The sequence below is a fragment of the Microvirga arsenatis genome (assembly GCF_009910705.1).
Classification (GTDB): domain Bacteria; phylum Pseudomonadota; class Alphaproteobacteria; order Rhizobiales; family Beijerinckiaceae; genus Microvirga; species Microvirga arsenatis.
In genome coordinates this window covers 1-57,227 of record NZ_JAAAXJ010000006.1, presented here as the reverse complement: position 1 = coordinate 57,227, position 57,227 = coordinate 1, and the positions used below count along the sequence as shown (strand labels likewise).

General features: G+C 61.9%; 52 protein-coding genes. 19 read left to right on the top strand and 33 right to left on the bottom strand.

Annotation, left to right across the window (positions count from 1 at the left end):
* Positions 1–79: 79 nt before the first annotated feature.
* The 10 genes from fliP to flgB form a co-directional block, all read right to left on the bottom strand.
* Positions 80–817 carry a flagellar type III secretion system pore protein FliP gene (gene fliP / locus GR303_RS13035; RefSeq protein WP_161722680.1) on the bottom strand — a complete coding sequence of 246 codons (738 nt, stop codon included), beginning with the start codon at positions 815–817 and terminating at the stop codon, positions 80–82.
* Between the two features lie 72 nt (positions 818–889).
* Positions 890–1,339 carry a flagellar basal body-associated FliL family protein gene (locus GR303_RS13030; protein ID WP_161722679.1) on the bottom strand — a complete coding sequence of 150 codons (450 nt, stop codon included), beginning with the start codon at positions 1,337–1,339 and terminating at the stop codon, positions 890–892.
* Between the two features lie 84 nt (positions 1,340–1,423).
* Positions 1,424–2,122 carry a flagellar basal body L-ring protein FlgH gene (gene flgH / locus GR303_RS13025; protein WP_161722678.1) on the bottom strand — a complete coding sequence of 233 codons (699 nt, stop codon included), beginning with the start codon at positions 2,120–2,122 and terminating at the stop codon, positions 1,424–1,426.
* Positions 2,119–2,580 (bottom strand): MotE family protein, encoded by a 462-nt coding sequence (locus GR303_RS13020; protein WP_246726444.1) that lies wholly within the window; start codon positions 2,578–2,580, stop codon positions 2,119–2,121. Before GR303_RS13020 ends, flgH begins: the two co-directional genes overlap by 4 nt.
* 50 nt (positions 2,581–2,630) lie before the next feature.
* Complete coding sequence (gene flgI / locus GR303_RS13015) at positions 2,631–3,728, bottom strand: flagellar basal body P-ring protein FlgI (protein ID WP_161722676.1); 1,098 nt, start codon at positions 3,726–3,728, stop codon at positions 2,631–2,633.
* A complete protein-coding gene (flgA, locus tag GR303_RS13010) occupies positions 3,728–4,189 on the bottom strand; it encodes a flagellar basal body P-ring formation chaperone FlgA (RefSeq protein WP_161722675.1) in 462 nt (153 codons plus the stop codon). Before flgA ends, flgI begins: the two co-directional genes overlap by 1 nt.
* A 22-nt stretch (positions 4,190–4,211) precedes the next feature.
* Positions 4,212–5,000 (bottom strand): flagellar basal-body rod protein FlgG, encoded by a 789-nt coding sequence (flgG, locus tag GR303_RS13005; RefSeq protein ID WP_161722674.1) that lies wholly within the window; start codon positions 4,998–5,000, stop codon positions 4,212–4,214.
* Between the two features lie 10 nt (positions 5,001–5,010).
* The gene (locus tag GR303_RS13000) at positions 5,011–5,340 is read right to left on the bottom strand and encodes a flagellar hook-basal body complex protein FliE (RefSeq protein WP_161722673.1); all 330 of its coding nucleotides are present in this window, start codon (positions 5,338–5,340) and stop codon (positions 5,011–5,013) included.
* Between the two features lies 1 nt (position 5,341).
* Complete coding sequence (flgC, locus tag GR303_RS12995) at positions 5,342–5,758, bottom strand: flagellar basal body rod protein FlgC (RefSeq protein WP_161722672.1); 417 nt, start codon at positions 5,756–5,758, stop codon at positions 5,342–5,344.
* The gene (flgB, locus tag GR303_RS12990; RefSeq protein WP_161722671.1) at positions 5,758–6,144 is read right to left on the bottom strand and encodes a flagellar basal body rod protein FlgB; all 387 of its coding nucleotides are present in this window, start codon (positions 6,142–6,144) and stop codon (positions 5,758–5,760) included. Before flgB ends, flgC begins: the two co-directional genes overlap by 1 nt.
* A gap of 394 nt (positions 6,145–6,538) precedes the next feature.
* Between flgB and GR303_RS25320 the strand changes: the two genes are divergently transcribed.
* From GR303_RS25320 to GR303_RS12975, 3 genes are all read left to right on the top strand, one after another.
* A complete protein-coding gene (locus tag GR303_RS25320) occupies positions 6,539–9,274 on the top strand; it encodes a PAS domain-containing sensor histidine kinase (protein WP_161722670.1) in 2,736 nt (911 codons plus the stop codon).
* Entirely contained in the window at positions 9,243–9,863 is a 621-nt protein-coding gene (gene fixJ / locus GR303_RS12980; RefSeq protein WP_161722669.1) for a response regulator FixJ, read from the top strand. The genes GR303_RS25320 and fixJ overlap by 32 nt, the downstream gene beginning before the upstream one ends.
* Positions 9,864–9,947: 84 nt before the next feature.
* Entirely contained in the window at positions 9,948–12,695 is a 2,748-nt protein-coding gene (locus GR303_RS12975) for a heparinase II/III domain-containing protein (protein ID WP_161722668.1), read from the top strand.
* Positions 12,696–12,817: 122 nt separating this feature from the next.
* Here GR303_RS12975 and GR303_RS12970 read toward each other — a convergent pair whose 3' ends face one another.
* The 4 genes from GR303_RS12970 to GR303_RS12955 all read right to left on the bottom strand — a co-directional run bounded on the left by GR303_RS12970 (position 12,818) and on the right by GR303_RS12955 (position 18,320).
* Positions 12,818–13,576, bottom strand: a complete 759-nt coding sequence (locus tag GR303_RS12970) for a protein phosphatase CheZ (RefSeq protein WP_343038425.1) — start codon at positions 13,574–13,576, stop codon at positions 12,818–12,820.
* A gap of 79 nt (positions 13,577–13,655) precedes the next feature.
* On the bottom strand, positions 13,656–14,144 hold the full coding sequence (locus tag GR303_RS12965; RefSeq protein WP_161722667.1) for a chemotaxis protein CheW: 489 nt from the start codon (positions 14,142–14,144) through the stop codon (positions 13,656–13,658).
* A gap of 2 nt (positions 14,145–14,146) precedes the next feature.
* Positions 14,147–16,951: a hybrid sensor histidine kinase/response regulator gene (locus tag GR303_RS12960; protein WP_161722666.1), complete on the bottom strand. Its 2,805-nt coding sequence runs from the start codon at positions 16,949–16,951 to the stop codon at positions 14,147–14,149.
* A gap of 682 nt (positions 16,952–17,633) precedes the next feature.
* Positions 17,634–18,320, bottom strand: a complete 687-nt coding sequence (locus tag GR303_RS12955; RefSeq protein ID WP_161722665.1) for a response regulator transcription factor — start codon at positions 18,318–18,320, stop codon at positions 17,634–17,636.
* An 863-nt stretch (positions 18,321–19,183) separates the two neighbouring features.
* Between GR303_RS12955 and GR303_RS12950 the strand changes: the two genes are divergently transcribed.
* Positions 19,184–22,159: an EAL domain-containing protein gene (locus GR303_RS12950; protein ID WP_161722664.1), complete on the top strand. Its 2,976-nt coding sequence runs from the start codon at positions 19,184–19,186 to the stop codon at positions 22,157–22,159.
* 74 nt (positions 22,160–22,233) lie between these two features.
* Complete coding sequence (locus tag GR303_RS12945) at positions 22,234–23,112, top strand: aldose 1-epimerase family protein (RefSeq protein WP_161722663.1); 879 nt, start codon at positions 22,234–22,236, stop codon at positions 23,110–23,112.
* 16 nt (positions 23,113–23,128) lie between these two features.
* On the opposite strand, the gene GR303_RS12940 is transcribed toward GR303_RS12945, so the two are convergent.
* Entirely contained in the window at positions 23,129–23,515 is a 387-nt protein-coding gene (locus tag GR303_RS12940; RefSeq protein WP_161722662.1) for a response regulator, read from the bottom strand.
* Positions 23,516–23,586: 71 nt separating this feature from the next.
* On the opposite strand from GR303_RS12940, the gene GR303_RS12935 reads away from it, so the two are divergent.
* Complete coding sequence (locus GR303_RS12935; RefSeq protein ID WP_161722661.1) at positions 23,587–23,823, top strand: hypothetical protein; 237 nt, start codon at positions 23,587–23,589, stop codon at positions 23,821–23,823.
* A gap of 59 nt (positions 23,824–23,882) precedes the next feature.
* Here the strand turns inward: GR303_RS12935 and GR303_RS12930 are convergent, their stop codons facing one another.
* Positions 23,883–24,101, bottom strand: a complete 219-nt coding sequence (locus GR303_RS12930) for a hypothetical protein (protein WP_161722660.1) — start codon at positions 24,099–24,101, stop codon at positions 23,883–23,885.
* A gap of 264 nt (positions 24,102–24,365) precedes the next feature.
* On the opposite strand from GR303_RS12930, the gene GR303_RS12925 reads away from it, so the two are divergent.
* The gene (locus GR303_RS12925; RefSeq protein ID WP_161722659.1) at positions 24,366–25,553 is read left to right on the top strand and encodes a YihY/virulence factor BrkB family protein; all 1,188 of its coding nucleotides are present in this window, start codon (positions 24,366–24,368) and stop codon (positions 25,551–25,553) included.
* A 299-nt stretch (positions 25,554–25,852) separates the two neighbouring features.
* Here the strand turns inward: GR303_RS12925 and GR303_RS12920 are convergent, their stop codons facing one another.
* The 7 genes from GR303_RS12920 to GR303_RS12890 form a co-directional block, all read right to left on the bottom strand.
* Positions 25,853–26,887, bottom strand: coding sequence for a UDP-glucuronic acid decarboxylase family protein (locus GR303_RS12920; protein ID WP_161722658.1), 1,035 nt, complete (start codon positions 26,885–26,887; stop codon positions 25,853–25,855).
* Positions 26,888–27,002: 115 nt separating this feature from the next.
* Positions 27,003–28,112, bottom strand: coding sequence for a glycosyltransferase family protein (locus GR303_RS12915; RefSeq protein ID WP_161722657.1), 1,110 nt, complete (start codon positions 28,110–28,112; stop codon positions 27,003–27,005).
* Positions 28,109–29,203 carry a CgeB family protein gene (locus tag GR303_RS12910; protein WP_161722656.1) on the bottom strand — a complete coding sequence of 365 codons (1,095 nt, stop codon included), beginning with the start codon at positions 29,201–29,203 and terminating at the stop codon, positions 28,109–28,111. Before GR303_RS12910 ends, GR303_RS12915 begins: the two co-directional genes overlap by 4 nt.
* Positions 29,200–30,312: a CgeB family protein gene (locus tag GR303_RS12905; protein ID WP_161722655.1), complete on the bottom strand. Its 1,113-nt coding sequence runs from the start codon at positions 30,310–30,312 to the stop codon at positions 29,200–29,202. The genes GR303_RS12910 and GR303_RS12905 overlap by 4 nt, the downstream gene beginning before the upstream one ends.
* Positions 30,309–31,442, bottom strand: coding sequence for a glycosyltransferase family 4 protein (locus GR303_RS12900; protein WP_201752040.1), 1,134 nt, complete (start codon positions 31,440–31,442; stop codon positions 30,309–30,311). The genes GR303_RS12905 and GR303_RS12900 overlap by 4 nt, the downstream gene beginning before the upstream one ends.
* 42 nt (positions 31,443–31,484) lie before the next feature.
* Positions 31,485–32,600, bottom strand: a complete 1,116-nt coding sequence (locus GR303_RS12895; RefSeq protein WP_161722654.1) for an SDR family NAD(P)-dependent oxidoreductase — start codon at positions 32,598–32,600, stop codon at positions 31,485–31,487.
* On the bottom strand, positions 32,597–33,709 hold the full coding sequence (locus GR303_RS12890; protein WP_161722653.1) for an SDR family NAD(P)-dependent oxidoreductase: 1,113 nt from the start codon (positions 33,707–33,709) through the stop codon (positions 32,597–32,599). Before GR303_RS12890 ends, GR303_RS12895 begins: the two co-directional genes overlap by 4 nt.
* Before the next feature lie 400 nt (positions 33,710–34,109).
* Here GR303_RS12890 and GR303_RS12885 point away from each other — a divergent pair, with 400 nt between their 5' ends.
* The 6 genes from GR303_RS12885 to GR303_RS12860 are packed head-to-tail and all read left to right on the top strand — an operon-like array spanning position 34,110 to position 39,418.
* A complete protein-coding gene (locus tag GR303_RS12885) occupies positions 34,110–35,189 on the top strand; it encodes an inositol-3-phosphate synthase (protein ID WP_161722652.1) in 1,080 nt (359 codons plus the stop codon).
* Positions 35,190–35,201: 12 nt separating this feature from the next.
* The gene (locus GR303_RS12880) at positions 35,202–35,798 is read left to right on the top strand and encodes a histidine phosphatase family protein (RefSeq protein WP_161722651.1); all 597 of its coding nucleotides are present in this window, start codon (positions 35,202–35,204) and stop codon (positions 35,796–35,798) included.
* Entirely contained in the window at positions 35,795–36,898 is a 1,104-nt protein-coding gene (locus tag GR303_RS12875; RefSeq protein ID WP_161722650.1) for a CgeB family protein, read from the top strand. The genes GR303_RS12880 and GR303_RS12875 overlap by 4 nt, the downstream gene beginning before the upstream one ends.
* A 2-nt stretch (positions 36,899–36,900) precedes the next feature.
* Positions 36,901–37,713, top strand: a complete 813-nt coding sequence (locus tag GR303_RS12870) for a sugar phosphate nucleotidyltransferase (RefSeq protein ID WP_161722649.1) — start codon at positions 36,901–36,903, stop codon at positions 37,711–37,713.
* 8 nt (positions 37,714–37,721) lie between these two features.
* Positions 37,722–38,495 (top strand): TIGR04290 family methyltransferase, encoded by a 774-nt coding sequence (locus GR303_RS12865; RefSeq protein WP_161722648.1) that lies wholly within the window; start codon positions 37,722–37,724, stop codon positions 38,493–38,495.
* Positions 38,492–39,418, top strand: coding sequence for a glycoside hydrolase 5 family protein (locus GR303_RS12860; protein WP_161722647.1), 927 nt, complete (start codon positions 38,492–38,494; stop codon positions 39,416–39,418). The genes GR303_RS12865 and GR303_RS12860 overlap by 4 nt, the downstream gene beginning before the upstream one ends.
* Before the next feature lie 99 nt (positions 39,419–39,517).
* On the opposite strand, the gene GR303_RS12855 is transcribed toward GR303_RS12860, so the two are convergent.
* The 7 genes from GR303_RS12855 to GR303_RS12825 form a co-directional block, all read right to left on the bottom strand.
* Entirely contained in the window at positions 39,518–40,543 is a 1,026-nt protein-coding gene (locus tag GR303_RS12855) for a Gfo/Idh/MocA family protein (RefSeq protein ID WP_161722646.1), read from the bottom strand.
* A complete protein-coding gene (locus GR303_RS12850; protein WP_161722863.1) occupies positions 40,543–41,496 on the bottom strand; it encodes an MDR/zinc-dependent alcohol dehydrogenase-like family protein in 954 nt (317 codons plus the stop codon). The genes GR303_RS12855 and GR303_RS12850 overlap by 1 nt, the downstream gene beginning before the upstream one ends.
* Positions 41,497–41,660: 164 nt before the next feature.
* On the bottom strand, positions 41,661–41,951 hold the full coding sequence (locus GR303_RS12845) for a hypothetical protein (protein ID WP_161722645.1): 291 nt from the start codon (positions 41,949–41,951) through the stop codon (positions 41,661–41,663).
* An 86-nt stretch (positions 41,952–42,037) separates the two neighbouring features.
* The gene (locus tag GR303_RS12840) at positions 42,038–42,499 is read right to left on the bottom strand and encodes a hypothetical protein (RefSeq protein WP_161722644.1); all 462 of its coding nucleotides are present in this window, start codon (positions 42,497–42,499) and stop codon (positions 42,038–42,040) included.
* 101 nt (positions 42,500–42,600) lie between these two features.
* Positions 42,601–44,145: a SpoVR family protein gene (locus GR303_RS12835; protein WP_161722643.1), complete on the bottom strand. Its 1,545-nt coding sequence runs from the start codon at positions 44,143–44,145 to the stop codon at positions 42,601–42,603.
* The gene (locus GR303_RS12830; RefSeq protein WP_161722642.1) at positions 44,142–45,449 is read right to left on the bottom strand and encodes a YeaH/YhbH family protein; all 1,308 of its coding nucleotides are present in this window, start codon (positions 45,447–45,449) and stop codon (positions 44,142–44,144) included. The genes GR303_RS12835 and GR303_RS12830 overlap by 4 nt, the downstream gene beginning before the upstream one ends.
* A 29-nt stretch (positions 45,450–45,478) precedes the next feature.
* Entirely contained in the window at positions 45,479–47,425 is a 1,947-nt protein-coding gene (locus tag GR303_RS12825; RefSeq protein ID WP_161722641.1) for a PrkA family serine protein kinase, read from the bottom strand.
* A 540-nt stretch (positions 47,426–47,965) separates the two neighbouring features.
* Here GR303_RS12825 and GR303_RS12820 point away from each other — a divergent pair.
* The 3 genes from GR303_RS12820 to GR303_RS12810 all read left to right on the top strand — a co-directional run bounded on the left by GR303_RS12820 (position 47,966) and on the right by GR303_RS12810 (position 51,781).
* Positions 47,966–49,030 (top strand): NAD(P)-dependent alcohol dehydrogenase, encoded by a 1,065-nt coding sequence (locus GR303_RS12820; RefSeq protein WP_161722640.1) that lies wholly within the window; start codon positions 47,966–47,968, stop codon positions 49,028–49,030.
* 20 nt (positions 49,031–49,050) lie between these two features.
* The gene (locus GR303_RS12815; protein ID WP_161722639.1) at positions 49,051–50,823 is read left to right on the top strand and encodes a hypothetical protein; all 1,773 of its coding nucleotides are present in this window, start codon (positions 49,051–49,053) and stop codon (positions 50,821–50,823) included.
* An 82-nt stretch (positions 50,824–50,905) separates the two neighbouring features.
* Positions 50,906–51,781, top strand: coding sequence for a YihY/virulence factor BrkB family protein (locus GR303_RS12810; RefSeq protein WP_246726443.1), 876 nt, complete (start codon positions 50,906–50,908; stop codon positions 51,779–51,781).
* 17 nt (positions 51,782–51,798) lie between these two features.
* Here the strand turns inward: GR303_RS12810 and GR303_RS12805 are convergent, their stop codons facing one another.
* On the bottom strand, positions 51,799–53,514 hold the full coding sequence (locus tag GR303_RS12805; protein WP_161722637.1) for a catalase: 1,716 nt from the start codon (positions 53,512–53,514) through the stop codon (positions 51,799–51,801).
* A gap of 168 nt (positions 53,515–53,682) precedes the next feature.
* Positions 53,683–53,982 carry an HlyU family transcriptional regulator gene (locus GR303_RS12800; protein WP_161722636.1) on the bottom strand — a complete coding sequence of 100 codons (300 nt, stop codon included), beginning with the start codon at positions 53,980–53,982 and terminating at the stop codon, positions 53,683–53,685.
* Positions 53,983–54,175: 193 nt separating this feature from the next.
* Here GR303_RS12800 and GR303_RS12795 point away from each other — a divergent pair, with 193 nt between their 5' ends.
* The 3 genes from GR303_RS12795 to GR303_RS12785 are packed head-to-tail and all read left to right on the top strand — an operon-like array spanning position 54,176 to position 55,900.
* The gene (locus GR303_RS12795) at positions 54,176–54,529 is read left to right on the top strand and encodes a DUF6152 family protein (RefSeq protein ID WP_161722635.1); all 354 of its coding nucleotides are present in this window, start codon (positions 54,176–54,178) and stop codon (positions 54,527–54,529) included.
* A 3-nt stretch (positions 54,530–54,532) separates the two neighbouring features.
* Positions 54,533–55,000 (top strand): hypothetical protein, encoded by a 468-nt coding sequence (locus GR303_RS12790; protein WP_161722634.1) that lies wholly within the window; start codon positions 54,533–54,535, stop codon positions 54,998–55,000.
* Positions 55,001–55,057: 57 nt separating this feature from the next.
* Complete coding sequence (locus GR303_RS12785) at positions 55,058–55,900, top strand: lytic transglycosylase domain-containing protein (RefSeq protein WP_161722633.1); 843 nt, start codon at positions 55,058–55,060, stop codon at positions 55,898–55,900.
* A 44-nt stretch (positions 55,901–55,944) separates the two neighbouring features.
* Here the strand turns inward: GR303_RS12785 and GR303_RS12780 are convergent, their stop codons facing one another.
* Positions 55,945–56,664 (bottom strand): CYTH domain-containing protein, encoded by a 720-nt coding sequence (locus GR303_RS12780; RefSeq protein WP_161722632.1) that lies wholly within the window; start codon positions 56,662–56,664, stop codon positions 55,945–55,947.
* Between the last annotated feature and the right edge of the window lie 563 nt (positions 56,665–57,227).

The following is a 57,227-nucleotide window of genomic DNA, read 5'->3' as shown; positions in this document are numbered from 1 at the left end:
TATGCCCAACCAACCTTGTGCGAGGATTGCTGCTCATGAAGGTTGGCGATCGCCCTCCCCTCGCGGGAGGGCGAAAAAGTCAGAAGTAGGAGCGCACCAAGCCGCTCACCAGGATGTTCCAGCCGTCGATCAGGACGAAGAACAGGATCTTGAACGGTAAGGCAAGAACGGTGGGAGGCATCATCATCATGCCCATGGACATGACCAGCGTCGCGACGATCATGTCGATCACCAGGAACGGCAGGGCGATAAGGAAGCCGATTTCGAATCCTCGCCTCAGTTCGGAGATCATGAAGGCCGGAATGAGGATTCGCAGGTCGATCTTCTCGCCCTCGGCGGGCTTGGGATAATTGGCGGCAGCCAGGTCGCTGAACATCTGCAGGTCCTTGGGTCGCACATGGGTCAGCATGAACTCCCGAAACGGCTCGGTCGTCCTGGCAAAGGCCTCCGTCTCGGAAATGCGATTCTCGGTGAGCGGGCGAACGCCATCGTTCCAGGCCCGGTCGAAGGTCGGCCCCATGACGAAGAAGGTCATGAACAGAGAGAGGCTGATCAGGAAGAGATTGGCAGGGGTGCTCTGGAGGCCGAGTCCGGAGCGCAGGAACGAGAATGCAACCACGAAGCGGGTAAAGCTCGTGACCATGATGAGCAAGCCCGGTGCCAGGGAGAGCACCGTCAGCAGCGCCACCAGTTGGATGATTCGGCCGCTCACGGTTCCATCCCCGGACGGGATCAGGGATTCAAGCCCCGGAACCTGGGCATGCGCCGTTGAAGCCAAGAGAATGAATGCACAGGTAATGATAGAGCGGAAAGGCATCGGGTAAGTTCTTCTTGTCAATGGGATGGGATACTCACCACGCTGAAAACTGATACTGAACCTGGCCCTGCCCTATTGGACGATCAGGGTTTCGAGCACAAGCTCCTGAATGACGCCTTTGGAGCGCAATCTGACGCGCTCGTTGAGATCCTCCCTGAGGTGGAGGAGGCCGCTCGGGCCCTGAATCTGCGCAAGGGAGAGAGTGCGGACATAGGCCAGAACGTCCTGGCGCGTTTCCCCGGCCAGCACATCAGGGTTCTGCGCTCCGTCCGCCTTAAAGACAATGGATGCCTCGACCCTGACCCAGTCGCTGGTGGAACCCATGAGGTTCGTCACGACCGGAGCCAGCCTCTTGATGGCAATGTTCCCGCTATAGGGGCTGGCGGCCTCATCCTTCTGAGGCAGGGCCTTGTATTTCTCCTCCACCCTCTTCTCGATGCCGGAGACCATGAGAAGCCCGAAGCCTCCGCCGATCAGCGCGGACAGGAGCGTCAGGAGGCCGAGCGTGATCAGCCAGCGCATCGATCCTTCCTTGGAGGAGGCAGGTTCATGAGGAGCCGGAAGTTGCAGAGCCTTGGCCATGTCCGCTGATCCCTGTCGATCCGCTTAGAACGGTGTCAGTACGTCAAAGATCTGCTGCCCGTAGGCGGGCTGCTGGACCTCCATCAGACGCCCGCGCCCGCCGTAGGACACGCGTGCTTCGGCGATCTTGTCGTAGCTGATGGTGTTCCTCGGCGAGATGTCGCGCGGACGGACGATTCCGGCGATATTGAGCACGCGCAGCTCGTAATTCACGCGCACCTCTTGGGATCCGCTGATCACCACGTTGCCGTTCGGTAGAACCTCGGTGACGACAGCAGCCACCGACAGGCGCAGCTTCTCCGACCGGTCGATCGTCCCCTGGCCCGTCGACGACGAAGAGGAGTTCAGCCCCACATCGCCGGTGCCGTCGGCGTTCCACCCCTTGAACGAGAAGGCATAATCGAGTCCGGCGCTGATGGACGACCGCCTCGATCGGTCGCTGGCGTTATCGAACTGCGCTTTGTCGTCGATCTGAATGTTGACCGTGACAATGTCGCCGACCTGCCTTGCCCGTGGGCTCGTGAAGAGATCGGCGCTCGCATTGCTCCAGGTGGAGTTCGCAGACCCGTGTCCAGCTCCCTTGAACACGGTCGGCAGCGGCTCACGCTCCACCAGCACTCCGGATCCGACGGGGGTCATTCCCGGCTCGCGTCCAAGATCCTCCGGCCTGGTGGCACAGGCGGCAAGGAAGCACAGGCCAGCGATCACAAGCAGGTTCTTCAATTTTGCCTCACGGGGTTCTTGTCGCGCTTGGGGGCATCGGTGATGACATTGGCGAGCTGGGCGGCCCGGGCCGGCTCCATTTCGTTTAGGACGGCGCTGGCCGCCCTGGGGTTGAGCTTCGCGATCACGGCCGCCGCGATCTCCTCGTCCATGTTGGACAATTGAAGAGCCGCCGCATCCGGCTTCATCCGCGAATAGATCTGGACGACGGTCTCGTCGGCCTTGGCGAGAACCTCATTGCGGCGACGCAGCCATTCCTCATACTCAGCACGCTTCGCCTCCAGCACCTTGAGGCGAGCCTCGATTTCCTTCTCCATGTCGGCCAGCGCCTGCTTTTGAAGCGCAAACCGGGCGTCGGAGGCTGCATCTGCAATATTGGTGCAGAACTGGTTGGCTTTTGCATCCTTCTCCGCATTCTGCGCCAGGACATGATCCTGGGCTCCGAACCAGAGGATCATCCCTGCTGCAGCGGCGATGTACCAGGATGCTTGGCTTGCCTTGCGACAGATCATTGGATCACCAATTCAGCTTGGAGGGCGCCGGCCGTTTTCACGGCCTGCAGGATTGCGATGACATCGGAGGGCTTGAGGCCCATCTGGTTCAGCCCCTTCACGAGCGTCTGAAGGTCCGATCCCTTGACGATGGCCAGAGGCACCCTCTCTTCCGCAGCCATGATCTGGGTGCGCGGCACGACAACCGTCTGCCCCATGGAGAACGGATCCGGCTGGGAGACCTCAGGGGCCTCCGTTACGCGGATCGTGAGAGCGCCATGCGTGATCGCCACTGTCGAGATCTGCACGTTCTTGCCGATCACGACTGTTCCTGTCCGCTGGTCGATGACGATGCGGGCTGGCACATCCGGCCTGATCTCCAAGTCGCCGAGTTCAGCAATGAAGCGGGTTGCCGCAATGCTCTTCGGCTTCTGCAGAACGACTGTGCGGTAGTCTCGCGGCGAGGCGACCCGCATGCCGTAGCGTTGCTGCGCGTATTGGTTGATCGCATCCGTGATCAACGTGGCGGTCTTGTAGTCAGGGTTCTTGAGCTCGAAAGCGAGGGAACCCACCGCATCGAAGCCCCCCTGGACCTCACGCTCAATGAGTGCCCCGTTCGGAATGCGGCCGGCGGTGGCGACACCTGAGGTCAGCGTCTCGGCCTGCCCCTGCGCCGAGAAACCCGATACGATGATCGCTCCTTGAGCGACTGCATAGACCTGACCGTCGCCACCCTGGAGCGCCGTCAGCATGAGCGTTCCGCCCTTCAGCGACGTGGCGTCGCCCATGGAGGTGACGGTCACGTCGATGCGCGACCCCGCTCCCACGAAGGGGGGCAGATCGGCGGTGACGATCACAGCCGCGACATTGCGCGTCCGAAGGTTGATGTCACGGACATTGACGCCCATCCGATCGAGCATGGACTGCAGCGATTGCTCCGTGAACTGCGAGTTGCGGAGGGTATCGCCCGTGCCCTGAAGGCCCATGACGAGACCGTAGCCGATCAGCTGGTTGTCGCGCACGCCCTGGACCGCTGCCACATCCTTGATCCGGGTGGCGGCCTGCGCCTGCAGCGCAACCAGAGCGAAAAGGAGAGCTTGAAGGATTCTGATCATCACTGGATTCCGATGCGGATCCGACCGTCGGCCTGCACACGTCCGATGATGATCCGGCCGGTATCGGCATTCTTGACCTGGATCGTTTCGCCGACCGTACCCGACTGGAGGGGAATGCCGATCCCCATGATCGACAGGCCGCCCTCCTCGAACAGGATCTGGGTTTGGACCCCTCTTGTGACGAGCCGGGGATCATCCACGGCATTCAGCGGGATCGGCTCCCCCGGCAGCAGCGTGCGCCTCGCCATCTTTCCAGCGAGAGCCCGTGGCGATTCGACCACGGCCGTGCGGTAGCGGTAGTTTGCCGGGAACGTGCGATCCTTGAGCATCGACTCGCTGATCGTGTCCCCCGGGTAGATGGTGACCGAAGGAACGGGGAGAATGCGCTCCTCCGCACTGGCCGACTGCAGACCGGCTGCAAGGATCAGGACCGCGAGAGCAGAGTTGAGGAGAAGCTTCATCGGATCATCACCCGCCGCCTAATCAGCGGATGCCCTTCGAGACTGTTCCGGCCATGTCGTCGGCCGCTTGGATCACCTTCGAGTTCATCTCGAATGCGCGCTGCGCGGAGATCAGGTTGGTGATCTCCTTGATTGGGTCCACGTTGGAGGCCTCGAGGTAACCTTGGTGGATCTTGCCGTAGCCCGGATCCGAGGGGATGCCGACGGCCGGAGCACCGGATGCGATCGTCTCGCGGTAGTAGTTGCCTCCGATCGGCTCCAGGCCGGCATCGTTTGCAAAGTTCGCGAGCGTCAGCTGACCGAGATTCTGAGGCTGGGCCTGACCATCGATCTTGGCGAAGACCTCACCGGACTCGTTGATCGTGACGTCCAGGGTATTGGGCGGGATAATGATGGGCGGGTTCAGCGTATAGCCATCCAGGGTGACGAGTTGCCCGTCGCCGTTCTTGTTGAAGGCTCCCGCACGCGTGTAGACGATTTCACCGCTCGGGGCATTCACCTGGAACCATCCCCGCCCGTTCAGGGCAAGATCGAACTGGTTTGCCGTGTTGGTCAGCGAGCCCTGCCGATGCAGGTTGCGGATGGCCGCGGTGCGCACGCCAAGGCCCAGCATGGCGCCTTCCGGAACCGGGCTCGAGCCGGCCTGGTTCGGGACAGCCTGGGACCGCTCGGCCTGGTAGAGCAGGTCCGTGAACTCCGCTCTGGCGCCCTTGAAGGCGGTCGTGTTCACGTTCGAAATATTGTTGGCGATGACCTCGACGTTCAGCTGCTGAGCGTTCATTCCGGTCGCGGCAATTGCAAGCGCTCTCATTTCAGCCTCCTTAGATCGCCATCCGCGCAATTTCTTGATAGGCCGCAACAACCTTGTCGCGGATCGCAATGGCAGTCTGGAGCGTCTGCTCCGCGGACATCACCGCCTCGACCACCTGCTGGACCGAGGCCTTGCCCTGAATGCCCGCAATCGAGGCCGCTTCGCCCGTCTTCATGGTATCGATTGCGGAGGTGGCGACCTGCGCCATCACATCGCTGAAGCTCGTCTGAGCCGCACCGGCGACGGCTCCCGCTGCCGGCTGAACGCCGAATGCCGGAACTGCCGTGACAGCGGCAGGGCGGTCGATCATTGAGGAGATCGAGGATACTGCACTGACCATATCAGCCTCTCATCAGGTCAATTGTTGCCGAGATCATGGCTCTCGCCTGCTTCATCATCTGCAGGTTTGCCTGGTAGGTGCGGTTGGCCTCGCGCATGTCGGCCATCTCGATCAGCATGTTCACGTTCGGCTTCTTGACCATGCCGTTTTCGTCCGCGGCCGGATTCCCAGGATCGTACTCGACCGGGAAAGGAGCCTCATCTTTACCGATATCCTTTACCGCTACGGAGGAAGCCCCGAGAGTGCGGTCGAGCTCGGCCTTGAAGGTGATGGTCTTTCGCGCATAGGGGTCGGACCCCGGCGTACGCCCGGTCGACTGAGCGTTCGCGATGTTCTCGGAGATAACGCGAAGGCGTGCGGACTGCGCTTCAAGCCCCGCGCTGGACAGCTTGCCCGATGCAATCAGTGGATCGATCATCATGAACCTCTCACGCTCGACAGCAGCATCCGATGGAACGACTTGACGATGCTCGTATTCAAGGTGTGCTGCCGGTTGACCTCGCCCGCCTTGATAAGCTCCTGCTCAAGGCTCACGGAATTCTTGGAGTAGACGGTGTCCCAGCTGTCGGCCTTCTTGACCTTCGCAGCCTCCACCCGGGACGGCGAGAAGCCGATGTGACTGGCGTTCGTCGCTGCCATGGTAAGCTTCGTCTTGTCCAAGACATCGGCAAAAGGCTCCACATCCCTCGCGCGGTAGCCTGGGGTATTGGCATTGGCGATGTTGCCGGAAATCGTCGTCTGGCGCGTCGCAAGCCACTGCGCCTGCCGCGATGCCAAATCGAACAGATAGACAGGTGCGGTCAAAGGACTCTCCAAGCGAACATGGTAAAGAGGCGTTTACCCCCGCAACCTTGCACGAGGCTGACCTGACCGGCGTTCGCATCGTGCCGGAAGCTGGAGCAGCGGGAATCTTCACGCCAAGCCAAGCCTGTTTTCGGCATCGCCGAACCGCGCGTGTCTCTCGGGATTCCAAGTGAATGTTATTTTGTAACTTACACTCTACAGGCCATTGGCAACACTTCAGCGCTGGATTGTCGCAAGCGAATCAGTTGCTTTTCCGAGATGGGTCACCATGAGTGGGCGTGCCTTTGGCAGGCTGCTGTTGCCTTGAAGCGGGTGCGCCGATACTGCTGATTGTGGAGTTGTTCGCTGCTACGCTGAATACCTGCATACGACGCAGCTCTTGGGCTGGGGGATCATGACTCATCATTCTGCGTTCGAGAACGACTTTGCGCCGCCTGCTGTGCGCCACCAAGTCGATCTTTCCTGCGCTCTGGCTTCCATTATCGATTTCGCCGTCATCATCCTCGACAGCGAAGGAAATATCATAACATGGAACAAGGGGGCCGAGCGGGTCTTCCACTGGCAAGCGGAAGAGGTAGAGGGCCTGCATTTCTCGATCATCTACTCGCAGGAGGCGCGCACTCGTGGGAAGCCGGCGAGCGACCTGATGATGGCCGCGGAGACGGGTCATTCAGCGGATCAGGTTCGCTGCATCACGAAGGGGGGCTCACATTTCTTATGCCGGGTGACGATCGATGCTGTCCGGAGCGATGACGGCCATGACAGCAACTATGTTCTGACCGCACGCGACATCAGCCGCTTCATGGCTGCAGAGGCAGCCCTCAGAACTCAGGAGGAGCGGTACCGGGCCCTGATCGAGGCAAGTTCGGCTGTGGTTTGGCGCGCCTCTCCGGATGGATCAATCATCGACACCTCCTCGGGTTGGGACACCTTTCGGAACGAAACTCTCAGCATCTTCAAGGACGACGCCTGGATCGGTGCAACCCATCCGGACGATCGGGAGCGCGTGACCTCGGCTTGGCTCGAGAATCTGGCCTCGGAGACCGCCGGTGTATACGAGTATCGGATCCAAACTCATGAAGGCAGCTACAAATGGGTTCTGATGAGAGCGGTGCCCCTGAGGGGATCCGACGGTACGCTCCAGGAATGGGTTGGAACGGTCACGGACATTCACCATCAGAAATCCGCGGCGGAGAGGCTGCGCCGAAGCGAGGAGCGGTACCGCGCTCTCATCGAGGCCAGCGCTGCCATCGTCTGGCGCGCCACGACTGAGGGATCGATCACGGAGATCTGGGGCTGGGAGACGCTCAGCGGTCAAGCCAAGGAGCAATACACGGGCTACGGCTTCCTGGCAGCCATCCACCCGGATGACCGTGAGGAGTTCGTCGCCCAATGGCGGAATACACGTCTGGCAGAAGAGCCTGGCGTGTTCGAAGCACGGGTTCGGCGCCTGGATGGCAGTTATCGGTGGATGCTGGCCCGGGCCGTTCCCCTGCTGAACGAAGACGGCACCGTCCAGGAATGGGTCGGCACGGTCACGGACATTCATGATCAGCGGCAGGCGGAAATGAGAATCCGCAGCAGCGAGGAGCGGCTCCGCCTGGCGATCGAGACAACGGCTCTCGGCATCTGGGATCAGGATCTCGTGACCGGGCGCCATCAATGGACTCCCGAAGCCCTGCAGATCCTAGGGCTGTCGCTCGACGTCACGATCAACTCCGGTGTGATCCTCGATTGCGTTCACCCCGATGACAGAGATCGAATGGAACGCATCTTCTACAACGAAGAAGCCAATGACAGCCCGGCTTATAGCGGAACATTCCGGATCATCCAGCTCGGCACCGCCTCTCTGCGCTGGGTCAACGTGACCGGTCGCACGCTGGTGGATGAGACAGGACGAGCCGTACGCAAAATCGGGACGATTCAGGACATTACCGAGCGCAAGCTCGCCGAGAATGCTCTCCGTTCCAGCGAAGAGCGCCTGCGAACGAGCGAGGCCCATCTCAGGTCTATCCTCGAGACGGTTCCCGATGCAATGATCGTAGCGGACGAGAACGGTCATATTCGTTCTTTCAGCGCAACTGCCGTTCGGATGTTTGGCTACCGGCCCGAAGAGGTTGTGGGTACGAGCGTGAAATTCCTGATGCCCTTGCCTTACCGGGAGCAGCACGACGGCTACATTCGACGCTACCGGGAAACAGGCGAGCGGCGCATTATCGGCACCGGCCGTGTGGCGGTGGCTCAGCGCAAGGACGGCTCCACCTTTCCGATGGAAGTTCAAGTCGGAGAGATGGAGTCAGGGGGCCAGCGTTTCTTCACGGCGTTCATTCGCGATCTCACGGAGCGCCAACGAACAGAAACGAGAATGCAGGAACTGCAGTCGGAACTCGCCTACATGTCGCGCTTTACCGCCCTTGGCGAAATGGGCTCGACGCTGGCCCATGAGATCAATCAGCCACTGACTGCCATCACCAGCTACCTGAAGGGTTGTGGCCTCATCCTTGCGAACATGGAAGGGGACAAAATCTCCCTCATCAGACACGCCGTGAACGAGGCCTCCGAGGAAGCCCTCCGGGCTGGAGAAGTGATCCGGCAGCTTCGCGAGTTCGTGGCCCGCGGTGGAAGCGAGTTCCAGATCGAGGGCCTCCAGCGTCTGGTCGAAGAGGTCAGCGCCCTTGCCTTGGTGGGAGCCAAGGAGAAGGACATCAAGGTCGAGTTCGACTTCCCGTCAGAAAACCCTCTTGTCTTCGTCAATCGCGTTCAGATCCAGCAGGTTCTCCTGAACCTGATCCGCAACGCGATTGAAGCAATGCAGGATGTATCCCGCCGCGATCTGGTGATCAGGGCCAAGGCGACCCACGAGGGGCAGATGGTGCAGATCAGCGTCCAGGACACTGGTCCCGGCATTCATCCGGAAATCTTGAAGAACCTGTTCAAGCCGTTTACGACCACGAAGCAAAATGGCATGGGCGTGGGCCTCTCAATCAGCCGGACGATCGTGGAGGCACACGGCGGCAAGATCTGGGCGGATTCGACTCCAGGAGAAGGAACAACCTTCCATTTCACTCTCAGAGCTGTCGATAAGGAGGATATGGCCAGTGTCGAACGCGCCGATTGTGTACGTGGTTGACGACGATCTCGGGGTACGGAAGGCGCTCTCCTTCCTGTTGGTATCAGCCGGCTTGAACGTCCGGTTGTATGAATCTGCCAAGGCTTTTCTTGACGAAGTGAACGACCCCGGCCGGTGCTGCATCGTCACGGACGTGCGCATGCCCGGTATTGACGGATTGGAGTTCATCCGACGGCTCACTGCTCGCGGGTTGAATGTTCCCGTAATCGTCATGACCGGCCATGCCGACATCCCCCTGGCTGTGGAAGCGATGAAGGCGGGTGCGATCGACTTCCTCGAAAAGCCGTTCAGGGAAGATCGCTTTCTGGAGGTCGTGCGCTTTGCCCTAGTCTGTGACGAGAAGAGCGTACGCAGGAATCAGGAACTCCTCCGTACCCAAGCAAGGCTGCAATCCCTGTCCCAGCGCGAGCGACAGGTCCTCGATGGCCTTGTGGCTGGAAAAGCCAACAAGATGATTGCTCATGAACTCAACATCAGCATCCGGACCGTCGAGATCCACCGCTCCAATGTTATGGCGAAAATGGAAGCCAAGAGCCTTTCCGAGCTGATCAGGATGGCCTTGTTCCTTGAGGTTGCGACAGGCGGATAGAGATCAGGCGAAGCGCGTCATTCCAGTCACTGCCGTCACTGCTCGCCGTAAGGATTACGGCCCCTCCATAGCCTTGGTGCCTCTATGATCGATGTCAGTCATGTGCTTCCCGATCACTCTGAACGGAACGTCGAAGAGGTAGAAAACCCTCGGGGCAGGCAGCACCTGATTTCGAATCAGAACAGGTGGTCGCGCGCGGTTTTCGAATTCAAGGATGTTGCATCCGACCGCTGGTACGAGCTGTCCTTCCGGTTAAATTGGGATGTACAGGAGAAGAGCCGCCTCGTTCAGGACTTTGCATCGATCGGCATCAGCTTCCTGGCAGATGACGGTTCGGCCATCGACTTCGCTTATGTACCAGGCCTGACGCGAACCTTGATCGATCCCCACAGCTATTACATCCCTGGCCCGGACTACCTCGAGAGAAGCAACACCTCAATCAATTCAGCCAAGATCAGGTGCGCATTCTTCATCCCCTCCCCAGCCAGTCGCTTCACACTATCTGTTCGCAGCTGGCGAAACTCCCATCCCTTCTCCATTGATGAGCCTGAGCTCACGCCGATCGCGCTACCCGAGGGCATTCACCGCGAGGCAGCTTCGTCTTCCCCCCTTACATTGGCCAGAGTCACGCGACGCTCCTGGGAGAAGCTTGGCAACACACCACTGTGGATGCGTTACGGGGTTGTGCCTGGACAGCGTCTCGTGATCCGCGGGCAGCTGATCAACGAGGCGAGCGACACTGATGGCGCTTTGGCACGAATTGTCTTTCGCGATGCTTCCGGTGCAGTGGTGCCGCCACCTTATGAGGATGTTCAGCTTTCTTCGGATCTGGGAGCCTTCATCGAGATTCCAACTCATCGCAAGGCGCGGCGGTTCACCTTGGAGCTTATCCCTCCAGGAAGAGCCAAATCTGTTGAGATAGGCTTTCAAATCCGGGGGGATGATCCTAACGTCTATCTGATCACGCCGCTTGAACTGTCTCTCGAGGATCTCCTGCTGGAAGGTCTCATCGAGGAGGGAACAGCGGACCCTGCAAAGTTCCTTGAGGGAGTCTGGAGGCGACTAGAATCTCCGAGGGGTGCCGGTGCAGAGATCTTCAGCTTTCCCGACGAGACTCTCGTCGGCCGGCAGGCTCATCAGGAGCCAATCACATTCGATGATAGGCTTCGCACCGTCCAGCATGGAGCTCTTGTTCAGTTTTCAGAAGGGAATCTGACGCTTCTCAATATGCCCGCTTGGGAGCTGCCTGAGGCTCCAGTATGGACCGAAGATCCCTTTCAATCTCCGGCATGGCGCCTGGAGTACCAGTCACTCGCCTGGCTCTGCGACATCGCATCCGATAAAGCCAAGAAAAGCCTTTCGCGAGCCCTTGAGCTCGCCGTTTCCTGGATACAGGCGAATCCATGGGGCTCACCGCAGGACCCACTCAGTACATATCCTTCATGCCTGGCGCGGCGCGCAGAGGCCCTCATCCGGCTCGTGTCAGTAAGCCGCGGAGTGAAGGGCTCCGTCAATGCGCGTCAGCAGCGGATCCTTGTCTCGGAGCTCGTCCGACACGGATTCGCGCTGGCTGAAATCGTAGGTCAAAACATCTTCTCACATTCAATTCTGCAGGTTCAAACCGCTTGCGCGCTTCTTGCAGTCTCGCGCAGTGCCCCCGGTTTTCCCTTGTCCTCTTTCTGGGAGACGATTGCGGTCGCTCAGCTTAAGAGCGCGTTTGATCAGTTGCTGGGGCCGGATGGGGCCATGATGGAGCAGTCCCTTCACGCTCAGCTGGAGATTGCGTCACTCGGCCTCATTCTTCTTCATCACCTCGGCGACGGACCAGAGGAGCGAGAGTTCCGAGAGAGCCTGACCTCTCGCCTGAAGAAGAGCCTACGACGCATCGTTGCCGTCACTGATCCCTCAGGCCTGCTTCCTGCATTCGGCGAGCATCCTGAAGGCTACCATCATGCATCGTGGCTCAGGCGTCTTCTTTCAGCCTATGGCAGGCCGCTTCTCTCGGATAACGCACTCACGGAGGAGCTGTCCTATCCAAAAGGCATACGCTTCATCATTGATCGGGGCGCAGGCACTGTCATCCTCAGAAAATATGACCAGACCGCTGCCTGGAGCTTTCTCGCGGCGACTTTCAGGGGGCAGCACCACGAAAACGGGCATCATGACTGCTCCTCCTTTGTGTATACGGCTGGCGGGGTGCGCTGGATTGTGGATTCCGGAGGGTCGACCCTCCACGAGGCGGCTCCTGCGAGACAGTACCTTCTCTCATCCAGAGCACACAATATTGCCATCCCGGACAGACGCACACAATTGGCCGGCGAGGGATGGATCGAGGCGATTCACCAGCTTGAGCACGCGCGAGCCTTCCGCATCGGCACGAATGCTCACGGTGCCAATTTCGCACATGCCCGAACGTACATATGCCTAGACGACTTGTCCGCTCTTGCTGTCTTTGATCGTTTCAGGACAGTGGAAGGGTCTGCCGACTTTGAAGGCCTCCTTCACTTTGGTGATCGAGTCGCGGTTGCCTTGGTGAATTCCGGCCTTGTTCTTGGTCTGCATGGGCGCAGCAAGCTACGGATTGTGCCTCATGCAATCGATGGCACCTTCAGCGGGATGGAAGTTTGCAACGGCCGTTGTGACATGCCTGGCTTTCTGCAGGGATATGCATCAAGCGGAACTGGAGGGCTGCAGCCCACCAATGTTCTCAGCTATCGGTTTTCCGGAGTAGGAAGCGTTTGCGGCGGCATGATCCTCGCTCACAACGAGCTTGGTCTGCGCAAGATCCTCGAGCATCTCAAAGTGCAGGAAGTTAAAGCACTGCTCCAGTGAGGATCTCCGCCATGAACCGCTATCCACATCGTTGAGCCGGAACTCAGCCATGCGTGGGAGCAGTGAGCTGACTTCTTAATCAACGCATGCTCGGGCGTACTTCAAACTTGATCGCGTCTGGATTAGCCGAAGAGTGCGTCGATTGCATCCTGAGACGTCACGCCTTTGTCCGTTGCGAGTGCTGGGCCGTTCAGAAGCGCCTCCTCGCCCTTGCGCCTGCTTAGTTCGGCGGCTTCGATGTCCTTGAAGCTTTCCATCCCGCCCCAGATCTCGATCATGTGGTGGACCCGTTCCTCCACGAAGCGCATCGCATTGACGACCTTGCTGATGCGTTGCCCTGTTATGTCCTGAAAGTTGCAGGCCTCGAAGATACTGATGACCTGATCGAGGATTTCACGGGCGATATCCTGATCGCCTCCTGATAGGCGGGAGGACAGGTTGCTCGACAACTCGTCAATCCTCTCCGCAGCTGCCAGAATGGAGTTGGTCGCGGTTTCCGTGCCGACCACGATAGCGCCGAGCTCGTCGGTCACTCGCGTGATTTCCTGTCCCTGAGCCCCGGCATATCTAAGGGTAGCAATCTCCTTCTTCGTCCGCTCAATGGCTTCGTAGATGGTGTCGAGTTCTGCCTTCAGGCGCAAGGCCTCCTGCATGTCACGGCGGTGCTCCTCGAGCAGGGAGGTCGAGATCTCCTTGGCAGGAACGATCGCTTCCTTGATCGCGCTGAGCATGGCCATGATCTCGGCGTGCCGATCTGTCGTCCCCTCCTCCTGAGGAACGATTCCTGACAATCCCTCAATACGGTAAGCCTTCCTTGAATTCATCACGTTTGCTCGCAACTTTCTTGCTTGCTGAGGACTCGATTGGTACTGCCCCGACACGCAGGGGCCGGAGGGTTCTATGGTAAGCTTTCTGAGGGAGAATGTCCCTGCAGACCGACTGCAATGAAGAGCAGCCTCGCTATGCGGCTTCCCGCTCGCCGCCGAAGTCCAGAACTGCATCCACGTCCAAGACGATCAGCAACTTGTCCCGAAGCTGGTGAACCCCTTGGGACAACTCAACCCAGCCGCGGTCCATATGAACGGGGTTGGGTTGCATTTCGTCCGTATCGAGTTTGAGAACCTCACCGACATCGTCCACAAGAAGCCCATAGGCCTCTCCCTGGTTCTCCAGCCCCACGGCCATCTTCCGCTCGGATTCATGCGAGTCCTGCAATCCCAGCCTTCGGCGCAGGGATACTGCCGTGACAACTCTTCCACGAAGATTCAGAAGGCCGGCAATCTCGCCTGGGGCGAGCGGTACGGTCGTCATCTCGCTGACAACGAACACATCGTGCACCCGGCTGATGGGCAAGCCGAGTAATTGGTCTGCCACGGTCACGGTGACGAATTCGGTCTGCTTGGACATCTGCTTCGCGGCTCCGGCAGCCGTTGGTTCAACCAGCTTCATGATTACGCAGCCTCCTCAAGCACTCCGCTGAACTCGGCAAGTGCCGACAGCAGTCCTTTGCGGTCTATCTTTGATACGATCTCAGAAACCCTCAGCTTCCGCGCCAGGGCGATCTGCTGCGGGTCAGACTTGACGGTCATTGCGATAACCGGTGTGCGAGCATGGTTCGGATCGGCCCTCAGGGACGCCACGAGAGCGAGGCCCGAATGTCCGGACAGTTCCAGGTCAGTCACGATGATATCCACCTGCAATCCGCCAGAGAGGAGACGGGCTGCCTCTTGAGCTGTCGATGCGGTGTGTACCCTATACCCGGCCGCCCTGAGCACGGGCACGAGCATGTCTCTGAAGAAGGTCGAGCTGTCGACGAGGAGTAGTGGCCTCTCGGGTCCTTTTCCCTTGTCCTTGCGGGCCCATGTTTCCAGCACCATCGGCAGGTAATGAGCCACGTTGACGATCTCGGTCGTCCGGCCCCTTACCACAGCCGAGCCGACCAGATCTGAGCGCTCGGCCAGAAGCTCGATATCGAGCTTGTCCTCGACGATATCGACGATCTCGGCCACCGCCAGCCCCATGGATACGTCGCCGTCCGAGAAGACGAGGAGCGACTGCATGCCCTGTCTCTTGATCGCCAATTCCTCGTCGCAGGAGACGAGCGGCATCAGCCGGCCACGATATTGAACGACTGGGCGGCCGCTCGACCACTCGATGGTCGATGCATCGATCTCCTCAAGGCGGGTCACGAGTGAAAGAGGAACCGCCTTCAAGCTCTCGCCGCCGCCGCGGAAGACGAGGAGACTGGTCATTTCATCGGCTGCGACGACTGTCTGCTCAAGTCCAGTATCGGTCTGGAACTCATTGCTGTTGGATTCCGTGCCCACCATCCGGGCAAGTCCGTTGGGATCGATGATCAGCACCACGGCTCCATCGCCGAGGATGGTATTGCCCGAGAAAAGCTGGATGTGCCTGAGCTTGGAGGACATCGGCTTGACCACGATTTCCTCCGTGTGGAAGACACCGTCGACCAGGATCCCGAAACGCTGCTGGGCAACCTGGGTGACGACGACAAAGCCGTGGTTGACGTCCTCACCTCCCGGAAGTCCCATGACTTTGGACAGAGGAACGATAGGCAGCAGCCGGTCCCTCAGCCGAAGGATCGGCGTGCCATTGATTCGCTCGATGGAGTGCTCGGATGAGGGCGAAACACGGACGAGCTCCGAGACAGCGACCTGGGGAATGGCGAACCGCTGATCCTTCGACGAGACGATCAAGGCCGCGACAATGGCAAGCGTCAGCGGAATCTTGATGGTGAACGTGGTGCCACGCCCCTGTTCGGAGCGAATGTCGACGGTTCCGCCGATCAGCTCGATGTTGGTCTTGACCACATCCATGCCGACGCCGCGGCCGGAGACTGACGTGACCTTCTCTGCCGTCGAGAAACCGGGGTGAAAAATGAACTTTGCGATCTGCGCATCGCTCAGCCGCTCCACCTCGGCGTCGGTCGCGACTCCGCGCTCAACAGCCTTCTTGCGAATGGCCGCCAGGTTGAGCCCCTTGCCGTCGTCGGCGATCTCAATGGTGATCGATCCGCCCTCATGATACGCATTAAGGCGGATCGTTCCCTTCTCCGGCTTTCCGGCAGCCTTTCTCTCGGCAGGGCTCTCGATGCCATGATCCGCCGAGTTGCGGACCATGTGCGTGAGGGGATCCTTGATGACCTCGAGAACCTGCCGGTCGAGCTCGGTATCTGCACCCTGCATGACGAGCTCGATCTTCTTGGAGAGCTCGTTCGACAGGTCGCGCACAACACGCGGGAGCTTCTGCCAGGCATTCCCGATCGGCTGCATGCGGGTCTTCATGACGCCGTCCTGGAGCTCGGCGGTCACCTGCGACAGACGCTGCAACGGCACTTTGTAGCCATGATCCTCCGAGCTTCTGCGGGCGATTTCCAGAAGCTGGTTGCGGGTGAGCACTAGCTCCGACACCATGGTCATCAGGTGCTCGAGCGTATCCACGCTGACGCGGATCGTCTGAACCTTGCCAGTCACGCCCTCGCTGCCCTCGGCGCCTTCCGATGATGGATCGGGGGCCTTCTTGGCGGGTTGAGGTGCCGCAACCGCTTGGGCGGCCTCTGCTTTCTCAGGAGCAGGCTTGCTGACGACAAGAGGAGCCGGCCCCGGCGCCTCGCGAAAGGCGCGCTCCAGTTCATCGAGGGAAACCTCGCCGGGTTTCAGGGCCCGCTCGAGAACTTGGTAGGTCAGGGATCCGGAGGTCGTCGCCTTTTCAGGGCCAGGCGCTTCCTGGAAAGCACGCTCCAATTCGTCGAGAGAGACTTCGCCCGGCTTCAGCTCACGTTCGAGAACCTGATAGACCAGCGTGCCTGCCGCCTGTGGCTTTGCGGGAGGAGAGGGAGGAGCCGCCTCGACCGCGGAAACCTCCTGTGCGGCCATGCGATCCAGCATCTCGATGAGATCTTGGTCGGAGCCCTGAGGCTCCGCACCGTGGCGCTCCAGCTCGCCCAGGATCTCCTTGATCCGGTCAAGGGTTGTAAGGATCAGCGAAACCGCTGGCGTGGTGACAGGCATGCCATCGCGGAACTTGCCCATCAGCGTTTCGGCTGCGTGGGCGAGTGCCTCGAGACGGGGCAACCCGAGAAAGCCACATGTTCCTTTGATGGTGTGGACCAACCGGAAGATGTTACTGAGAATGGCCTCGTTGTTGGGATCTTGCTCGAAGCGGACCATCTCCACATCGACCGTTTCGAGATGCTCGTTGGTCTCGGTTAGGAACTCAACAAGAAGGTCATCCATTGCCGTCTCTCAACTCTAAGAAACTCTACTCATGAGGCGGGTACGCGCCTCAACAGGTGCATCATTCGGCCTTCACGCCGGCAATAAAGCGCTGAACCTCATGTTCATGCTTGAGAATGGGAGTCTCTAGACAGAACCGCAGATGATGCCCAAAGTCACTTCTCGTGCCGTTGGGTACATCCTGATAGCATTCGGCAGTTCCGTTCCCGGAATCTATGCCCTTCACCCCCCGCTGCATCGTCCCTACGGTTCTCGGCACATCAGTCCAATCACCGCTCTCCTTCGGTTGGAAGGAAACGCTGAGCGCTTCCTCTTACCCATGGGAGCTAACTTAGAGGAATGATAGGTCGCGCTTTCCTGCAATTAGGTTAATGGGGACAGGAAAAACCATTTTTCTTGCTGCCGTTCAGTGTCCGCTGCCTTTTCGCGAGCTAGATGGCGTCCCGTAGACCTGCAGATCCAGGCTATGCTCGGCAGTTGTTCATGCCAATCGAGGACAATGCAGCCTCTACACGGAATCCACATGAGGTCGTGCACCCAATGAGGTTTTCTCGGTTGCGCGGTTCGGTGGGGCTATCAGGTGCCCTGGCTCGGATCATTTGCGGCCGGCGGAGGGTACCGGCATCGATTTGACAGCCCGGCCTCCTTGCTCAGGCGACCGGGCCCTTTGGTTTTGCTCGGCTCAGGACGCAGCGCCGATATAGGAGTAGCCAATATACCGCTTGGCGTCGATGGGATCGTATCCCAGGCGCTGCCGGAGCTTCTTCCGCAGCTTGCTGATGTGCCCCTCGATCACGCTGTCCTCGACATCGTCGCTATAGATGCCGTAGACCGCATCGAAGATCTGCTTCTTGGTCAGCCGATGGCCTCTCTTGCGAACCAGGTACTCGAGAATGTGCCGTTCGCGGCGCGGGAGAGCGAGGGGCATCCCGTCGATCTCGGGATCGCGCCCATCGAAGAAGACTTTGAGGCGGTCGCTGTCGTTCTGCTGCTTTTTTCCCGCATTCGCGTTGACCCGGCGCCAGATGGCCTCTGACCTTGCCAGGATCTCACGCACGTGCACGGGCTTGCGAACCACATCGTCGAACTTTGCGGTGAAGAGCTCCAGGGTCTCTTCGAGGGAGCGCACGTCGCTCAGAGCAATGATGGGAGCCTTCGAGTAGCGACGGATGCTTTCGGCTGATTGGATGCGCTCGTCGAATGTTCCCAGAACGAAGCCCTGGACTGCCTCGAGATCGGATTCCGACGCCGATTCCAGCCATTCGCTGAACTCATCTGCGTATAAGCCAAGGGAGGATATGCCTTCTCGCTTAAAGCTCGCAACATATCCAGACGTAACCATCTGCCGTTCATCGACGACGATATACATTTTTCTGCCCCGCCTTAGTAATTAAGTGCGTTCTTCAAGTTTTCGCTGCCGCCTACAGTAAATTACGCAACTAAAACTCGATCTGCGGCTGTTCCTGAAGCTACCGAGCAGCTCATATTCGGGCAATACGTAAAGAAAGGGATTGCCGGCGCACTTATGGTTAATCGTCCTTAACGATCATTAAACGGTCGTTAATGAGCTTTTTAGCATTCCAACTAGATTGCTCCGCTCACGGTGCGACCTCACCAATGGCTTGATTGCCCATGGATTTTCTCGTCGGGCATGGTTCGCCATCCTTACTCAGGCCAAGCATAAGACTGCTCTGAAACACAATAACTACGTAATATCCGAATGATGCAGAGTACGTAGAACCACGTATTTTGAAGGTCGGCCTAGCATGAACCGGGTTTAGCCAGATTGGCGAAGAACGCCTCCTGCTCACCCCGCGGATGTGATTCCCGATTGAACCACAGCAATCTTTCCTGGCGCTGGCAGATCGCTTGCCACGGACATGAAGGTTCGGATTTCATTAACTCTGATTGGTAGCCGGTCGAACAAGTTGATTGACCGAGGCCTGGGCGCCCGTTTACTTCTGGCTCGACTGCAGTTCAGATCATTGCGGACAACAAAATCATTCAGCACTATGGCAGGCCTTGTGAAAAAGGCCGGCATGACGCCCCGCCATTTTACCGGTCACAGCCCGGATTGCACCTGAGGAACGGATCGAGCTTTGCTCGAGGCATGACGCCCCTCCGTCAGGCCGGTTGACTTCCGGCGGCACCTTATCGACCCCAGTGCACCCCAGCGGGCTGTTTTGCATGATAGAAGGCCTAGATCAGAGCAAGCCACCACAGTGGAAGGAGGTGGATCGTCTCGCAGCGCTCCGGGCACTCGATATTCTCGACACTGAGCCCGAGGCCGAGTTCGATAATCTTGCCAAGATCGCAGCCCAAATCTGCAACACTCCTGTTGCATTCATCTCCTTCTTCGACGGTAGGCGCCAATGTCTCAAGGCTCGATGCGGGCTCGATGCGTCCCACAACCTGAACGATGATCCGGTTGGTCGCCGCGCTGTTCTCCAGAAGGATCCTTTCGTCGTTCCTGATCTGACGACCGAACCCGAGTTCTGCGACAGAGGATCTGCAGGGGTGGGATTGCGCTTCTATGCTGCAGTGCCCCTCACCACTCGAGATGGTCTCCCGCTCGGCCTGCTCTGCGCAGCCGACTTTCAGCCGCGACCTGAAGGTTTACCCCCCCCCCAGAAGGAGGCGCTCGCAGGTCTTGCTCGAGCCGTCATATGCCAGCTCGAGCTGAAGCTCGCCCACAAGGCTGCAGCCGAGAGCGAGGAGTTCACGAGCCGCCTTCTCTCAAGCTCCGATGACTGCATCAAGGTCTTCGATCTGCAGGGTCGTCTACGCTTCATGAGCCAGAGCGGCATGCGTGCCATGGAGGTTTCGGACTTCCAGCAGGTCGAAGGCCTTTACTGGGCTGACCTCTGGGGCAGCATCGCAGGGGAAGAAGCCTACAAGGCTGTCGAAGCGGCCAAGTCTGGAAGGACCGGGCGTTTCCAAGGTCCTTGGAAGACTACAACCGGAAAAGAGAAGTGGTGGGATGTGGTCATCACGCCCATCATGGGTCGTGCCGGCAGGCCTCAGGGTTATCTCTGCGTCTCCCGCGACGTCACCGACTTCCGTCAAACGGAGCAGAGCCTGCGCAAGAGCGAGCGGCGCCTGCGCACCCTGATCGACGTCATGCCGATTTCGTTCCAGGCGCCTCAGGTCGTATGGTTCTGCGATCCTGAAGGAGAGTTCACCTACTTCAACGATGTCTGGTACGACTTCACAGGATTGCCGCGTGAGCGCAAACCGGCCGAAGGCTGGCAGGCCGCGCTCCACCCCCTCCACAAAGAGCATGTCGAAAGCCTGTGGCAAGATACTCTCGATCGAGGGGATTCCTTCGAAATCGAGATGCCGCTGCGCCGCTCCTCCGATGGAATGTACCGCTGGTTCATGGTCAGAGGACAGCCTCTAAAGAATGAGCATGGCTCCGTCGAGCAATGGTTCGGCATCGCCATGGACATTCACGAGCGGAAGCAGTCCGAGCAGGCTCTCAAGGAAAGCGAGGAGCGCCTGCAGCTGGCGCTGAAAGCGGCGCGCATGATCGCTTGGGAGCTCAATCCGCAGACGGGCCTCACCACACGTTCGGAGAATTCCCTTTCCCTGCTTGGAGTGATGCCGGACTCCGATCGGACCTTCATGGCCGGAGTTCATCCGGAGGATTGCGGCAAGGTCGAAGGATTCCTGCAGAGGATCCAGGCCGATGGGGCGGACTCTGTCGAATATCGGTATGTGCTGCCCGATGGCTCGATCCGCTGGCTGCGCGCCCGGGCCGAGCTCGCTGGTTCCGATCGGATCGTAGGAGTCACCTTCGACATCAGCGAGCAGAAGGAGGCGGAGGACGAGATATGGCGCTCGGCCAATCACGACACGCTGACGGGCCTTCCGAACCGCAACCTGTTCCAGTGTAGGCTCGAAGCGGCCCTTGCCCACGCCAGGCAGACCGGCACAAGCGTCAGCCTGCTGCTGATCGACCTCGACGACTTCAAGGACATCAACGACACGCTTGGTCACGATGCGGGAGACGCCCTGCTGCAGGAGACGGCCCGGCGGCTCTCCACGATGGTTCGCGGCTGCGATACGGTCGCCAGGATCGGAGGCGATGAATTCGCGTTGCTCGTGGTCGAGCCGCTGAAGCTGGAGAATGCCAACCGCTTGGGCTCCCTCATCGTCGAGATGCTGCGCCAGCCCTTCACATATCGGAAACGCACGCTGATCAGCCGGGTCAGCATCGGGATTGCAGCCTTCCCGGATCATGACGGCGAGCCCGCCGAGTTGGTCAAAGATGCGGACATCGCCATGTATCAGGCGAAATCGCAAGGGCGGAACAGGGTCGTGACCTACTCGCCCGACATGAGAAGAGCCATCGAGAAGCGTGTCTCGCTCGGTCGCGGAATCCGTGAGGCGATCGCCAACGAGGAGATCGTTCCCTTCTATCAGCCGAAGGTCAGTCTTCTGACGGGAGAGATCGTGGGTCTCGAAGCCTTGGCACGTTGGCGTCACCCTGAGAAGGGCATTCTGGCTCCCGACGTCTTTGGAGCGGTGTTCGAGGATCACGAAATTGCCGGCTCCATCGGCAAGCTGCTGGTCTCGAAGATTGCCTCGGATGTTCGTCACTGGCTCGACCGCGGGTTCTCCTTCGGACGCGTGGCGATAAACCTATCCCCGGCTGAGTTTGGCCAGCCGGGCCTTGTCGACAACATGCTCAGAACGCTTGACTGGCTCAAGGTTCCAGCATCGTCCTTCGAGGTGGAAGTCACGGAGACCGTGCTGCTCGGCCGAAACTCCAGCAACGTTTCGTCCGCTCTTGAGCAGTTCCAGCAGCAGGGCATTGGAATCGCCCTGGACGATTTCGGCACCGGATATGCTTCCCTGACCCATCTGAAGCAGTTCCCGCTCGATCACATCAAGATCGACCGCAGCTTTGTCAGAAACCTGGAGAGCGACTCGGATGACGAGGCGATTGTTGCCGCCATCATCGGCCTCGGGCAGCGCCTCCAGCTTCAGGTGACGGCGGAGGGGGTGGAAACCCATGGTCAGGCCCGGCGGCTTCGGGAGCTGGGGTGCGACCATGCCCAGGGCTATCTCTATGCCAAACCCATGCCCGCCGCTCAGCTGGCGGAACTCCTGGAGCGATGGAGCTCCGTGCTCGTAAAGCCCCGCCCTGACAGGTCGTGGAGCGGCGCGACCGCCGAACTCCAAGGCTCCTGCACGTCCCCGTAGCACCTGCTTGGGCCTTACACCCAAGGGATGGTATGAATTGGGCTCATGTTTGCCGGTTCGGCAAGGGAGACCCCATGACCGTCTCGATCTCCACTCCCCAACTGCACGCCGAAATCTCCGAGCTGGGGGCGGAACTCGTCCGGCTTCAGGATGAGCAAGGCCGCAATCTTCTTTGGGATGGAAACCCCTCGTTCTGGACCGGACGCTCTCCGCTCCTCTTTCCGATCGTGGGAGGAGTCAGGAACGACCGGATCCGGGTCAACGGCACGGAGTACATGCTGCCGCGTCACGGCTTCGCCCGCACGTCACGCTTCACCCTTGTCGCCTCCGAGCCCTCGGCGTGCCGCTTTCGCCTCGTTTCCGATGGGGCGACCCTCGAGCGTTACCCTTTTCCGTTTCGCCTCGATGTTTCCTATGCCCTTGAAGGCGCCACCCTTACCATCACGGCCTCCGTCGCCAATCCCGGCTCTTCCGCCATGCCGGTCTCCTTCGGCTTTCACCCGGCCTTCCGCTGGCCGCTTCCCTATGGAGCCCCGCGGGACACCCATGAGATCGTCTTCGAGCGTCCGGAAGCTGCGCCCATTCGACGCCCGGTGAACGGTCTCATCAGCCGAGTTGAGGAACCTACCCCGGTTCAGGGCCGCAAGCTTACCCTGCGCGACAGCCTCTTCGAGAAGGATGCGCTGGTTTTCGACCGGCTCGACAGCCGGTCCGTCGTCTATGGCGCTTCGGGAGGCGGATCGATCCGGGTCGACTTCCCGGGGATGCCGCATCTGGGCATCTGGACCAAGCCCGGGGCCGGCTTCATCTGCATAGAACCTTGGCAGGGCCATGCGGATCCGGAGGATTTCGATGACGAGATGAGCGCCAAGCCGGGCATCGTGCTCATAGCGCCGAATGAAACCCGCAGCTTCGCAATGTCCATGTCTCTCGATCACCCTGGACGAGCGTAGAGAAGTCGATGCGGCTCTAATGGCTTCTGACGAGCGTGCGGATCTTATGGACGACGTCGTCGCTGCAATAAGGTTTCGTGAGGAAGCATCCGGTCCTGGGAAGCTGAGCCTGTTGCGGCCGGTGATAGCCCGAGGAGATCAGGAGCGAGATGTGCGGCCAGCGCTGCTGGACGTTTCTCGCAAGGTCCAGGCCGTTCATCGATCCTGGCATGTCGACATCGGTGAAGAGCACCTGCACGTCGTCCGAGCATGCCTCCAGGACGGCGAGGGCAACATCGGCATTGGAGGCCTCCAGCACATGGAACCCGGCCTCCTGCAGATCATCGGCAGCGGCCATGCGCACGAGGGGCTCGTCCTCGACCAGCAGGACAACGGGGCTGTTTTCTGAGTAACTGTTCATCATGCGGCGTGGAACGAAACTAACATAGGTTAGTTCCTACTGCTCAGTTGGCTTTCTTTGGGGGGTACTGGGCCATGTCGTCGCACAAGTTCAAGCTGGGAGACCGCGTGCGTCTCGTGAAGCTTGCAAGTTCGAACAATGTCGAGGCCTTCCTGAACATGGTTGCAGCCATCGACCCTACCCGCACGCAGGATGTTTGGGAGGTCACCCGCCTGCTGCCGGCGGAGAGCAACGGGTTCCAGTACCACATCAGGAATAACCTTGAGGGCCCGGACCGCCTCGTGCGCGAGGAGGAGCTGCAGCCGGCCTGATTAGAGCCAAGCTCGATGGCGCCGCCTCAAGGGTGATCAGCGGGCGGGCACCCGTGCAATCAGCCTGCCTTGCGGATCGGAGGATCCATCTCGTGATCCGAGGTGCTGACGGAGGCTCGCGTTCTGCTCCGGAACTCGTGAAGCTCCTGCCTGACCGTCTCGAGAACCGGGTCAAAGGCGGGGCCATGTTCCTTTGCGATTTCGACAAGAACGTCGATCGCCCGCAGCAGCCGCTCCTCGGTCACCGGCTCCCATTTGCGTCCCGACCACTCTTCCATCTCAGAACCTCCTTCTGGACCGAGGAAGACCTTGGTCCAACATCCTTGCATCCCGGTTAAGCCTGATGGTTAACGCTTTCGCTGCGGATGCCACCAAGCCCGCAGACACAGGACCGCAGCCCTCGACAACTCCTTTGCCGGACTCCTCTGGCCAGTGCCCTTCCCGCTAGGAAGGAAGCATCTGGAACCGTTGACTTAATTCCGAGGTTTACGGTTGAGCCAGGCCATTTTGGTCGGCGTCCTGCAAGTGAGGCTAGTCTGACAATGGCGAACAATCCGGCTGTCCAGCAACCTGGAGCACAGCGCTCCCCCTCGGCCGTCACGACGATGTGGGCCGTCGTTCTTGGCTGGGCCCTGGTCCGATTGGTTGCCGGAGGGGAGCGCCACCCGGGCCCAGCCGCCGTCGGGCGCCGGCAGGCCGGCTCGCCTCAGGCGGCGCGGCGCTCCCGGTCTGCCGACACAGGTTTTGAGGACAAGCAGCATGCCCCCCCAGGCGCTGCTGCAGAGAAAGGGCGCGGACGGAGCGCGGACACGCCGACAGAAATCCCGACCCTCGGCTGGAAGGACATCCTGTGGCGCACCTATGAGGAGTTCGGCAAGGACCGCATCATGTCGGTGGCGGCCGGCGTCACCTACTACGCCCTGCTCGCCGTCTTCCCGGCTATCGCTGCCCTGGTTTCCATCTATGGCCTGTTTGCCGACCCGGCGACCATTCAGGACCATCTGAACACCGTGTCCGGCGTCCTTCCCGGAGGAGCGCTTGACATCATTCGCGAGCAGGTCACTCGCATTGCCTCGCAAGGGGGTGGGGCCTTGGGCTTCGGCTTCATCTTCGGCCTGGTCCTCTCGCTGTGGAGCGCCAATGCCGGCATGAAGGCCGTGTTCGATGCCCTCAACATCGTTTACGATGAAGAGGAGAAGAGAAGCTTCATCAAGCTCAACCTGATGTCGCTCTCCTTCACGCTGGGTGCCATTCTCTTCATTCTCATTGCGATCGCCGGCATCATCGTGCTTCCGATCGCTCTCGACTTCATCGGCCTGGGTCAGCGGTTGGAGTGGCTCCTGGCCATCGCGCGCTGGCCCGTGCTGCTGGTCATCGTGACGTTCGGACTGTCCTTGGTCTACCGCTTCGGCCCCAGCCGCGACAAAGCTCAATGGCGCTGGGTCACACCCGGCGGCATCATCGCTGCCGTCTTGTGGCTTGCCGTCTCCATGCTCTTCTCATGGTACGTGGCCAATTTCGGGAGCTACAACGAGACCTATGGATCGCTCGGCGCCGTCATCGGCTTCATGACCTGGATCTGGCTCTCATCCATCGTCGTCCTGCTGGGCGCCGAGATCAATGCGGAAATGGAGCATCAGACGGCGAAGGATACCACCGATGGCACTCATCAGCCGATGGGAACACGCGGCGCGACCATGGCCGACACCGTCGGTGCTGCCAAGAGCTGACCTCCAACAGCGTGATTTGACGAAAGGCGCTCCCAAGGAGCGCCTTTATCGTTATGGAGACCTCATGGCGGACCTGCGACAGGAGCGTCGATAGCCCTCATCGTCGAAGCGCTGAGATCAAGATCGAACCCGCTTCCTCGTGAAAGTTCCAGGGCGGATTTGCAGCGCCTCGCATTTCTGGGCGCTGGAAGCAAACTTATGTTCACCTCGCAAGATCTACGTTCCGCCCTGGACCACAAAGAAAATGCGCCGGTACGAGACGGCGCATGCGGAAGTCACGAAGTGATCCGCAGCGGGGATCAGGCCTGGCCGATGGTGAGTTCCCTCTCCAATCCCGTGGTGCTGCGGGGCCCCTTGCCGCCATCCGTGCGCTCGTCGGAGAACCAGGCAATGGTCGCCTTCAAGCCCACATCGAGAGTGGTGCGAGGCGACCAGCCCAGGAGTTGCTTGGCGCGGGTGATGTCGGGGCGGCGGCGGCGGGGATCGTCCACCGGCAGGGGACGTGTCACGATACGGGAAGAAGAGCCGGTCATCGCCAGCACCTTCTCCGCCAGATCCCCAACCGTGAGTTCGACCGGGTTTCCGAGATTGATCGCGCCCGGGAAAGAACCCTCGTAGGCCATCAGGCGCATGAAGCCGTCGATGAGATCGGAGACGTAGCAGAAGGAACGCGTCTGGCTGCCATCGCCGTAGATCGTGATGTCGTCGCCGGCAAGAGCCTGGCAGATCACGTTGGAGACGACGCGTCCGTCGTCGGCTCGCATGCGCGGGCCGTAGGTGTTGAAAATGCGCGCAACGCGCACATCCGCACGGCCGGCACGATCGAAATCGAATGTCAGCGTCTCGGCGGCGCGCTTGCCTTCATCATAGCACGCACGGGGACCTGTGGGATTGACGTTGCCCCAATAGCTTTCCGTCTGCGGATGCACCTCGGGGTCGCCGTAGATTTCGCTGGTCGAGGCAAGGAAGAAGCGGGCTCCCACCTCCTCGGAGAACGTCAGGAGATTGTGCGTTCCGACGACGCTCGTGAGCATGGTATGCTCGGGATCAGCTTGGTAGTGCGGCGGAGATGCCGCACAGGCGAGGTTGAAGACCTCGTCGATCTTCAGACGTTTGGAGCGCAACCGTGCCGGTAGCGGCTTGATGATATCGCTGTCGATCAGGTCGAACCGCGGCTCCCGCTCGAGGTGCCGGAGGTTCTGCTTACGACCCGTCTGGAAATTGTCCAAGGCAATGACATGAGCGCCTTCGCTAAGAAGAGCATCGCAAAGATGGGATCCCAGAAACCCAGCTCCGCCCGCGACAAGGACGTGCCTGCTTTTGCCATTCTTCATCAGAATGCTCTCCTTCTCAGACCATCGGCAAAGGTCTTGAGGTACAAACCTTCTCCGGTCCAACGTTGAAGCTTGGCACTTGGTTCAATGCCAGCCGTAGATTCTATTCACAGGCTCACGCGCGCATCTCCAGAGCGGGACGATGTTCCTCGTGACGCCGGCGCATGCCTTCCAGAAGGTCTCGCTCCATGGCGGCGGCGCGGTGAGCCGCCGTATGCTCGGCGAGGATCCGCTGCTGCGCCGCAGCGCCCAAGGCTTCCCGCCGAGGCTCAGGCCATTGGTCGAGCACGGCAAGGACATCTTCCGGCGCCTGCGCCAGAACAATCTCACGCCCAGGATCGAGAAGGGTCTCAATGCCGTCCCATATATCCGAAATGATCGGCGTCGCGCAGGCAGCGGCCTCAAAGAGGCGGACACTCGGGCTGTAGCCGGCACGGATCATATCGGCGCGGGTCACGTTGAGCGTGTACCGGCTCTGGGCATAGAACAGCGGATGTTCGGTCGGCGGTACGTGATCGACCCGCTCCACGTTCTCCGGCCAGTCGATATCGGTGGGATATTGCGGTCCGGCGACGACAAAGCGCAGGTGAGGCGCCCTCCGGGCGGGTTCGATCAGCATACGTTCCAAAGTCGGCTGCCGGTCCGGGCTGTAGGTTCCGAGGTAGCTCAGATCCCAGCGTTTCTCGCAATCCAGCGCCGGATAGGCCTCAGGATCCACCGAACAATAGAGTGCCCTCGCAGACGGCGAGCCATAGCGCTCCATCAAATGGCCGAGGGTCGGCCCCCCTGTGAAGGAGAAGTAGATGTCGTAGCCAGGGATCAGGCCGGGCGTCAGATACTCGAAATCGCCGCGTTCCAGCTTCGCGAGGGTGACGGGCGTATCGATGTCGTAGAATGCGACGACGCCCTTCGCCGTCTTCTGGACCCAATGGCCAACAGCCACTCCCTCGGGCACGTAGGAGCCGACGATCACGGCATCCGCACCGACGATCGCGTCTTTGTAGCGCCTGAGGTCTTCTAGGCTGGAATAGAACTCGAGACGGCAGAAATCCGGGTCCTTCAGGTCGCGATGCACGGCATACCAGGGCACATCCCTCTCAAGGAACAGGATGTCATGACCTCGCGCTGCGAAGGCACGCAGCAAGGCGCGGAATGTCGTCGCATGTCCGTTTCCCCATGAGGAGGATAGGCTCAGACCAAGAACAACAAGGCGGAGCTTGGTCACGCCACGCTCCTTTCGCGCTTCTGAGCCGCCTCATGGCGCAGAATGGCATCGACCTCGGCTCCGCGCCGGGTATAGGTGTGCTCGGCCAGGATCCGCGCACGCGCAGCGTCTCCAATGGACTTGGCCCGCTCCGGGGTCAGCGCCTCGACATGATCGGCAACGTCCTTGCCGTCGCGGGCGACGAGCACCTCCTCGTCCTCCTTGAGGAAGAGCTCCAAGCCCACCCAGGCATCGGTGATAAGGCAGGCCCCGGCTCCCGCAGCCTCGAAGACGCGGGTTGCAGGGGAGTAGCCCGTGCTGGCCATGGAGTCGCGGGCAATGTTGAGAACGGCGAGCGGGCTCGTGTTGAAGGCATTGTGGTCACGCGTGTAGACGTGGCCGATGTGCCGCACGTTCGACGGCATGCCCTTCGTCTCCCAACCGTTGCCGCCGATCAGGAAGCTGCGATTCGGCAGGCGGCCAGCAGGTTCCAGGAAGAACTGCTCGACGCGGGCTTCGCGATCCGGCAGGCGATTGCCGAGGAAGGACAGGTCCGCCCTGAACCGGTCATCCGCCGGAACCGGATGGTGGGTTGTGGGATCGCAGGCATTGTAGATCGGGATGCAGCGGCGGGCACCGAACCCTTCATAGGCCTCGACCACCGGCGGGCCGCCCCCATAGGTGAGAACGAGATCGAGAGACGGCATCGTGCGGCGGAGCGGGTGATCATGATGATCGCGCAGCTCCGCGAGGGTGGCGGGTGCGTCCACATCCCAGAAGATGCGGATGGCGTCAGGACGTGATGCGGCCACGACACCTTCGAGAAGCTCGGTGTCGAACACGCCGACGCCGGATGCCTTCACCACTACGTCGGCCTTCGCCGCCTCCGCGACGACGCCCCGCATGGCTTCCTCCGTGGCAGCATAGACCTTCACCTCCGCCCAGTCTGGGGGCTCTATGTCCCGATGCTTCTGGCGGTCGAAGGCGTCGGGCTCGTAGAAGGTGATGTTGTATCCGCGTCTGGCCAGGTCACTCAGCAAGCCGCGGTAATAGGTGGCCGCGCCGTTCCAGTAAGACGACAGAAGGCTTGAGCCGTAGAAGGCGATTTTCATGCGGACATCTCCATCGGCGCTGCAGCGCCGTGAGTGGCGAGGATGGCAAGAAGCTGATCGGTGCGGTGGGCGCAGGAATGGCGGTCGCGGATGGCGGCCAGCCCGTTCTCGACCAAGGACCGGCGCAGGTCGGGATCATCGCGAACGGCTCTCATGTGGCGCTGCATCTGCGCCTCGTCGCTGGCCACCAAGTAATCACTTCCCGGATTGAACAGTCCTTCCGCATCGTTCCATGGGGCGGAGATCAAGGGAATGCCGCAGGCAAGCGCCTCGAAGACCCGGATCGTCGGAATGCCCGGAAGCATCTCGATATAAAAGCGGCGCGGCACATGCACGGTGGCAAGATGCCGGGCGAAGACCTCCGGCGCGCGGGCATTCGGGAGCCAGCCGCGATACTCGACGCCATAACGATCCAGCATCTGGAGTGCATGCCCGGGATACCGAACTCCGTAGATCTCCAGCGGCAGGCCGACTGTTTGGGCGGGACGGAACAGGAAGCTTTCCAGCTCGGCACTGCGTTCATCGTCACCCCAGTTGCCGATCCAGACCAGACCTTTCCGCTCCACTTCCTCCACGGGGGGATGGAAAAGGCGGGTATCGGCGGCCTCGTGCCACACATGGACCCGATTGCCCCAGCCCCAGCGGCGATAAACCTCCGCGAGCGTCTCGCCGAAGGCGAGAACGCCGTCATACCCATCAAGATCGAACTGGCGGATCGCATTGGGATCGCTCACCGCCCGATGATGCGTGTCATGGAACAGCAGCGTAAAGCGTCCGCCCTGCCGCCGCACCTTTCCGACGGCCGCGACGAGCCAGGGATCGTTCCACTCGTGAACGATCACCACGTCCGCGTCGGCTAGGGTGTCGCCGAGGTCGATGTCAGGATCGAAAGTCGTCGATGACAACTCTGGATACAAGCTGCGATAGGCGTCGAGCCCAGCTTCGCCGTGATCCTTGAGGAGGTTCTCAAGGCTCCAGGCGCCCCTCGGCTCGTAGGCTGCCACCTCATGACCGCGATGGATGAGCTCACGCAGGACGCCGCGGAGGAAATGGGCGTTGCCGTGGTTCCAGCAGGAAGCCAGTGAATGCGTGAAATAGACGAACTTCATACGGCAGCGCTTTCAAGGGGGAGCGAATGAGATCTCTTCAGCAGCATGGAGCGGTAGACGTTCAGGACACCCGCGCTCATGGCTTCGACCGTATAATCCTGAGCCCTCCTTTGGGCAGCATGGCCGAGTGCTGCTCGCGTGTCAGGATCTCGGAACAGGTGCTCGATCTCAGCGCTGAGGGCCACATCATCGTCAGCGTCGATGAAAAGAGCCGCGCCATCCCACAGCTCGCGCAGGGTTGGGATGTCGGAGAGAACAAGAGCGCATCCGGCCTGCGCCGCTTCCAGCGCCGCGAGGCCGAAAGGCTCGTAGCGCGCGGCCGATACGAAGACCGGTCGCGCTGCGAGGTAGCGCATGATCTCAGCGTCGCCGAGACGTCCGAGAGCCTTGGCGTGATGGGCTTCAACCCGTGCACCGTTCTGGCCCTCAAGCGGTCCCGCGGCAAGGACGGGCACGCTGATCCGACTTGCAGCCCTGTCGATGGCGCCGAAATTCTTGCCCTCGTCCCAAAGGCGCCCTGCTGTGAAGACAAAGGGCTCAGGCGAAGAACTCGCCACTGCCGGGAAGGCACGCCTGCCGTTCCTGACCACAATGGGCTCCTGCGCGAGAGAATAGGCCTGTGTCGTCTCCCGAGCGAAGGCGCCGCTCGGCGCCAGGAGCCTGTCAGCCGAGGCATAGCCTTTCCCGATCAGCTCGCTGCGCCAGACAAATTCCTCCGGCAGAGGACCGCTTTTCACCGCCTGCCACCACGTGGTAACGCAGGAATGGCACACGGCAAGGATAGGCACGTCGAAGGCGGCACTTGCGGCAAGTGCGGGGGAGTTGAGGTGAACGAGGTCCGGCCGAAGCTCGCTGCAGAGCCGCGCGATCATTTCTCCCGCCTGCTCCACCTCCGTCGGATGGGCGGCGGTCCAGTCCAATGGCAAGCCTGTCGGAATGAGCGAAACGCCGGCCGAATCGGCGGTCATGCGCTGATCCGCAGATGGATTGGGACCCAACACGGCCAGTGTCGTCTTGACGCCATGCTGGCGCAGGGCCTCAGCGAGGTCGAGCGCATATTGCCAGACACCGCCGACGGCGTCCGCCGTCATCAATACGTTCAGGCCTGCCCGTTCCTCAGAACGTGCCATGGCCGTTCCCGATCCCGTGCAGTCTTGAGACGGAGAACGCTCTCATGGCAGAGCCTCTGCCGCCTGCAACCGGGAGGCCGCGCCTGCGCGGGCAAGCCCCCGCTCCTCACGAAGCCAATCCGCAAGAGCAGCCACGCCCTTCATCCAAGAAACCGGCTGCTTCAACCCGAGGGCGCGGGTGACGAGGCGCGTATCGGAGACGTAGTAGCGCTGGTCGCCCGCGCGCCAATCGGAATAGACCGTCTCAACGGAGCGCCCGATCACGTCCTCGATATGCCTTATGAGCTGCCGGAGACTGATTGCATTCGAGGGACCTCCACCGAGATTGAAGGCGCAGCCCTGTACAGCTTCAATGCTCTTCCAGGCCGCCGCATAGGCATTGACCGCATCGGAGATGTCGAGCACGTCGCGAACCTGGCAGCCATCGCCATAGATCGTGATCGGCTCGCCCTGAAGGGCGCGGATCAGGAAGTGGGCCACCCAGCCCTGGTCCTCAGTTCCCATCTGACGCTGGCCGTAGATGCAACTCATGCGCATCACGCAGGTGGGAATGCCGAAGGAGCGGGCGTAATCCAGCACATACTGATCCGCCGCCCCCTTTGAGCAGCCATAGGGCGTATGGAAGTTGAGCGGACGCGCCTCGCCGATGCCGGCTGCCCGGATGCCCGGATCGCGCGGGCGATAGGCATCGTTCGTCCTGTCGAGCTCTACATCCGCAAGGTCGCCATAGACCTTGTTGGTGGAAGCAAAAATCAAAGGGACCCGCTCGTTGCGCTTCCGGAGCGCATCGAGCAGGTTCAAGGTGCCTCGAATGTTGATCTCGAAATCCTCACGGGGGTCAGCGAGACTCGTCGTCACCGCCACTTGGGCAGCCATGTGGAAGACTGCCTGGGCCTCACCGGCGACTTCCGCCACTGCGGCCTCATCGCGAATGTCCCCGATGACGGCAGAGATCTTTCCAGGGTGACGTTTCTTCAGCCATTCGAGATTGCGCTCGACGCCCGGGCGCGCGAGAGCATCGAAGATCAGCACATCATGGCCTTCGCTCGCGAAGCGATCGGCCAGGTTGGAGCCGATGAAGCCTGCCCCGCCGGTGACCAGAACAGGCCGTCGGCGGAGAATGGCAGGAGCATCGGCGGATGGGTTGCCTGTCCTCATGCCACCAGGCCTCGCGCTTCGAGTTCCTTGCGAGCTTCGTGAACCAAGTCCTTAGCCTCCTGCTTGGCCACCCATTCTGCGAGCTCGGACAGCCCTTCGGAAAAGTCCTTCTTCGGAGCGTATCCCAACTCCTGGCGGATCTTGGTAATGTCCGCTATGCAATGACGGATGTCACCGATGCGGGCCTTGCCAGCGATCTCGGGCATCATGGGGCGGTTCATGGCCTGGGAGAGAAGCTCCGCCACCTCGGACACGGTGCGATCCTGCCCGCTACCGACATTATAGACGCCGCCCGGTGCCCTCTCGTGATCGAGTGCGAGGACGAAAGCCTGCGCCACGTCCTCCACGTGGACGAAGTCGCGGCGCTGCTGGCCATCCTCGAAGATCATTGGCGGCTGTCCGTTGTGGAGCCGCGAGGCGAAGATGGCGAGAACGCCGGTATAGGGATTGGAAAGCGCCTGCCCGGGGCCATAGGCGTTCCACAGCCGGAGCGCCACCCCCTCCATGCCATAGGCCGGGCACAGGGTGAGGGTCAGCCGCTCCTGCACATATTTCGAGAGCGCATAGACGGAGGCCAGCGCAGGCTTCTTCCACTCGGGAGTCGGCACAGGAATGAGCGGACGTCCCTGCCCGTCGAGCGGGTCCCATGGGTCGCTGTCGCTTCCGCGCGGCGTGCGCACGACGTCTTCTCGGATGCTTCCCTCTGCATCCCGGTAGAGGCCCTCGCCATAGATGCTCATGGACGAGGCGACGACCACGCGCTTGACCGGATTGTCGATGAGCTGCTGGAACAGCACAGCCGTGCCGTAATCGTTCACGGAAACATAGCGATCCACGGCGTACATGCTCTGCCCGACGCCAACTTCCGCCGCCAGATGCACCACCTTCGTGGCCCCCTTCAGAGCCCGCAACACGGCAGTCTCGTCGCGCACGTCGCCGACGATCACCTCCACCTCCGGATCGAGCCCATCGGCTTGCGTCTTGTCGCCGTGAACCTGCTCGATGAGGCTGTCGAGCACGCGAACCCGGTGCCCACGCTCCAGGCAAGCCCGAGCGACGTAACGCCCGATGAAACCCGCTCCGCCGGTAATAAGGATGGTATCCGTCACGAGACGCCTCCGGATCTGGTCTGATCTCCACGGCCACGAACAAGAAGGGAACACACCTGCCCCGTTGGTTGAAAAGCGACGCGAGACTTGCGCAATTTTCCAAACGAAGGCAGGCGTCAGCAGGACATGGCAGATGCGTCTGTGCCGTGCATTCCCTTCACAAGCTTGGCCTTTCAGCGGGCAAACGCCAAAGCTTCATCTTTGTTCCTTGGCCCCACGTAGTTTGGGCGGCACGGCGCCAAGACAAGAGTCTTGCGGTGAGAATCCCGGAGGGAACTACTTACCTTTTTCGAACGTTGACGGCCAAGCTTAGGTTCCACCCGGTCTTTGCCTGCTGCTCGCTCAAGGCTTCGCCTGAAGCATCTAGGCAAGTCTCCGCACGCACAAGGGGAGATCCGTCATGATTTCGAAAAAGGTCCGCGTCGGGATCGTCGGGGTGGGCAATTGCGCCTCGTCCTTCGTCCAGGGACTCTCCTATTACAAGGACGCCAAGAGCAACGAGCCCGTGCCGGGCCTCATGAATGTCGAGATCGGCGGCTACCATATCAGGGACGTGGAGGTGTCCGCCGCCTTCGACGTGAGCGCCACAAAAGTCGGCCGCGACCTGTCGGAGGCCATCTTCGCCGAGCCGAACAACACTCAGCGCTTTGCCGCCGTCCCGCACAGCGGGATCATCGTGAACAGGGGGAAGACCCTGGACGGCCTCGGCAAGTATCTGCGCGAGGAAATCGCGGAATCGGACAATGAGGAGGCCGACGTCACGGAGATTCTGCGTCAGTCTAGGACGGACGTTCTCGTCTCGTACCTTCCGGTCGGATCCCAGAAGGCTACGGAATGGTATGCGGAGCGGGCGCTGGAGGCCGGCTGCGCCTTCGTGAACTGCATCCCCGTGTTCATCGCCTCCGATCCGGAATGGCGCAGGCGCTTCGAGGAGCGCGGCCTCCCCATCGTCGGCGACGACATCAAGAGCCAGGTGGGTGCCACCATCGTCCATCGGGTGCTCGCCAATCTTTTCCGTGAGCGCGGCGTGCGGCTCGACCGGACCTACCAACTCAATTTTGGCGGCAATACCGATTTCCAGAACATGCTGGAGCGGGAACGCCTGGAATCCAAGAAGATTTCGAAGACGCAGGCCGTTGCAAGCCAGCTCGACATCCCGCTGCCGGCCAGCGACATCCATGTGGGACCCAGCGATCATGTGCCCTGGCTCACGGACCGCAAATGGGCCTATATCCGCCTGGAGGGCACCACCTTCGGCGGCGTGCCGCTGAACATGGAGGTGAAGCTCGAAGTCTGGGACTCGCCGAACTCCGCCGGCATTGTGATCGACGCCGTGCGCTGCGCGAAGCTCGCGATGGATCGCAAGATCGGCGGCGCTCTCACCGGCCCCTCCAGTTACTTCATGAAATCGCCGCCACAGCAGTTCACGGACAACGAGGCCCGTGAGCGCACCATCCGCTTCATCAACGGCGACGAATAGGAATCGCGGAGCGTGACGACCACGTTCTTCCTCGTTCGCCATGCGGCCCATGACCGGGTTGGTACCGTTCTGTGCGGCCGCATGCCCGGCGTTCATCTCGGCGCGCGCGGGAAGGCGCAGACTGAGCGCTTGGCTGAGCGCTTCGCGAGGGCGAACGTCGCCTGCATTCTCTCAAGCCCGCTTGAGCGGGCCGTGGAGACAGCTGAACCTATCGCTGCACGTCTCGGCCTGCCTTTCGACACCTGCAGCGCCCTTGCGGAGATCGACTTCGGACGCTGGTCGGGAATGAGCTTCGAGACGCTGGCCGGCGACCCGCATTGGACATCCTGGAATACCTCCCGCAGCACGAACCGGCCGCCCGAAGGGGAGACGATGCTGGAGACCCAGGCGCGCATCGTCGGCATCATGGAAGACCTGCGACGCCGCTACGCGGGACAATCGATCATTCTCGTCAGCCATAGCGACGTTATCAAGGCCGCCCTCCTCTACCATTTGGGCCTGCCCATCGACGCTTATGCGCGACTCGATGTGGAGCCTGCCTCGATCAGCACTCTTGCGGTGGGCGATTGGGGCGCCAAGATCATGCGCCTGAACGAGGTGGTGGCATGAAGATCGTCATCTTCGGGCTCACCGTTTCCTCCTCCTGGGGCAATGGTCATGCCACCCTCTGGCGCGGGCTGATCCGGGCGCTTGCGCGACGAGGTCACAGGATTGTTTTCTTCGAGAAAGATGTACCCTACTACGCCTCGAACCGGGATCAGTTGGAAATCCCTGGGGGCGAGCTCATCCTCTATCAGGACTGGAGCGCGATCCGGCATCGGGCCGAGGCCGAACTGGCTGATGCGGACCTGGCCATGGCCACCTCCTACTGCCCGGACGGCGTTGCTGCGAGCGAGCTGCTGCTCGAATCCCCGCGCGCGACGCGCGTGTTCTACGATCTCGACACGCCGGTCACCTTCTCGCGTCTGGAGGCGAGGGAGCCCATCAGCTATATCGGGCCGCGCGGCTTGAGCGATTTCGATCTCGTCCTCAGCTATACGGGTGGACGCGCTCTCGGCAGACTTCAGTCCGATCTCGGAGCCCGGCGCGTGGCGGCCCTCTACGGGCATGTGGATCCGGATGTGCATCGTTCCGTGCCCTCTCTGAGCCATTACGTCTGCGATCTGTCCTATCTCGGCACCTATGCGACCGACCGCCAGGAGGCCCTGCAGCGCCTGTTCATCGATCCCGCCGGCCTCAGGCCGGAGCGGCGCTTCCTGATCGGCGGCGCCCAGTATCCGGACGATTTCCCCTGGCGGCCCAACATCCACTTCGTGAGGCATCTGCCACCGCCCGAGCACCCGGCCTTCTTCTCGTCCTCGCGCCTGACGCTCAACATCACCCGGCGGGCCATGGCCGACATGGGCTGGTGCCCGTCAGGACGCCTGTTCGAGGCGGCTGCCTGCGGCACGCCCATACTCTCGGATGATTGGGAAGGTCTCAGCAGTTTCTTCGAGCCGGGACGGGAGATCCTGATCGCACGGAGCACCGACGATGCGGTCGGCGCTCTCGACCTTACGGATGTCGAGCTGAAACGCATTGCCGCCGCCAGCCGCGAAAGGGTGCTGGCGGAGCATACGTCGGACCACCGGGCCCGCGAACTTGAGATCCTGCTGGCAAGCTCCAATTCCCTCCCAACCGGCGGCTCCGCTGCCATGATGGAGGCCTGACCATGTGGGGAATCATACCAGCGGCGGGAACCGGAAGCCGCATCCAGCCCCTGGCCTTCTCGAAGGAGCTTCTCCCCGTAGGCAGCCGTCTCGACAACGGCGTCGAACGCCCTTGCGCAGTGAGCGAGTACCTGGTCGAACGCATGATCCATGGCGGCGCCGACAAGATCTGCTTCGTGATCTCCCCGGGCAAGTCCGACATCATGGAATACTATGGCGCCAGCTACGGCAGCGCCTCCATTGCCTATGTGGTGCAGCCGCAGGCGAGCGGCTTGTGCGACGCCATCTTCCAGGCGGCTCCCCTTATCCCGGCGCAGGAGAGCGTGATCGTCGGCCTGCCCGATACCGTCTGGTTTCCCGAGAAGGCTCTGGCTGAACTGCCGGAGGGGGTGCTTTCCTTCCTGCTCTTCCCCGTCGACAACCCGCACGTTTTCGATGCGGTCATCCTCGACGAGAGCATGCGGGTTCAGGAGATCCAGGTGAAGCGGGAGGATGCCTCCTCCCGCTGGATCTGGGGCGCCTTCAAGATGCCCGGCCACGTGCTGGATGCGCTGCACCGGCTCTGGCTCTCCCGGAACCGGGAGGATGAATATTTCGGCACCCTCGTGAATGCCTATCTTGCACAGGGGGGAGAGGCCACCGGCGTGAAGGCCGGCGAGTCCTATGTGGATGTGGGCACGCTGCATGGCTACCGCTCTGCCATAGGGCTCCTGAGCGAGGCAGCCCAACACGACAATCTCACGGGGGCCCGCGTCGCCCTTGGCTGGCCGGCGGGCCGGCTGCCGCGGGGAGTTCATGATCTGAACAGGGAGTAGCCGCCACGATGAACGCGATCGACCCCATGCCGCCAGAGGAGATCCGCCGGAAAGCCGAAGCGCTCGGACCCTGGTTTCACAACATCGAGCTGAAGGGCGGCGTCTGGACCGCGCCTGATCATTTCCTGGGCAATTACCCTGCCATCAAGTGGCAGCAATTCGCAGATGCCATCCCGCAGGACCTGACGGGCAAGAGCGTGCTCGACATCGGCTGCAACGGCGGCTTCTACTCCATGGAGATGAAGAAGCGCGGCGCGGAACGCGTGCTCGGGGTCGACTTCGACGATGCCTACCTTGCGCAGGCACGCTTTGCGGCCGAGACCATGGGCTACGACATCGAGTTCCGCAAGCTCTCGGTCTACGACTTAGGCCGGCTCGGCGAGCGCTTCGACGTGGTTCTCTTCATGGGCGTGCTCTACCACCTGCGCCATCCGCTTCTCGCCCTCGACCTCATTCACGAGCACGTCGCCAGGGATCTCCTCGTGTTCCAGTCGATGCAGCGCGGCTCGTCGGAGACCATGCCGGTGGAGGAGAACTACACCTTCTGGCAGACGGATCATTTCGATGACCCGCGCTATCCGAAGATGCATTTCATCGAGCACCGCTATGCCGACGATCCGACGAACTGGTGGGCACCGAATGCCGCCTGCGTGGAAGCCATGCTCCGCAGCGCCGGCTTCGAGATCGTGCAGCACCCGGAAGCCGAAGTTTACATCTGTCGCCGCGTCGATGCCCCGCCCGGAGCGGGCGCCGTCTACCCGGCCCAAGGGAGAACCGCATGATCGAAGCCGCAATGATCTGGAACGAGCCGAACAACAAGTCCCACTGGGACCCGGAGATCGACCCGGATTGGAAGCTCTTTTCCGACATGGTGATCGTCGCAGGCCAGGCGATCAGGGCCGAGAACCTGAACCTGCCTCGCGTGCTCGGCGGCATCTCTCCCATCGACCCCGGCTTCATCAAGAAGCTGGAAGGACACGGTGCTCTGGATCATGTAGACATCGTGGCGGTCCATGGCTTCCCGCTCGACTGGAATCTGTGGCAGATTCACGAGTGGCCCGCAAAGATCGACGAGATCAGGGCCGTGACGGACAAGCCCATCTGGGTCAGCGAGGTCGGCATCTCCACCTTCGGGGCCGAGGAGGTGCAGGTCTGGGGCCTCAACCGAACGGCGGAGCTCTTGATCGGCAAGGCGCCGAAGATCCACTGGTACAGCCTCTACGACCTGCCCCGCGCCTGGGAGGCCACGACGCGCCACCGGGAAGCGGAAGGGTCCTCCTATTACCGCCACTTCTACATGGGGCTGCTGCGCGAGGACGGCACGCCGAAGCCGGCGCTGGAGGAATTCGCGAAGTACACGCCTCAGATGGGGCTCTGCCAGTGGTTCCACTACGAGGACCACCGCCTCGATGACGCAGTGGCGTGGATGAAGCGGCTGGGCGTGAAGTACCTGCGCACGGGCCTGTCCTGGGCCGACAGCTTCCGTCCGAACGCGATGGACTGGTTCGACCGCCAGATGGAGGCACTCGCCGACTTCGACGTCACAGTGACTTTCTGCTTCACGCCGGAGCATCGCGGGATCGCGCCTCATCACACCAGCGCGCCTCAGGTGAAGGAGGAATTCGCAGAGTTCTGCGCCACCATGATCCGCCGCTATGCACCACACTCGTCACCGGCCTCAGAGAGGATCCTCGAAGCTCTCTGAACCGGCCCGACCGTTCAAATCCGCGCGGAGCACAAGAAGAATGAAGAAGAGGCGGCTGATTGCTCAGCCGCCTCTTCCATGTCCAGGACGTACCCGTGCTCAACGCCCGTAGATCCGATCGAGCACCCGGGCAACATCCACAAGCTGCTCCGCAGCCCGGTCGAAGCGCTCGCCTGCGGCCAAGCGAGTGGCCCAGTCGGCAGCAGCGCGTCCGCCCCACTCGTCCGGAGGTGCCGTCAACGTTTCCCGTGACGTGCCCCAGTAGCGTTCGGCAGTGAAGTCGTAGAACGAGCCGTTCACGTTGCGCAGGGATACGCCGCCTTTCGTGCCGTAGAACGTGGCGGAGATGACAGCGTCGCATCCGGCCTGAAGCCGCCAGGAGCATGCGAGCTGCACTGCGGCTCCTGTCTCGAGCTGCACCGTCGCGACCGCATAATCCTCGACCTGGGTTCCCGGGTCCTTCAGCGGCGCACCACCGGCAAAGAGCTTGCTCGTGACGGAGGTGGCACCCGGATTGCCCAGTGACCACAGAGCAAGATCGACGAGATGCACGCCGAGATCCATGACGCAGCCACCACCGGACAAGGCCGGATCGTAGAACCAGGGCTTGTCCGGCCCATAGGCGTTGTGGAATACGAGATCGACCGCGTAGATCTGCCCCAGTTCCCCGGAGTCGAGGATCTCGCGGATCCGGCGCATGCCCTCCGTGAACCGGTAGGAAAGATCGACGCAGAGAAGGCGGTCGGCTCGGCGCGCGGCATCGACGACCGCCTGCACCTCCGGCGCCGTCCGCCCCAGCGGCTTCTGGCAGAACACAGCCACACCGCGTTCAAGAGCCCGGATCGACTGCTCGGCATGCATGGCGCTCGGAGTCGCGATGACGACCCCGTCGACACCAAGATCGAGAATGTCATCGAGCCTCGAGACCAGCTTCGCATCGGGCGCAAGCTTGCCGGCCTCAGCTGCCATTTCAGGCGAAGGATCGGCGATGGCGGCCACGTCAACGGAACCTGTGCCGAGGATCGCCTGCATGCGATGCCGCCCGATCCAGCCGACGCCGAGAAAGCCGAGGCGAGGACGGGCAAGAGCAGCTTCGGGTTTGTCCTTTGCAAGAGTCTGCAGCATCAGAACATCACCAGCGCTTTGATAAAACCGTCCGGCCGATCGCGTGTGGCATCAAGCGCCTCGCCGAGGCGGTCCAAGGGATAGGTATGCGTATAGAGCGTGCTGGGATCGAGTCGGCCCGAGGCGATGGCGTCCACGGCCTCGCGCAGCCCTTCCATGTAGATCTTCGGGTCGCGCTCGTGAGCATTGATCACATCGATCCCGCGCCAGTTCCACAGCCACATATTGACCTGTCGCGGCCCGTCCTGGTGATAGCCGGCGACAATCATCCTGCCGCGCTCGCGGGTGAGCTCGGCGGCGAGATCGAGGGGCCATTGCTTGCCCACCGCCTCGATCACCCGGTCGCAGAACATGCCGCCGGTCAGCGCCTTCACCCGCTCGATAATGGCGTGGTGGTCCTCCATCGGGATCGTCTCGGTCGCGCCCATGCGGCGCGCGAGGCCGAGGGAGCAGGGACGGCGCGAGATGGCGATCACCCGCGCGCCGGCATCGGCGGCGAGCTTCGTCAGGATGGCACCGAGAAAGCCGATCCCGATGATCGCCACATTCTGCCCGGCCTCGATCTCGCTGCGGCGAAAGATATTCATCGCACAGCCAAGGGGCTCGCCCGGAAACGGCTGCCCCGCCAGAGAAGCCGGAAGGCGCACCACAGAGTTTATATCGGCGATGTCGTATTCGGCATAGGATTTGTAGGTGAGTGCCGCAACCCGGTCGCCCACCGCGAACTCTTCTACGCCTTCACCGACGGCATCCACGATGCCCCAGGCCTCATGCCCAAGTGCGCCGGGCTCCGTCGGGTACTGCATCCATTCCGGTCCTGCCCAAGGCGTGAGGTTCGAGGCGCAGACGCCGCAGCCTTCCAGGCGCAGGCGCACCTGCTCCGGACCCGGCTCCGGACGCGCGACCTCGCCGATCCGGATCTGCCCCGGGCCTGTGAGAATGGCGGCGCGCATGGTGCGAGAGGCGCCCCGTGGCTCATCACTCTTCTCGGCCAAAGCGGCCTTGTCGCTGCTCGTGCCGTTGTCGTTCAGCAAGTCTGTCCCTCCAGCATGATGTCCGAGCAATTAGGAACAGGGGAGGAGAGTTCAAGGCTTAGCCGTTTGGCGGCTGCAGAGGGTCAGGATGCGCTCGGAGGCATTGTCTCGGCGGCATAGGCCGCCCGTGCCGCGCTGTCCGGCTCCCGCCCCTTCTCGTCGCACCAGCGCGCGAAAGCCGCGGGCTCGATCGTGACGCGGACGATCTCAAGGCCGGCCTCGCGACCGACGCTTTCGTTGTTCTCTGCGGCAGCAAGCCAAGTTTCATAGGTGGGCGAGAGATTGTGGCGGTCGACCATCATGTCCCGGATGCGGGTGTAGTCTTCGCGTCTGTACCAGGGTAGTCCGATCCGGCGGGTCGGCGCATCCGACATTCCATGAGCCTTTTCAGTCGTCGGGCGAAAGATGGCGATCGAGCCCCTCTCGCGCCAGGGCTGGGGCTCGATGCCATATAGTGCCTTCAGCTCAGCAGATAGAGGAAGGCCGGCGCAGCGGTGAGAAGTCCCGCGACCGTCAGGATTGTGAACCGATGGTCGGGATTGGCGATTCGGTGGATCTTCCGTGCCGTGGTACCGGCCTCCATGCTCCAGCCGTTCATGCAGGAGCAGAGCAGACGGTGGGAGGCTCCCTCGGAGAGTTCGAAGAACTCCATGGCATCCCCAAGCGTGTCACCCTTCAACCCGGCAGCGCGCAGCACCGGATCCTCGAACGCGACCGTAATAGGGGACTCATCGGATCTCAATTCCGGCCGCTTCTCTTTCGGGACGAACTCGATCTCACCCAGAGACCTCAGACGCCGCTTCGGCTGGCGCTCCAGCACCTCGGCCCAGCGTTCGAGGCGTTCACGGCGGGACAGGAAACCTTGGTTGAACTCATGCACCTCAGCGACGCTACGCAGCTTCTCTACAGGCTTGTGTTCCATAGGTATTCTCCTGCAAGGGAGCCGACCCCGAAGTCCAGGGCCGAGCCCAGGGAAACCGATGATCGCGCGAATCCCGGGCTTTTTTGCGTCAAAGAATCCTGTCAGAAGAGAGTTTCGTGCGGGTGGGCGACATGCTCGTGGAAGATCGCCCCTGTCACCGGCTCAACCTCCTTCAGCACCACCGCATAACCCCAGAGATTGGCCACCATCTGGAGGACGCGCTGGGCATCGTCCTTGTGGAGCAGGTTGCGGTTCAGGACGTGGTGGTGAAGGATCAGCTTCCGGTCGCCAGCCAGATCCACGTCGACCACCTGAATGTCCGGGTCGGTCCAGCCGACATCGTATTGACGCGACAGCGAGCGGCGCAGGCGGCGATAGCCCCTCTCGTCGTGAATAGCCTCGATCCTGAGGTCCGGCCGGTCGGGATCGTCGACGAGATGGAACATGCGCCACTGCCGGATCAGGTGAGGGCTGAGATACTGGGAGATGAAGCTCTCGTCCCGGTAGTTCGCCCACACGTCGCGCAGCACTGCCATGGTGTCGCCGCTACCGGCGATGTCGGGGAACCATTCCCGGTCCTCGTCCGTCGGGATCGTGCAGATCCGCTCGATATCCTGCATCATTCCGAAGCCCAGCGCATAAGGATTGATACCGCCGTAATGCCGGTCGTCGTATTCGGGCTGGCGCGTCACGTTCGTGTGCGACTGCAGGAACTCGAGGAACGCTCCGTCACTGATTTGCCCCTTCTCGTGCAGGCGCGTCATGATCCGGTAGTGACAATAGGTGGCGCAGCCCTCGTTCATGACCTTGGTCTGGCGCTGCGGGTAAAAATATTGCGCGATCTGGCGTACGATGCGCAAAATCTCCCGCTGCCAGGGCTGCAGGCGCGGCGCCGACTTCTCAAGGAAATACAGGAGGTTCTCCTGCGGCAGCTCCAGGAGAGCGCGGCGGCGTTCGTCGCTTATGGCAGGTTTGGCGGCCGCTCCTTTGCCCGGCACCGTGCGCCAAAGGTCGTTGAAGGTCTGCTCCTGATGGAGCTGCCGCTCCCGCTCCCGGCGCTCCTCCGATCTGAGATCGGGGCGCTTCTTGCGGGGATAACGATGGACGCCGTGAGACATCAGGGCATGGGCCGCGTCGAGCACACGCTCCACCGCCACGTGACCGTATCGCTCCTCGCAGCGGGTGATGTAGCTCTTCGCGAATTCGAGGTAGTCCAGGATCCCGTCCGCGTCGGTCCATTCCTTGAAGAGATAGTTGCTCTTGAAGAAATGGTTGTGACCGAAGGCTGCATGGGCGATCACGAGGGTCTGCATGGTCGCCGTGTTCTCCTCCATGATGTAGGAGATGCACGGGTTGGAGTTGATGACGATCTCATAGGCGAGGCCCATCAACCCCTGCCGATAGCTCGACTCGTGCAGGGCGAACCGCTTTCCGAAGGACCAGTGCTTGTAGAACAGGGGCATGCCGATGGATGCATAGGCATCGAGCATCTGCTCGGCCGTAATCACCTCGATCTGATTCGGATAGATGTCGAGCCCCAGTTCTCCCGAACCGATGGCCTCGACGGCATCGTAGATGCGCTGGATGGTGCCGAAGTCCCAGTCGGCTCCCTTGAACAGCAGGCTGTCGTGCTCCATCACGCTCATGGGGCTCTTGCTCCTGCCTCCGCGTCGCGCCGGCGGAAGAGCTCACGGAAGACAGGATAGATTTCCCGCCGGTGGTTCACTTTGCGCATGGCGAGGTTGGCTCCCTGCTCCTGCAGGGTCTCGTAAGTCTGCCACAGGGATGTCTTGTGATTGATGAAGCCCGTCTGCATGCGGTCGCTGTCGCTGCCGACCTCAAGATAGGCATAGTACTGGCAGACCGGCAGGATCACATCCCGCAGCAGGGCCGCGCTTGTGCTGCCGTCGTTCGGGGAGTTGTCGCCGTCTGAGGCCTGCGCCGCGTAGATGTTCCAGCTGTCCGGCGAATAGCGCTCCTCGACGATGCGCTGCATCTCCCGCAGCGCAGACGAGACCACCGTGCCGCCCGTCTCGGGGCTGTTGAAGAAGGTTTCCTCATCCACCTCCTTGGCCTCATGCGTATGACGGATGAAGACAATCTCCACGTGCTTGTAGCGCCGCGTCAGGAAGATGTAGAGAAGCATGTAGAACCGCTTGGCGAGGTCCTTCATGTGCTCGGTCATGGAGCCCGACACGTCCATGAGGCAGAACATGACCGCCTGCGCAATGGGACGAGACACCGGCTCGAAGCGGCGGTAGCGCAGATCGATGGGATCGATATAGGGAAAGCGCTTGGAGCGCTGCTTGAGCTGCTCCAGTTCCTCGCGCAGGGCATTCAGGCGCGCGTCCGGGCCGCCCTCCTTCTCCAGGAGAGCGATCTCCTCCTCCAAGCGCAGCAGTTCTGCAGGCTTCGGGCGGCGCATGGCGATCCGGCGGGAAAGGGCGTTGCGCATGGAGCGCAGCAGGGCGAGGTTCACGGGCGAGCCGGTGACCGTGTAGCCGGCTCTCCGGAGGCCCTGCGTCTCGACCGTGGCGACGCGGCGCTTGGCAAGGTCGGGAAGTTCCAGATCGTCGAGAAAGAGGTCGAGGAACTCGTCGCGGGTCAGAACGAAGCGGAAGTCGTCCTCTCCCTCGCCGCCGTCGCCCCCGGCCGAACCCGCGCCACCCCCTTCTGGGGGCCTGTCGATGGTGTCACCTTCCACGAAACGCTTGTTGCCGGGCAGGATGTGGTCGTGCACTCCGCCCTCGCCGGATCGACGGAAGCTGGGCTCGCGGACACCATCGGCGGGGATCGAAACCTCCCCTCCCCGCTCGAGATCGGTGATATCCCGATCTCCTGCCGTCTGCCGCACGGCCCGCTGAATCTGCGCCTTGGCGCGGCGCAGAAAACGTTGACGGTTCGCCAGACTCTTGCCCCCTGGGTTGAGGCGCCGGTCGATGATGTACATAGGAACGCCTGATCCGCCTCCGTGTTCTGTCAGCCCGCCTGCTTCACCCGCATGTACCACTCCACGAGACGCCTTACCTGGCGCTCGGTGTAGCCACGCTCCATCATCCTTGCCACGAACTCTCCATGCTTCTTCTCGGTCTCGCTATCCTTCTTGGATCCGAAGCTGATGACAGGAAGGAGCTCCTCGACCTGGGAAAACATCCGGCGCTCGATTACGTCTCGGATCTTCTCGTAGCTCGTCCAGGACGGGTTGCGACCGTTATTGCCGGCCCGTGCCCGGAGGGAGAACTTCACCACTTCGTTGCGGAAGTCCTTTGGATTGGCGATGCCTGCCGGCTTCTCGATTTTGGTCAGTTCCTGATTCAGGAGCTCCCGGTTGAGAAGCTGGCCGGTATCGGGATCCTTGAAGTCCTGATCCTCGATCCAGGCATCCGCATAGGCCACGTACCGGTCGAACAGGTTCTGGCCGTAGTCGTGATAGGATTCGAGATAGGCTTTCTGGATCTCGTGGCCGATGAAATCGGCATAGCGGGGTGCAAGCTCCGCCTTGATGAATTCCAGGTAACGTCGCTCCACGTCCTGCGGCAGCTGCTCCCGCCGCAAGGACTGCTCGAGCACGTACATAAGGTGGACCGGATCCGCCGCCACCTCGATGGTGTCGTGGTTGAAGGTCGCCGCCAAGACCTTGAAGGCGAAGCGGGTCGAGATGCCGTCCATGCCCTCGTCGACACCGGCCGCATCCTTGTATTCCTGCAGGCTGCGGGCGCGCGGATCGACCTCTCGCAGGCTCTCGCCGTCGTAGACCCGCATCTTCGAATAAAAGTTGGAATTCTCGTGCGGGCGCAGGCGTGAGAGAACCGAGAAGCGGGCCAGCATTTCCAGGGTCGCGGGTGCGCAGGGTGCCCCGGCAAGCTCCGATCCGCGGATCAGCTTCTCATAGATCTTCTGCTCCTCCGTGACCCGCAGGCAATAGGGCACCTTGATCACGTAGATGCGGTCGATGAAGGCCTCGTTGTTCTTGTTCGTGCGGAAGGTCTGCCATTCCGCCTCGTTGGAATGGGCTAGGATGATGCCGGTGAACGGGATGGAGCCGATATTCTCCGTGCCCACATAGTTGCCCTCCTGCGTCGCCGTCAGCAGGGGGTGCAGCATCTTGATCGGCGCCTTGAACATCTCGACGAACTCGAGAATGCCCTGGTTCGCCCGGTTGAGGCCGCCGGAATAGCTGTAGGCGTCCGGATCGGCTTGCGACAGGGTTTCGAGCTTGCGGATATCGACCTTGCCGACGAGCGAGGAGATGTCCTGATTGTTCTCGTCGCCCGGCTCCGTCTTGGCGATCGCGATCTGCCGCATGCGGGACGGGTTGATCTTGACCACCCGGAACTTGGAAATGTCGCCCTTAAACTCGTCAAGGCGCTTGATCGCCCAGGGGCTGAGCAGATTAGTCAGGCGCCGCTGGGGGATGCCGTAGCGCTCCTCCAGCACCGACCCCATCTGCTCCGGGTCGAAGAGGCCCAGCGGGCTTTCGAAGACCGGGCTGATCTCGTCGCCTGCCTTGAGGACATAGATGGGATTGACCTCCATCAGGGCCTTCAGCCGCTCGGCGAGGGAGGATTTGCCGCCGCCGACAGGGCCGAGCAGATAGAGGATCTGCTTGCGTTCCTCCAGCCCCTGAGCCGCATGGCGGAAGAAGCTGACGATCATTTCGATCGTCTCCTCCATGCCGTAGAATTCGGAGAATGCCGGGTAGACCCGGATCGTGCGGTTCATGAAGATGCGGCCGAGCCGGGCATCCTTGGAGGTGTCGACGAGCCGGGGTTCGCCGATGGCCGCCAGGATGCGCTCGGGAGCGCTCGCATACATCATGGGATCGCTGCGGCACCCTTCCAGGTATTCCGCCAGGGACATCTCCGCCTCGCGGCGGGTCTCGTAGGTCTTCAGAAAACTCGAGAACAGGTCGTCGGAGTGAAGCATGGCGCCACCGAAATCAGATCCCTCTCAGAGACAACTATTGTGCACCGCTAAGGTTGCCAGACCCTTCGATACTGCGGTGCGGTCAAATGATGCGGCGTACTCCCTTGGTTGAGGCGGCAAGAACTGGTCGCGAGAGGTCCCGCTCTCGTCAGGCCCAGCCTGTGCGACATGGGAAATGTGCCCGCCCTCAGGGTCTAGCGTCGCGGATTGCGGGCAGAAAGCAAGTTAAAGTTTCTCGACGACAGCCGAAATCCACTGTGCCGCATTGCCGCCCGCTTAGCGGCGAAGCAGCCTGCCTCATATCGTGCAAGGCTCCGCAAGACATCTAAGTCGGAGCCGCCGAAGATCCAGGAGAGGGCGATTCACGTGCCCGTGACCGTGCAGGACAGACGCTACCGAGAACTCCCCCAGAACAAACCTCGCCCCGATCCGTTGACGCCGGATCTTTCGATCCTATCGTCTTGGACGCTCGCGCGGTCAGGCTGAAAGGTTGCGCTGCAGCATGCGCTTTCGTCCGCCGTCAATCCGGAGAGATGTCTCGTGATCAAAGCTTTCGGCTATGCCGCCCAGGATGCCACCACCCCCCTGTCCCCGTTCCGGTTCGAGCGCCGGGAGCCGGGGGAGCGGGACGTTCAGATCGATATCCTCTATTGTGGCGTTTGCCATTCCGACCTTCATACAGTTCGCGGGGAATGGGGCGGCACGCTCTATCCGTCCCTGCCCGGCCATGAGATCGTCGGGCGCGTCAGCCGCGTCGGCCAGGGCGTGCAGAAGTTCAAGGTGGGCGATCTCGTAGGGGTCGGCTGCATGGTGGATTCCTGCCGTACCTGCTCCAGCTGCCGCGAGGGACTGGAGCAGTACTGCGAGGTTGGGTTCACCGGCACCTATAACGGCCCGGAGCAGGGAACGGGCGCCAACACCTATGGCGGCTATTCCGACGTGATCGTCGTCGACGAGAGCTTCGTCCTGCGGGTGCCGGACGGGCTCGATCCGGCCGCTGCGGCGCCTCTCCTGTGCGCGGGCATCACCACCTATTCGCCGCTGCGCCGCTGGCGCGTCCAGCCCGGGCAGAAGGTGGGCGTCGTCGGCCTCGGAGGGCTCGGTCACATGGCCGTGAAGCTCGCCCGGGCCATGGGCGCGCATGTGGTGTTGTTCACCACCTCGCCCAACAAGCGGGAGGACGCGCTGGCGCTGGGCGCCCACGAGGTGGTGGTCTCGAAGGACCGCGAGGCCATGAAGGCGCACCGCAACAGCTTCGACTTCATCCTCGACACGGTCGCCGCCCCGCACGACCTCGACAGCTATCTCGTGCTGCTCGCCCGCGACGGAGCCATGGTCCTCGTCGGCGCGCCGGCCGAGCCGCATCCGGCCACCACCGTCTTCAACCTGATCATGAAGCGGCGCCAGCTCGCCGGCTCCCTCATCGGCGGCATTGCCGAAACGCAGGAGATGCTCGATTTCTGCGCCCGGCACGGCATCGCCGCCGAGATCGAGATCATCCCGATCCAGAAGATCAACGAAGCCTATGAGCGGATGCTGAAAAGCGACGTCAAGTACCGCTTCGTGATCGACATGGCCTCGCTGAAGCAGGAGGCTGCGGCCTAGCGCCTTCGCCGGCAGCCCCGATGCTGGTCTACGGCGACATCGAAACCGTCCAGACGGTGAAGGAGAAGCAGGCCGCGGTCGCGGCCCTGCTTGAGAGCGTTCGCGCCATGCCGCCTGGAATTGCCCGGCACGGCACGCTCGTGACCCTCTTCATCGGGGCGAGCGAGCTGGTCCAGGGCGTCGTCGACGCCGGCTTTCACGAGCGCGGCTTCGACACGCTCGCCCCGGATCAGGAGGCGGGGATGGCCTGCCTCGTGCGCCTGGCGCAGGAGGTCGACCGCTCCTGGCGGAGCGGCTTCGCGTCAGCCCCGCCGCCAACGGGAGCACTGAGCGGGCTTCGCGCCTTCAATCCAGACCAGATCATCCGGACCCGTCAGGCGGAGGGCTACGCCTTCTACGCTCTCTATCCGGAAAGCTACCTGGAGGCTGCCCGCAGCTCCGGGCTCGGGCCTGACACCCGGGTCATTGGCATCCGAAGCATCGGGATGAGCCTGAGCGCCCTCGTTGCGGCCGCTCTCGGCGCTCCTGTCCCCTTCACCCTCCGACCCGTCGGACATCCCTTCGAACGGGAGGTCAGGGTCGACCCCGCGCTCACGCATCGGCTGACCTCCGGCAAGAGCGGAGCCTTCGCCGTCGTGGACGAAGGACCGGGGCTGTCGGGCAGCTCCTTCGGCGCGGTTGCGGATTGGCTCGAGGAGGCCGGCATCCCGCGGGAGCGAATCTATTTCTTCCCCAGCCACGGCGCCCCCCTCGGGCCGCAGGCCAGCGACCGCCACCGGGAGCGATGGCGCTGCGCCCCGCGCCACCTCGTCCCGTTCGAGGACCTTCTGCTCGGTCCGTCGGACTCGGAGGGGCTCGCGGCCTGGACCGCGAGCCTCCTCGGTCCGCTGGAGGCGCCCCTGGAGGAGCTGTCGGGCGGCGCCTGGCGTGCACGGGCCTATGCGGACGAGGCGCAATGGCCGCCCGCCAACATTCAGCAGGAGCGCCGAAAGTTCCTGGCCCGAGCCGGCGGTGCAGCCTGGCTCGTCAGGTTCGCAGGGTTGGGCGAGAGCGGCGAACGAAAGCTCGCGATGGGCCGCAAGCTCCATGAGGCCGGCTTCACGCCGGAAGCCCGCGCCCTCTGTCACGGCTTCCTTGTGGAGCGCTGGCACGACGCCCGTCGCCTGGACCGCGTCCCGGTCGATGGCGGGCATCTCGTCGAGCGCGTCGGAGCCTATCTTGGCTTCCGCGCCGGTCATTTCCCTGCCGAGGAGCAGCAGGGGGCCTCCCTCCAGGCGCTTCGCCACATGGCCACCTACAACACGGGCCAAGCCCTGGGCGACGAGGCTGCTGCAGCCCTGACCACGTCCCTGAAGGATGCGGAAGCCCTTGAGGCAAAGGTGCGCCGGGTGTGGACGGACAACCGCATGCACGCCTGGGAATGGCTCGTGCTCGACGGGCACCTGCTCAAGACGGACGCCCTCGACCACAATGCGGCGCACGATCTCGTCGGCTGCCAGGATATTGCCTGGGACGTAGCCGGGGCCATCGTCGAGCTGGATCTCCCCGAGGAGGCGACTTCGCGGCTTTGCGAACTCGTGCAGCAGCACAGCGGCTATCCCGTTCACCTCGACCTGCTGCGGTTTCTCCTGCCCTGCTACCTCGCCTTTCAGATGGGCGCCTGCCACATGGCAGCCGGCGCCCTCGGCGAGGGGAATGAAGCCGTGCGCCTGCGTCGGGCAGCCGAGCGTTACCGCCACCTCCTGCGCCAGCCCGGCATCCGGCAGGAACAAGAAGAAGCCCCTGCCGGTTAACGGCCAAGGCAACGCTTACGGCGCAGGGCGGCTCACGCCCGGCAGGATCGTCTCTTGCATGTTCTCTGATACATGGCGGCTCATGAAACTGGCCTTCGCGGAGTGGTGGAACAACCGCGCCATGAGCCTTGGCGCCTCCATAGCCTTCTTCACAGTCTTCTCGCTCGCGCCCATGCTGCTTGCAGCTATCGCGGTTGCAGGGTTGGCCTTCGGCCGCGAGGCCGCGCAGGGTGCCATCGTGGCGGAACTCGGCGGCATGATCGGCACCAACGAGGCCTCGGCCCTTGAAGCCATGATCGCCAGCGCGGGCAATGTGGGATCCGGCATCATCGGCACGGCGATCGGCGCCGTCACCTTCTTCCTTCTGGTGACGGGCGCGGTGGTGGAGCTTCAGGACGACCTCAACATCATCTGGAAGGCCAAGCCGCCTGCAAGTTACGGCGTCATGGATTTCATCCGCACGCGGCTTGCCAGCTTCGCGCTCATTCTCGGGATCGGCTTTCTCCTGCTCGTCTCGCTCGTCGTCGACACGGGCTTGACGGCGGTCGGCTCCTATCTCGAGGCGAACTTCTCGGGCGCTTCAATCATCCTGCGGTTCCTGAACAGCCTCGTCGCCTTCGCCATCGCCACCCTGCTGTTCGCGATGATGTTCAAGCTTCTGCCGGCGGTCGAGATCAAGTGGAGCGACGTCTGGACCGGATCCCTCGTCACCGCCCTCCTGTTCACCCTCGGCAAGTTCCTGATCGGCTACTATCTCGGCAAGAGCAACGTCGCATCCAGCTACGGAGCAGCCGCCTCCATCATCACCATCCTGCTCTGGATCTACTACTCGTCCCTGATCCTGCTCTTCGGGGCCGCGTTCACCAAGGTTTATGCCGAAAGCCGCGGCAGCCTGAGCCATGAAGGGGAAAACAGCAACGAAAAGGCGGGCCAGGAGACCCTGGCCCGCTCCGTCTGAAGCACTCCTGCCCGACGCTATTCGGCAGCCTGGTTCATGGCCGGTTCGGTCGGGACGTTCCGCATCCCGCCCAACACGTCCTCCGCCGAGGCCCTGTAGTTCTTCACCGAGCTTGTCCACTGCCCCCAGATCGTGGGATCGATCTTGTCGCCGTTCCTGCCGAGGTTCTGCAGGCGGCGCTCATCCTCCTCCGTCAGAATCTGCTTCGGCAGCGGCTGGAGATGGCGGACCTCGTCTGCAGCAATGCCGATCATCTCGCCCACGCGGGTTCCGTACTCGTCATGCACGAGGAGCAGGTGCCACACCATCCGCTCCTGCACGTCGCGCTCGCACTGGCCGAGTAGCGTGCCCATGTTGAGGACGAGGTCGTCCCGCTCCCAGTCCATCATGGTGCAGTAGCGCCCCCTGGCCTGAGCATAGTCGTTGCGGCGCTCGATCACGCTGCGGGTGAGGCGCCCGCGAATCTCGGGCTGATTGCTCGGCTCTTCCTGAGGCAACTCCTGAAGCCCGTTGTGAATCGATGGCTCGTAGTTCACGTGCGGGTTCTGACCAGGCGCCAAATCGCGTCGGAAGGACATCTGTCCGCCATTCAAGTTCGTGTGAACCTTGGCGTTCTTGGCTTGATTCACAGGCAGCTGCAGGTAGTTCGTGCCGACGCGATAGCGCTGGGTGTCGGAGTAGGAGAAGGTACGCCCCACCAGCATCTTGTCGTCGGAGAAGTCGAGCCCGTCCACCAGGACGCCCGTGCCCATGGCTATCTGCTCGTTCTCGTTGAAGAAGTCCTCGACATTGCGGTTGAGCGTCATCACGCCCAGGTGCCGGAGCGGGAAATCTTTTTCGGGCCAGATCTTGGTGTCGTCCAGGGGATCCCAGTCGAGCTCGGGATGGTCGTGATCCTCCATGATCTGAACGTACATGTCCCACTGGGGATGCTCGCCGCGCCCGATTGCCTCGTAGAGATCCTTGGAGGCCGATCCGAGATCCTGGCCCTGGACCTTGGCGGCTTCTTCCGCCGTCAGGCTCGCCAAGCCGCAGCGCGGGTGGAAGTGGTACTTGACCAGCACCGTATCGCCTTGAGCGTTGACCATCTTGTAGGTGTTGACCCCGAAACCCTCCATGTGCCGGTAGCTCGCCGGAATTCCACGCGGGCTGAACAGGTGCGTCAGCATGTGCATTGATTCGGGAGTCTGGCTCATGAAGTCGAAGATCCGGTTCGGCTCCTGGCGGAATGTGACCGGGTCCGGCTTCAGCGAGTGGATGACATCGGGGAACTTGATGGCGTCGCGGATGAAGAAGACCGCGAGATTGTTGCCGACGAGATCCCAATTGCCGTCCTCGGTATAGAACTTCACCGCGAAGCCGCGTGGGTCGCGGGCGACCTCGGAGGAGTCGCGTCCACCAATCACGGTCGAGAAGCGAATCGCGAGCGGCGTTTTCTTGCCCGGCTCCTGGAACAGCTTGGCGCGGGTGTACTTGGAGGCAGGCTCATCGCCTATCTTTCCCGTCGCCTCGAATTCGCCGTAGCAGACGAAACCGCGGGCATGGACCACGCGCTCAGGGATCCGCTCGCGGTCGAAATGAGTGATCTTCTCGAGGAACTGGTAGTTCTCCAGCGTTGCCGGTCCGCGGCTGCCCACCGTGCGCTGCGATTGGTTGTTGGCGATGGGGTGACCCTGCCTGTTCGTCAGGACCCGGTCCGATGTTCCCGACGGCGCTTTAGGGCTCTTGCTCATCAGTGATCTCCCTTGACTGGCCTGCCACGGCTTGCTTGGAGCCAAACGCCAAGCTCCCGCAGTGGTCTCACGGGCCGGTGGGAGGCGGCGAAGGAGGATACCTGATGCAGGATCCGGGAAAGGAAATAGGCCTGTGAAAGATAAGATTCTGCAGCTCTGCAGAAAGGCTCAGCTGAAGATGCGGTCGCCCTGCTCGTCGATGATCTGCTTGCCCTTCGTGATGGCGAAGGCTGCGGCATCGTCCTTGCTCGGATGCGTCTCTGCGCGCACGAAGCGATGCTCCTTCAGGCCATCCTCGGAATCCTTCTCGATGATGCCTGCCGTCTGATACCCACCCTTGGAGGAGTAAGGCGCCGGGCGGATGCGAAAGCCCTTGTACTCCACAGCCTCGCCGGAGGGCTCCTCATGCGCTCCTGCGCTGCCCGAACCCACCAGACGATTCCAGAGATCTTTCAGGAATGAAGCCATCGCTGCCCTGTTCACAAAGGTGATTCGCTGAAGGTGAGCATAGCTGCGCCGTGGCAGGGGTGCGAATCGCGCCCTGTCCCATCACGATCCGATGATCGGTCGCTGCGAGCGCCTCGTCAGCCTTGACGGGCAGCCCCCAGCCGCAGACTCTGAGGGCCTGCCTCAGGCTTCGGAAATGCAGGGATCTTCCGCCATGAAATCTCCCCTGTTCGGACTGTGCCTCTCAGGAATGCTGCTGACGGGAGGCGTCGCCCTCGCCCATCACGGCTGGGGAAGCTATGATGCTGGGCGGGTCTTCACGATCAGGAGCAACGTCGCTCAGCTGCAATGGGAAAACCCACACGTCATGGTGAGCGTGAACCATGAGGGCAAGAGCTGGGGTGCCGTGCTGGCTCCCCCGTTCCGCATGAGCGCTAGAGGGCTGGACCCGGACATGCTCAAGCCTGGAACCTCGGTGCAGATCGAGGGCTATCCTTCGACCCGCGCCGATGCGGAGATGCGGGCGGAGCGGATCGTGGTCGGGGGCAGGACCTACGAGCTGCGCTAGCCCATGTATCTCGAGTTTCTCGGGACGTTGGAGAGTTCTTGGCTCGGCCATGCCGGCCGTCATTCCGCCTGGCTTTATACAATTGCCAATCTGCTGCATGTGCTGGGTGCAGCCCTCGTCGTCGGAGGCATCGCCGTTTTCGACCTGAAGGTCCTGGCCGAGCGCGGAAAACACGCGTGGCAGGTGGGACGTTACGCCATTCCTCTGGCAGGCGTCGGCCTCGCCCTGCAGGTTCCCACTGGCATCCTGCTCCTCGCCGTCGAAGCTCGAGCGCTCGGGGTCAACCCCGCCTTCATCCTCAAGCTCGGCGCCATAGCCTTGGGCCTCGCGAATGTCGCCCTTTTCCATGCCCGCTTCGGCGCGGCTTTGCGTGGCGGCGCCCTGCCGCCGGAGGCCCGAACCTACGCTCTCGTCTCGCTCCTCGCCTGGATCGTCACGCTCTTGGCCGGGCGGATGATCGCCTATCTGTAAGCCAGGGGAGCGTCTCCCCTCCCGAGCAGTCCTTGTTCATTCCAGCGAGGTGTCCCGATGCGCGTGCGGCTGGCGCTGTGCAGCCTCGTCCTCTGCTTCGGCAGCGCATGGGCCAACCCGGCGCCCACGGAAACGGTGGAGCAGGCCCTCTGCCGCCTGATCGAGAGCACCGCGCAGGCCGAGCGCATTCCTCACGATCTGCTGACCCGGCTGATCTGGCAGGAGAGCTCGTTTCGGCCCCGCGCGGTCAGCCCGGCGGGCGCGCAGGGCATTGCCCAGTTCATGCCCGGAACGGCAAGGGAGCGAGGACTGACCGATCCTTTCGACCCGGAGCAGGCGATCCCCAAGGCGGCGGAATTCATGGCCCGTCTCGCAGAGCAGTTCGGCAATCTGGGGCTGGCAGCCGCAGCCTATAACAGTGGCCCGGCCCGGGTTGCCTCCTGGCTTGCGGGCCGGGGCCATTTGCCGGACGAGACGCGGGATTATGTGCGGGCCGTGACGGGCAAACCGGTCGAGGAATGGGCCGCCGAAGCGAGGGAGAAGAATCATGCCGCTCCCGCTGCAGCGGATCGGGAACGGCGGACGTGCCGGGAGATCGTCGCCGCCCTGCGCATTCCCGGACGCGGCGATGCCGTCGAGGCGCCCTTCGCACCCTGGGGTGTTCAGCTCGCCGGCCACTTCTCGAAGGACATGGCCTTGGCGATCTTCCGCCGCGCAAGCCTAGCCTATGCCCCGGTTCTGAAGGATGTCAGGCCGATGATCATCGGCACGCGGCTGCGCAGCCGCGGCACGCGCACCTTCTACCGGGTGCGCGCGCCCGCCGAAACCCGGCAGGCGGCGGAGCAACTGTGCCGGGACATCCGGAGCGCCGGCGGCAGCTGCATCGTGCTGCCGAGCTGAGAGGCCTGCACCATGGAACCGGCGCAGGCCCGCTCTTCAGCATTCTATCGGCGCTGAGGCCTGAGCGAGCGGGCAAGCTCGCGGATGACGTTGTCCTCGATATTGAGGTTCAGGTCATTGTCGTCCTGGTTGTCCTCGTCACCCAGATCGGTATCGGCCGGAGCGGCGGGCCTGGACAGAACATTGCGCTGGGGCGGCGCGGCCCTCTCGGCGGGAGGTGCCGGAGGCTGAGGCGCGGGAGGAGCGCTGCGCTGCCCTGCACCCGGCTCGACAGGATTGCGCGCCGGTGCGTGAGGTGCGTAGTTCCGCGGCGCGACGTAGCGGTTTTCCAGGGCATCGAGCAGGCTGTTGAGCGCTCCGTTGGAGATCGGGACGTCCGGCGCCTGCGGCACGCCTTCCAGAGCGATGGAGCGGTTCTGGTAGGCAGCCTCCGTGGTCACGTCGGGCCCGAACCAGGACAGCGGCCGGAAGTCCCTCGCCTCCTCCTCGCTCTCGAACATGACGGAGATCAGATCCAGAGGTCCAGGCGTCACGAAGCGCACGATCTGAATGTCGCGGGTGCCGATGGTCAGATGAGTCAGGAGATAATCGAGCTTGCCGGGGGTAACGTCCAGCAGCGCCTCCGCATGGGCCCGCGGCACCTCCGTGCGCTCCTCGACCGACGCGCCCGAGCCCGTGTGGACCAGAACGAGGCTGCCCTTGTCGCCTTCGACGACAACGAAGGAGCTGCGGTCGGCCTGATTGGGGAAGTGGCCTTCCGTCACACGATTGCCCCCTCTCTCCTTGCGGATCAGACGCGCAAGGGAGGAAGCAATGAGATAACGCCGGGAAGTAACCATATTAAGTTCTCGACTATTAGCCGCGCACCGCTGACCAGCGCGCAGAATTGGCATCATGCAGGTTCAGGCCAACGCCGTTGCAATTCGTATGACCAGGGGGCAATCGACCCGGATTCGACATGCAACAACGTTTATTCCTGCAGAAATTGGTGTGTGTCAGCCAAAATTCTCTTGAAAGCCTATGATGGCGTTCGCGTGGCAAAGTTCAATGGAAGAGGCCAAAAGCCGCCTGAGTTTTGTCGACAGAGTTAACGCTGTTTGGAACATGGTTCCAAATGCGTTTCAATTACACAAGCGAATGGCCCCGGCATCCTTACGGAGCACCGGAGCCACGGTCTTTGGGATGATGAAGCGAGGTTACTCGCTTCCTTTTGTCTTCGGCACGTAGGGTCCGTTGCCGTCGAAGGTGTAGGCGGTCTTGACCGTGGTGTAGAACTCCGCCGCATAGCGGCCCTGCTCGCGCGGGCCGTAAGAACTGCCTTTGCGCC

Bases quoted from the DNA above. Each gene is read 5' to 3' on its own strand.
- GR303_RS12800 (WP_161722636.1), bottom strand. From the start codon at position 53,982: ATGGCTTCATTCCTGAAAGATCTCTGGAATCGTCTGGTGGGTTCGGGC.
- GR303_RS13000 (WP_161722673.1), bottom strand. From the start codon at position 5,340: ATGGTCAGTGCAGTATCCTCGATCTCCTCAATGATCGACCGCCCTGCC.
- GR303_RS12795 (WP_161722635.1), top strand. From the start codon at position 54,176: ATGAAATCTCCCCTGTTCGGACTGTGCCTCTCAGGAATGCTGCTGACG.
- GR303_RS12965 (WP_161722667.1), bottom strand. From the start codon at position 14,144: ATGAAGCTGGTTGAACCAACGGCTGCCGGAGCCGCGAAGCAGATGTCC.
- GR303_RS12855 (WP_161722646.1), bottom strand. From the start codon at position 40,543: ATGCTGCAGACTCTTGCAAAGGACAAACCCGAAGCTGCTCTTGCCCGT.
- GR303_RS12945 (WP_161722663.1), top strand. From the start codon at position 22,234: ATGACCGTCTCGATCTCCACTCCCCAACTGCACGCCGAAATCTCCGAG.
- GR303_RS12885 (WP_161722652.1), top strand. From the start codon at position 34,110: ATGATTTCGAAAAAGGTCCGCGTCGGGATCGTCGGGGTGGGCAATTGC.
- flgA (WP_161722675.1), bottom strand. From the start codon at position 4,189: ATGAAGCTTCTCCTCAACTCTGCTCTCGCGGTCCTGATCCTTGCAGCC.
- GR303_RS12920 (WP_161722658.1), bottom strand. From the start codon at position 26,887: ATGAAGAATGGCAAAAGCAGGCACGTCCTTGTCGCGGGCGGAGCTGGG.
- GR303_RS12835 (WP_161722643.1), bottom strand. From the start codon at position 44,145: ATGAGCGTGATGGAGCACGACAGCCTGCTGTTCAAGGGAGCCGACTGG.
- GR303_RS12900 (WP_201752040.1), bottom strand. From the start codon at position 31,442: ATGGCACGTTCTGAGGAACGGGCAGGCCTGAACGTATTGATGACGGCG.
- GR303_RS12860 (WP_161722647.1), top strand. From the start codon at position 38,492: ATGATCGAAGCCGCAATGATCTGGAACGAGCCGAACAACAAGTCCCAC.
- GR303_RS12930 (WP_161722660.1), bottom strand. From the start codon at position 24,101: ATGGAAGAGTGGTCGGGACGCAAATGGGAGCCGGTGACCGAGGAGCGG.
- GR303_RS12895 (WP_161722654.1), bottom strand. From the start codon at position 32,600: ATGAGGACAGGCAACCCATCCGCCGATGCTCCTGCCATTCTCCGCCGA.
- GR303_RS12960 (WP_161722666.1), bottom strand. From the start codon at position 16,951: ATGGATGACCTTCTTGTTGAGTTCCTAACCGAGACCAACGAGCATCTC.
- GR303_RS12940 (WP_161722662.1), bottom strand. From the start codon at position 23,515: ATGATGAACAGTTACTCAGAAAACAGCCCCGTTGTCCTGCTGGTCGAG.
- GR303_RS12850 (WP_161722863.1), bottom strand. From the start codon at position 41,496: ATGCGCGCCGCCATTCTCACAGGCCCGGGGCAGATCCGGATCGGCGAG.
- GR303_RS12865 (WP_161722648.1), top strand. From the start codon at position 37,722: ATGAACGCGATCGACCCCATGCCGCCAGAGGAGATCCGCCGGAAAGCC.
- GR303_RS12840 (WP_161722644.1), bottom strand. From the start codon at position 42,499: ATGGAACACAAGCCTGTAGAGAAGCTGCGTAGCGTCGCTGAGGTGCAT.
- fliP (WP_161722680.1), bottom strand. From the start codon at position 817: ATGCCTTTCCGCTCTATCATTACCTGTGCATTCATTCTCTTGGCTTCA.
- GR303_RS12905 (WP_161722655.1), bottom strand. From the start codon at position 30,312: ATGAAGTTCGTCTATTTCACGCATTCACTGGCTTCCTGCTGGAACCAC.
- GR303_RS12810 (WP_246726443.1), top strand. From the start codon at position 50,906: ATGAAACTGGCCTTCGCGGAGTGGTGGAACAACCGCGCCATGAGCCTT.
- GR303_RS12875 (WP_161722650.1), top strand. From the start codon at position 35,795: ATGAAGATCGTCATCTTCGGGCTCACCGTTTCCTCCTCCTGGGGCAAT.
- flgI (WP_161722676.1), bottom strand. From the start codon at position 3,728: ATGATCAGAATCCTTCAAGCTCTCCTTTTCGCTCTGGTTGCGCTGCAG.
- flgG (WP_161722674.1), bottom strand. From the start codon at position 5,000: ATGAGAGCGCTTGCAATTGCCGCGACCGGAATGAACGCTCAGCAGCTG.
- GR303_RS12805 (WP_161722637.1), bottom strand. From the start codon at position 53,514: ATGAGCAAGAGCCCTAAAGCGCCGTCGGGAACATCGGACCGGGTCCTG.
- GR303_RS12870 (WP_161722649.1), top strand. From the start codon at position 36,901: ATGTGGGGAATCATACCAGCGGCGGGAACCGGAAGCCGCATCCAGCCC.
- GR303_RS12910 (WP_161722656.1), bottom strand. From the start codon at position 29,203: ATGAAAATCGCCTTCTACGGCTCAAGCCTTCTGTCGTCTTACTGGAAC.
- GR303_RS12785 (WP_161722633.1), top strand. From the start codon at position 55,058: ATGCGCGTGCGGCTGGCGCTGTGCAGCCTCGTCCTCTGCTTCGGCAGC.
- GR303_RS12815 (WP_161722639.1), top strand. From the start codon at position 49,051: ATGCTGGTCTACGGCGACATCGAAACCGTCCAGACGGTGAAGGAGAAG.
- GR303_RS12935 (WP_161722661.1), top strand. From the start codon at position 23,587: ATGTCGTCGCACAAGTTCAAGCTGGGAGACCGCGTGCGTCTCGTGAAG.
- GR303_RS25320 (WP_161722670.1), top strand. From the start codon at position 6,539: ATGACTCATCATTCTGCGTTCGAGAACGACTTTGCGCCGCCTGCTGTG.
- flgC (WP_161722672.1), bottom strand. From the start codon at position 5,758: ATGATCGATCCACTGATTGCATCGGGCAAGCTGTCCAGCGCGGGGCTT.
- GR303_RS12975 (WP_161722668.1), top strand. From the start codon at position 9,948: ATGATCGATGTCAGTCATGTGCTTCCCGATCACTCTGAACGGAACGTC.
- GR303_RS12790 (WP_161722634.1), top strand. From the start codon at position 54,533: ATGTATCTCGAGTTTCTCGGGACGTTGGAGAGTTCTTGGCTCGGCCAT.
- GR303_RS13020 (WP_246726444.1), bottom strand. From the start codon at position 2,580: ATGATCCTCTGGTTCGGAGCCCAGGATCATGTCCTGGCGCAGAATGCG.
- GR303_RS13030 (WP_161722679.1), bottom strand. From the start codon at position 1,339: ATGCGCTGGCTGATCACGCTCGGCCTCCTGACGCTCCTGTCCGCGCTG.
- GR303_RS12845 (WP_161722645.1), bottom strand. From the start codon at position 41,951: ATGTCGGATGCGCCGACCCGCCGGATCGGACTACCCTGGTACAGACGC.
- GR303_RS12825 (WP_161722641.1), bottom strand. From the start codon at position 47,425: ATGCTTCACTCCGACGACCTGTTCTCGAGTTTTCTGAAGACCTACGAG.
- GR303_RS12925 (WP_161722659.1), top strand. From the start codon at position 24,366: ATGGCGAACAATCCGGCTGTCCAGCAACCTGGAGCACAGCGCTCCCCC.
- GR303_RS12955 (WP_161722665.1), bottom strand. From the start codon at position 18,320: ATGTATATCGTCGTCGATGAACGGCAGATGGTTACGTCTGGATATGTT.
- GR303_RS12830 (WP_161722642.1), bottom strand. From the start codon at position 45,449: ATGTACATCATCGACCGGCGCCTCAACCCAGGGGGCAAGAGTCTGGCG.